The sequence below is a fragment of the Roseibium sp. MMSF_3544 genome, from assembly GCF_030732845.1.
Lineage (GTDB): Bacteria > Pseudomonadota > Alphaproteobacteria > Rhizobiales > Stappiaceae > Roseibium.
Genome location: NZ_JASHKA010000001.1, coordinates 1 through 56,416, shown reverse-complemented (window position 1 = coordinate 56,416; position 56,416 = coordinate 1). Strand labels below are relative to the sequence as shown.

General features: G+C 57.0%; 53 protein-coding genes and 2 pseudogenes (1 of these 55 cut by a window edge). 34 read left to right on the top strand and 21 right to left on the bottom strand.

The features are described from left to right. On the top strand, nt 1–512 hold the 3' portion of the coding sequence (serA, locus tag RBB47_RS00275; RefSeq protein WP_305983707.1) for a phosphoglycerate dehydrogenase. The gene continues 733 nt to the left of window position 1, outside the view; the window shows 512 of its 1,245 coding nt (coding positions 734–1,245); its start codon lies beyond the left edge, outside the window; the stop codon is at nt 510–512. 130 nt (nt 513–642) lie between these two features. Here serA and RBB47_RS00270 read toward each other — a convergent pair whose 3' ends face one another. Then, nucleotides 643–1,554: a LysR family transcriptional regulator gene (locus RBB47_RS00270; protein WP_305983706.1), complete on the bottom strand. Its 912-nt coding sequence runs from the start codon at nt 1,552–1,554 to the stop codon at nt 643–645. Between the two features lie 161 nt (nt 1,555–1,715). On the opposite strand from RBB47_RS00270, the gene RBB47_RS00265 reads away from it, so the two are divergent. The 4 genes from RBB47_RS00265 to RBB47_RS00250 are packed head-to-tail and all read left to right on the top strand — an operon-like array spanning nt 1,716 to nt 5,984. Further along, complete coding sequence (locus RBB47_RS00265; protein ID WP_305983705.1) at nt 1,716–2,684, top strand: tripartite tricarboxylate transporter substrate binding protein; 969 nt, start codon at nt 1,716–1,718, stop codon at nt 2,682–2,684. A gap of 18 nt (nt 2,685–2,702) precedes the next feature. Continuing rightward, nucleotides 2,703–3,146 (top strand): tripartite tricarboxylate transporter TctB family protein, encoded by a 444-nt coding sequence (locus tag RBB47_RS00260; RefSeq protein ID WP_305983704.1) that lies wholly within the window; start codon nt 2,703–2,705, stop codon nt 3,144–3,146. Beyond that, complete coding sequence (locus RBB47_RS00255; protein WP_305983703.1) at nt 3,143–4,708, top strand: tripartite tricarboxylate transporter permease; 1,566 nt, start codon at nt 3,143–3,145, stop codon at nt 4,706–4,708. Before RBB47_RS00260 ends, RBB47_RS00255 begins: the two co-directional genes overlap by 4 nt. Further along, nucleotides 4,701–5,984, top strand: coding sequence for a M28 family peptidase (locus RBB47_RS00250; protein WP_305983702.1), 1,284 nt, complete (start codon nt 4,701–4,703; stop codon nt 5,982–5,984). The genes RBB47_RS00255 and RBB47_RS00250 overlap by 8 nt, the downstream gene beginning before the upstream one ends. Here RBB47_RS00250 and RBB47_RS00245 read toward each other — a convergent pair whose 3' ends face one another. After that, a complete protein-coding gene (locus tag RBB47_RS00245; RefSeq protein WP_305983701.1) occupies nt 5,985–6,686 on the bottom strand; it encodes a FadR/GntR family transcriptional regulator in 702 nt (233 codons plus the stop codon). A 73-nt stretch (nt 6,687–6,759) separates the two neighbouring features. Here RBB47_RS00245 and RBB47_RS00240 point away from each other — a divergent pair, with 73 nt between their 5' ends. Further along, a complete protein-coding gene (locus RBB47_RS00240; protein ID WP_305983700.1) occupies nt 6,760–7,509 on the top strand; it encodes a sulfite exporter TauE/SafE family protein in 750 nt (249 codons plus the stop codon). A 145-nt stretch (nt 7,510–7,654) separates the two neighbouring features. Further along, a complete protein-coding gene (locus RBB47_RS00235; RefSeq protein WP_305983699.1) occupies nt 7,655–7,966 on the top strand; it encodes a multidrug efflux SMR transporter in 312 nt (103 codons plus the stop codon). Between the two features lie 28 nt (nt 7,967–7,994). Here RBB47_RS00235 and RBB47_RS00230 read toward each other — a convergent pair whose 3' ends face one another. Both RBB47_RS00230 and RBB47_RS00225 read right to left on the bottom strand, forming a co-directional pair. Then, on the bottom strand, nt 7,995–8,435 hold the full coding sequence (locus RBB47_RS00230) for a hypothetical protein (protein WP_305983698.1): 441 nt from the start codon (nt 8,433–8,435) through the stop codon (nt 7,995–7,997). Between the two features lie 108 nt (nt 8,436–8,543). After that, complete coding sequence (locus RBB47_RS00225; RefSeq protein ID WP_305983697.1) at nt 8,544–9,329, bottom strand: 2OG-Fe(II) oxygenase; 786 nt, start codon at nt 9,327–9,329, stop codon at nt 8,544–8,546. A 233-nt stretch (nt 9,330–9,562) separates the two neighbouring features. On the opposite strand from RBB47_RS00225, the gene RBB47_RS00220 reads away from it, so the two are divergent. Beyond that, nucleotides 9,563–11,278: a caspase family protein gene (locus RBB47_RS00220; RefSeq protein WP_305983696.1), complete on the top strand. Its 1,716-nt coding sequence runs from the start codon at nt 9,563–9,565 to the stop codon at nt 11,276–11,278. 18 nt (nt 11,279–11,296) lie between these two features. Here RBB47_RS00220 and RBB47_RS00215 read toward each other — a convergent pair whose 3' ends face one another. After that, the gene (locus RBB47_RS00215) at nt 11,297–11,878 is read right to left on the bottom strand and encodes a hypothetical protein (RefSeq protein ID WP_305983695.1); all 582 of its coding nucleotides are present in this window, start codon (nt 11,876–11,878) and stop codon (nt 11,297–11,299) included. Nucleotides 11,879–12,333: 455 nt separating this feature from the next. Here RBB47_RS00215 and RBB47_RS00210 point away from each other — a divergent pair, with 455 nt between their 5' ends. The 6 genes from RBB47_RS00210 (at nt 12,334) to RBB47_RS00185 (ending at nt 18,525) form a co-directional block, all read left to right on the top strand. Then, nucleotides 12,334–13,935, top strand: a complete 1,602-nt coding sequence (locus tag RBB47_RS00210; RefSeq protein ID WP_305983694.1) for a winged helix-turn-helix domain-containing protein — start codon at nt 12,334–12,336, stop codon at nt 13,933–13,935. Nucleotides 13,936–14,075: 140 nt separating this feature from the next. After that, nucleotides 14,076–14,531 (top strand): DUF1993 family protein, encoded by a 456-nt coding sequence (locus RBB47_RS00205; RefSeq protein ID WP_305983693.1) that lies wholly within the window; start codon nt 14,076–14,078, stop codon nt 14,529–14,531. Between the two features lie 159 nt (nt 14,532–14,690). Next, nucleotides 14,691–15,845: an ABC transporter substrate-binding protein gene (locus tag RBB47_RS00200; RefSeq protein ID WP_305983692.1), complete on the top strand. Its 1,155-nt coding sequence runs from the start codon at nt 14,691–14,693 to the stop codon at nt 15,843–15,845. A 63-nt stretch (nt 15,846–15,908) separates the two neighbouring features. Then, on the top strand, nt 15,909–16,970 hold the full coding sequence (locus tag RBB47_RS00195; RefSeq protein WP_305983691.1) for an iron ABC transporter permease: 1,062 nt from the start codon (nt 15,909–15,911) through the stop codon (nt 16,968–16,970). After that, a complete protein-coding gene (locus tag RBB47_RS00190) occupies nt 16,967–17,737 on the top strand; it encodes an ABC transporter ATP-binding protein (protein WP_305983690.1) in 771 nt (256 codons plus the stop codon). Before RBB47_RS00195 ends, RBB47_RS00190 begins: the two co-directional genes overlap by 4 nt. After that, nucleotides 17,737–18,525 carry a class I SAM-dependent methyltransferase gene (locus RBB47_RS00185; RefSeq protein ID WP_305984192.1) on the top strand — a complete coding sequence of 263 codons (789 nt, stop codon included), beginning with the start codon at nt 17,737–17,739 and terminating at the stop codon, nt 18,523–18,525. The genes RBB47_RS00190 and RBB47_RS00185 overlap by 1 nt, the downstream gene beginning before the upstream one ends. Before the next feature lie 169 nt (nt 18,526–18,694). Here the strand turns inward: RBB47_RS00185 and RBB47_RS00180 are convergent, their stop codons facing one another. Then, nucleotides 18,695–19,561, bottom strand: a complete 867-nt coding sequence (locus tag RBB47_RS00180; protein WP_305983689.1) for a LysR family transcriptional regulator — start codon at nt 19,559–19,561, stop codon at nt 18,695–18,697. A 96-nt stretch (nt 19,562–19,657) separates the two neighbouring features. On the opposite strand from RBB47_RS00180, the gene acdA reads away from it, so the two are divergent. From acdA to RBB47_RS00165, 3 genes are all read left to right on the top strand, one after another. Then, nucleotides 19,658–20,893 carry a 3-sulfinopropanoyl-CoA desulfinase gene (acdA, locus tag RBB47_RS00175; protein ID WP_305983688.1) on the top strand — a complete coding sequence of 412 codons (1,236 nt, stop codon included), beginning with the start codon at nt 19,658–19,660 and terminating at the stop codon, nt 20,891–20,893. 161 nt (nt 20,894–21,054) lie between these two features. Next, nucleotides 21,055–21,933: a choline/ethanolamine kinase family protein gene (locus RBB47_RS00170; RefSeq protein ID WP_305983687.1), complete on the top strand. Its 879-nt coding sequence runs from the start codon at nt 21,055–21,057 to the stop codon at nt 21,931–21,933. A 30-nt stretch (nt 21,934–21,963) separates the two neighbouring features. Further along, nucleotides 21,964–24,396 (top strand): FAD-dependent oxidoreductase, encoded by a 2,433-nt coding sequence (locus RBB47_RS00165; protein WP_305983686.1) that lies wholly within the window; start codon nt 21,964–21,966, stop codon nt 24,394–24,396. Between the two features lie 191 nt (nt 24,397–24,587). Here RBB47_RS00165 and RBB47_RS00160 read toward each other — a convergent pair whose 3' ends face one another. Beyond that, nucleotides 24,588–25,211 (bottom strand): DUF1826 domain-containing protein, encoded by a 624-nt coding sequence (locus tag RBB47_RS00160; protein WP_305983685.1) that lies wholly within the window; start codon nt 25,209–25,211, stop codon nt 24,588–24,590. Continuing rightward, a complete protein-coding gene (locus RBB47_RS00155; protein WP_305983684.1) occupies nt 25,208–26,422 on the bottom strand; it encodes a GTP-binding protein in 1,215 nt (404 codons plus the stop codon). Before RBB47_RS00155 ends, RBB47_RS00160 begins: the two co-directional genes overlap by 4 nt. 272 nt (nt 26,423–26,694) lie before the next feature. On the opposite strand from RBB47_RS00155, the gene RBB47_RS00150 reads away from it, so the two are divergent. From RBB47_RS00150 to RBB47_RS00135, 4 genes are all read left to right on the top strand, one after another. Beyond that, nucleotides 26,695–27,099 carry a thiol-disulfide oxidoreductase DCC family protein gene (locus RBB47_RS00150; RefSeq protein WP_305983683.1) on the top strand — a complete coding sequence of 135 codons (405 nt, stop codon included), beginning with the start codon at nt 26,695–26,697 and terminating at the stop codon, nt 27,097–27,099. Between the two features lie 42 nt (nt 27,100–27,141). After that, a complete protein-coding gene (locus tag RBB47_RS00145; RefSeq protein ID WP_305983682.1) occupies nt 27,142–27,738 on the top strand; it encodes a DUF4166 domain-containing protein in 597 nt (198 codons plus the stop codon). Nucleotides 27,739–28,126: 388 nt separating this feature from the next. Continuing rightward, nucleotides 28,127–28,612 (top strand): hypothetical protein, encoded by a 486-nt coding sequence (locus RBB47_RS00140; protein ID WP_305983681.1) that lies wholly within the window; start codon nt 28,127–28,129, stop codon nt 28,610–28,612. Nucleotides 28,613–28,806: 194 nt separating this feature from the next. Then, nucleotides 28,807–29,556 carry a pyridoxine 5'-phosphate synthase gene (locus tag RBB47_RS00135; protein WP_305983680.1) on the top strand — a complete coding sequence of 250 codons (750 nt, stop codon included), beginning with the start codon at nt 28,807–28,809 and terminating at the stop codon, nt 29,554–29,556. Between the two features lie 285 nt (nt 29,557–29,841). On the opposite strand, the gene RBB47_RS00130 is transcribed toward RBB47_RS00135, so the two are convergent. Next, nucleotides 29,842–30,684: a LysR family transcriptional regulator gene (locus tag RBB47_RS00130; RefSeq protein ID WP_305983679.1), complete on the bottom strand. Its 843-nt coding sequence runs from the start codon at nt 30,682–30,684 to the stop codon at nt 29,842–29,844. A gap of 135 nt (nt 30,685–30,819) precedes the next feature. Here RBB47_RS00130 and RBB47_RS00125 point away from each other — a divergent pair, with 135 nt between their 5' ends. After that, on the top strand, nt 30,820–31,302 hold the full coding sequence (locus RBB47_RS00125; RefSeq protein ID WP_305983678.1) for an ester cyclase: 483 nt from the start codon (nt 30,820–30,822) through the stop codon (nt 31,300–31,302). A gap of 209 nt (nt 31,303–31,511) precedes the next feature. Further along, nucleotides 31,512–31,976: a DUF805 domain-containing protein gene (locus RBB47_RS00120; RefSeq protein ID WP_305983677.1), complete on the top strand. Its 465-nt coding sequence runs from the start codon at nt 31,512–31,514 to the stop codon at nt 31,974–31,976. Between the two features lie 30 nt (nt 31,977–32,006). On the opposite strand, the gene RBB47_RS00115 is transcribed toward RBB47_RS00120, so the two are convergent. From RBB47_RS00115 to RBB47_RS00105, 3 genes are all read right to left on the bottom strand, one after another. Next, nucleotides 32,007–32,804, bottom strand: coding sequence for a siderophore-interacting protein (locus RBB47_RS00115; protein ID WP_305983676.1), 798 nt, complete (start codon nt 32,802–32,804; stop codon nt 32,007–32,009). Nucleotides 32,805–33,037: 233 nt separating this feature from the next. Further along, nucleotides 33,038–33,532, bottom strand: a complete 495-nt coding sequence (locus RBB47_RS00110; protein WP_305983675.1) for a YHS domain-containing (seleno)protein — start codon at nt 33,530–33,532, stop codon at nt 33,038–33,040. Nucleotides 33,533–33,699: 167 nt separating this feature from the next. Further along, on the bottom strand, nt 33,700–34,257 hold the full coding sequence (locus RBB47_RS00105; protein WP_305983674.1) for a TetR/AcrR family transcriptional regulator: 558 nt from the start codon (nt 34,255–34,257) through the stop codon (nt 33,700–33,702). Between the two features lie 256 nt (nt 34,258–34,513). Between RBB47_RS00105 and gatC the strand changes: the two genes are divergently transcribed. From gatC to gatA, 3 genes are read left to right on the top strand one after another with little or no spacing between them, the layout of a single operon-like run. Beyond that, a complete protein-coding gene (gene gatC, locus RBB47_RS00100) occupies nt 34,514–34,801 on the top strand; it encodes an Asp-tRNA(Asn)/Glu-tRNA(Gln) amidotransferase subunit GatC (protein WP_305983673.1) in 288 nt (95 codons plus the stop codon). A gap of 17 nt (nt 34,802–34,818) precedes the next feature. Continuing rightward, a complete protein-coding gene (locus tag RBB47_RS00095; protein WP_305983672.1) occupies nt 34,819–35,307 on the top strand; it encodes a GNAT family N-acetyltransferase in 489 nt (162 codons plus the stop codon). Further along, nucleotides 35,304–36,788 carry an Asp-tRNA(Asn)/Glu-tRNA(Gln) amidotransferase subunit GatA gene (gene gatA / locus RBB47_RS00090; protein WP_305983671.1) on the top strand — a complete coding sequence of 495 codons (1,485 nt, stop codon included), beginning with the start codon at nt 35,304–35,306 and terminating at the stop codon, nt 36,786–36,788. Before RBB47_RS00095 ends, gatA begins: the two co-directional genes overlap by 4 nt. A 34-nt stretch (nt 36,789–36,822) precedes the next feature. On the opposite strand, the gene RBB47_RS00085 is transcribed toward gatA, so the two are convergent. Then, nucleotides 36,823–37,653 (bottom strand): DUF6807 family protein, encoded by an 831-nt coding sequence (locus tag RBB47_RS00085; protein WP_305983670.1) that lies wholly within the window; start codon nt 37,651–37,653, stop codon nt 36,823–36,825. A gap of 147 nt (nt 37,654–37,800) precedes the next feature. Between RBB47_RS00085 and RBB47_RS00080 the strand changes: the two genes are divergently transcribed. After that, complete coding sequence (locus tag RBB47_RS00080) at nt 37,801–38,898, top strand: NAD(P)/FAD-dependent oxidoreductase (protein WP_305983669.1); 1,098 nt, start codon at nt 37,801–37,803, stop codon at nt 38,896–38,898. Between the two features lie 55 nt (nt 38,899–38,953). On the opposite strand, the gene RBB47_RS00075 is transcribed toward RBB47_RS00080, so the two are convergent. Further along, a complete protein-coding gene (locus tag RBB47_RS00075; protein ID WP_305983668.1) occupies nt 38,954–42,211 on the bottom strand; it encodes a pentapeptide repeat-containing protein in 3,258 nt (1,085 codons plus the stop codon). Between the two features lie 477 nt (nt 42,212–42,688). Here RBB47_RS00075 and RBB47_RS00070 point away from each other — a divergent pair, with 477 nt between their 5' ends. From RBB47_RS00070 to RBB47_RS00060, 3 genes and pseudogenes are all read left to right on the top strand, one after another. Then, a complete protein-coding gene (locus RBB47_RS00070) occupies nt 42,689–43,339 on the top strand; it encodes a TetR/AcrR family transcriptional regulator (protein WP_305983667.1) in 651 nt (216 codons plus the stop codon). An 89-nt stretch (nt 43,340–43,428) separates the two neighbouring features. Beyond that, nucleotides 43,429–44,460, top strand: a pseudogene (gene ilvC / locus RBB47_RS00065) (ketol-acid reductoisomerase); the annotation flags it as partial. 373 nt (nt 44,461–44,833) lie between these two features. Continuing rightward, nucleotides 44,834–45,991: a GGDEF domain-containing protein gene (locus RBB47_RS00060; protein WP_305983666.1), complete on the top strand. Its 1,158-nt coding sequence runs from the start codon at nt 44,834–44,836 to the stop codon at nt 45,989–45,991. Between the two features lie 31 nt (nt 45,992–46,022). Here RBB47_RS00060 and RBB47_RS00055 read toward each other — a convergent pair whose 3' ends face one another. Genes RBB47_RS00055 through RBB47_RS00040 form a run of 4 tightly spaced genes read right to left on the bottom strand, consistent with a single transcriptional unit; the run spans nt 46,023 to nt 49,157 of the window. Next, a complete protein-coding gene (locus RBB47_RS00055) occupies nt 46,023–46,919 on the bottom strand; it encodes a D-alanyl-D-alanine carboxypeptidase family protein (RefSeq protein WP_305983665.1) in 897 nt (298 codons plus the stop codon). A gap of 31 nt (nt 46,920–46,950) precedes the next feature. Next, nucleotides 46,951–47,712: an ABC transporter permease gene (locus tag RBB47_RS00050; RefSeq protein WP_305983664.1), complete on the bottom strand. Its 762-nt coding sequence runs from the start codon at nt 47,710–47,712 to the stop codon at nt 46,951–46,953. Continuing rightward, nucleotides 47,709–48,227 (bottom strand): GNAT family N-acetyltransferase, encoded by a 519-nt coding sequence (locus tag RBB47_RS00045; RefSeq protein WP_305983663.1) that lies wholly within the window; start codon nt 48,225–48,227, stop codon nt 47,709–47,711. Before RBB47_RS00045 ends, RBB47_RS00050 begins: the two co-directional genes overlap by 4 nt. 6 nt (nt 48,228–48,233) lie before the next feature. Next, nucleotides 48,234–49,157, bottom strand: coding sequence for an ABC transporter ATP-binding protein (locus tag RBB47_RS00040; RefSeq protein ID WP_305983662.1), 924 nt, complete (start codon nt 49,155–49,157; stop codon nt 48,234–48,236). A 237-nt stretch (nt 49,158–49,394) separates the two neighbouring features. On the opposite strand from RBB47_RS00040, the gene RBB47_RS00035 reads away from it, so the two are divergent. Further along, on the top strand, nt 49,395–50,297 hold the full coding sequence (locus RBB47_RS00035; protein ID WP_305983661.1) for a pirin family protein: 903 nt from the start codon (nt 49,395–49,397) through the stop codon (nt 50,295–50,297). Between the two features lie 179 nt (nt 50,298–50,476). On the opposite strand, the gene RBB47_RS00030 is transcribed toward RBB47_RS00035, so the two are convergent. Further along, nucleotides 50,477–50,767 carry a GIY-YIG nuclease family protein gene (locus RBB47_RS00030; RefSeq protein WP_305983660.1) on the bottom strand — a complete coding sequence of 97 codons (291 nt, stop codon included), beginning with the start codon at nt 50,765–50,767 and terminating at the stop codon, nt 50,477–50,479. Nucleotides 50,768–51,289: 522 nt separating this feature from the next. On the opposite strand from RBB47_RS00030, the pseudogene RBB47_RS30975 reads away from it, so the two are divergent. Together RBB47_RS30975 and RBB47_RS00020 are read left to right on the top strand one after the other, a co-directional pair. Then, nucleotides 51,290–51,682: pseudogene (locus RBB47_RS30975) on the top strand (GNAT family N-acetyltransferase); the annotation flags it as partial. 900 nt (nt 51,683–52,582) lie between these two features. Further along, entirely contained in the window at nt 52,583–53,494 is a 912-nt protein-coding gene (locus RBB47_RS00020; RefSeq protein ID WP_305983658.1) for a PhzF family phenazine biosynthesis protein, read from the top strand. Nucleotides 53,495–53,506: 12 nt separating this feature from the next. Here the strand turns inward: RBB47_RS00020 and RBB47_RS00015 are convergent, their stop codons facing one another. Continuing rightward, nucleotides 53,507–54,430 (bottom strand): DMT family transporter, encoded by a 924-nt coding sequence (locus RBB47_RS00015; RefSeq protein ID WP_305983657.1) that lies wholly within the window; start codon nt 54,428–54,430, stop codon nt 53,507–53,509. A 132-nt stretch (nt 54,431–54,562) separates the two neighbouring features. After that, nucleotides 54,563–55,378, bottom strand: coding sequence for an AraC family transcriptional regulator (locus RBB47_RS00010; RefSeq protein WP_305984191.1), 816 nt, complete (start codon nt 55,376–55,378; stop codon nt 54,563–54,565). 259 nt (nt 55,379–55,637) lie between these two features. On the opposite strand from RBB47_RS00010, the gene RBB47_RS00005 reads away from it, so the two are divergent. Continuing rightward, nucleotides 55,638–56,402, top strand: a complete 765-nt coding sequence (locus tag RBB47_RS00005; RefSeq protein WP_305983656.1) for an SDR family NAD(P)-dependent oxidoreductase — start codon at nt 55,638–55,640, stop codon at nt 56,400–56,402. Nucleotides 56,403–56,416 lie beyond the last annotated feature (14 nt).

Here is a 56,416-nt window from a genome sequence, read left to right as displayed (position 1 = left end):
TCGACATCGACGCCCTCGCGGAAGCCCTCCGGTCAGGGCATCTGGCCGGGGCCGCCATTGACGTTTTTCCGGTCGAACCGAAGTCCAACAAGGACGAGTTCACCTCCCCCCTGCGCGGCCTCGACAACGTCATTCTGACACCGCATGTCGGCGGCTCCACCGAAGAGGCGCAGGCGCGGATCGGCGAAGAAGTCTCCAAGCGGCTGGTTGAATATTCCGATGTCGGTTCCACCATCGGCGCCGTTGAGTTCCCCCAAGTACAGCTGCCCAAGGGCACAGACGCAACCCGCTTCATCCAGGTTCACCACAATGCACCGGGCGCGATGCGCACGCTGAACGATCTCTTCACCAGGCACAATCTCAATATCCACGCGCAGTTCATGCAGTCTCACAAGGACATTGGCTATGTGGTTCTTGACGTTGACAGTCCGGTTGCCGACCCGGTCAGGATCCTGGAAGAAATCCGTGCCCTGCCGAACACCATCCGCGCAAGGCTGCTGAACCGCGTCTGAGCTGAACCTAGTCACCCGAATCTGAAGTTCGTCCCATTTTACAGCGGGCTTCGAACAACCTTCTTAGATTCCACACCTAACCCACGCTTGAAATTCAGGAACGAATTGCTGCGGCCAGTTTAGCGACCGATCACCCCACCCGGCGAGATGAATCTGTACTGATCTTGTCGAGAAGGGAATTCGTCTCGGCTGTGAAAATCTTGCTGAACCGTTCGACGACGGGCCTCAATTCAGTATCCGGGCCGCGATACAGGGCGAACTCATAGGGCAGGAGCGGATGAAACGGACGCATAGCGAGACTGTCGGAGAATTCAAGCCCGGTTAACCCGTCAACCACTGCAACACAATCGCTGCCTGCAACGATTTCAGCTGCAATCCGGAAGGAATCGGATTCGCACACGACATTCCAGGCCGCCCCCGCCTTGTCAAAACACTTTGCGATCGAGTGATAGTGCAGCCGGTCGGGCATTACCGCGACAAACGGCACACCGGAAAGCATGCGCGCGCTGAGATAACTCTCTGCGCGAAGCGGATTTGTCTTGGACATAATCACCACACAAGGTGCCCGGTAGCTCTCCATGCGCATGCTGGTCGTGTCGAAGGGCGTTGCGGCGATGCCCATGTCGAACAAACCGGTTGAGAGCACATCATGAACCCTGGTCGACTCCATGGTTTGAACACGTATCGTGACACCCGGTGACTCCTTCCGGAACCGCGCAATTGATCTTGGTAGCAAGACATTCCCTGCCATCGCCTGCGTTGCGATCACCAGATGACCGCCCTTGCCGCTCCGAAGCATCTCGATCGACGTTTCCATGCGCCGGTATCCTGAAAGGACCTGACTTGCACTGCCAGACAGTGACAGCGCCGCACTCGTTGGGCGCAAACCGCGCTTCTCGCGCACAAACAGCTCAAGGCCAACATCGGCCTCAAGCCGTGCAATGAGGTTGCTGACGGCAGGCTGGGACTTTCCAAGCAACCGTGCGGCCTCGGTCATCGAGCCGGTATCAAGGACCGCGCGGAAGGCCAATAACTGAGACAATGGATGCTTCATAATCAAACATTATAGATGCTTAAATACTGAAAACAATAGACTAATTTTGAAACAAAGGGGATATTTGCTGATTTGTTTGATATCTGGATTTGCTTTATTAATGGTTATCGTACTGCTCACGATGAAATCGCTTGTCAGGGAGTTGAAAAATGGCCTTCAGACTAAGAAAAACACTCGCAGCTGTTTGCGCTGCGTTTGCCCTTTCACTGCCCGCCGGTGCTGCGGACTATCCGGAACGCCCGGTTACCATCGTGGCACCCTACGGGGCCGGCGGCAGCAGCGACACACTCGCACGCATGCTTGCCGAGCGTCTCAATGAGGTTCTTGGCGGCAACTTCATAGTAGAGAACCGTTCCGGGGCCGGAAGCAGGGTCGGAACAGAGTCTGTCGCTCGCAGCGATGCCGACGGCTACACGTTGCTACTGGCTGACATGCCTTATGCCATTGTTCCAAACGTCTATGATGACGTTGCCTATAAGGCTGAGGACTTTATCGCAATCGCACAGGTCGGGCTTGCACCGATCGTCCTTTTTGCAAGTCCGGGTATGGAGGACGCCTCTATCCAGGCAGTAACCGAAAAGGCGAAATCTGCAGAAGATGCGATTGCCATCGGGTCCGGGGGGATCGGAGCGACAACCCATATGGTCGCCGAGCTCTTTCAGGCACAGGTAGATGCCAAATTGCTGCATGTGCCGTTCGGCGGAACGGGTCCATCGCTGCAGGGCCTTGCTGGGTCACAAGTCGATGTTGCGTTCGGATCTTACGCGTCCGGTCGGTCTCTAGCCGAAGCCGGAAGTATTCAGGTCATCGGTGTTACCTCGCCAGAACGCGTCGCGATCCTGCCCGACGTTCCCACGTTTGCAGAATCTGGCGTTGATCTTGAGGTGCGTCACTGGTGGGGCCTCCTTGCTCCGAAGGGAACGCCTGACGAAATCGTCGACAGCCTGCGCACCGCCGTTGCTGAGATTTTGAAGGAAGACGTCGTACTGGATCGGCTGTCAAAACTCGGCGTAAGCCCCGGCGAGCTTGCTCCGGAAGACTTCCAGGCCTTCCTCTCAACCGAGAATCAACGCTGGGCGGACATCGTGGAGAGCGCCGGGATCGAGGTTTCTCAGTAAGGCAGGCTGGATAAAACGATGTCGCGCCTTGCGAACAACAACACGATAGGCGGCCTTGCAATCCTGGCTTTCGGGGTCGCCTATCTCATCACCGGCTCGGCTTACCCGCTTGGCACGCTCAGAAGCATGGGAGCCGGATACTTTCCGCTCATCATTGGTTGGCTCACAATTCTGACAGGCGCGATCATCGCATGCCGCGGCCTGTTCAGAGGCGGCGACCATATGCAGATCGCCTGGCGTCCAACGCTTGCCATCTCCGCGTCAATCGCCGCGTTCGGAATTTTCATGGCCCTACTCGGTCTTGCAGCCGCCGTGTTTGCAGCCGTAACGGTGTCAACGACCGCCGAGCGGCCCTTTGCACCCTTAAGGGTCGTGGCGCTCAGCACAACCCTCATAGCCATGGCCTACATCATTTTCGTCGTCGTTCTTGGAATGCCGATACCACTTGTGAGGTTTCCATGAGTGAGCTACTGGGCAATCTCGTACTCGGTTTCGAGACCGCACTTCTGCCGGCCAACCTGGCGTATTGTTTTCTGGGTGTTCTGCTGGGAACACTCATTGGCGTCCTGCCCGGCATCGGATCTCTGGCAGCCGTTTCCATGCTCCTGCCGGTTTCGTTCTACCTGTCACCGGAAGCAGCCATCGTAATGCTCGCCGGTGTCTACTACGGGGCGGAATATGGTGGTTCAACCGCCGCCATCCTTCTCAATCTCCCAGGCACGCCATCATCTGCCGTTACCGCCATAGACGGCAATCCACTTGCAAAAAAAGGGCGTGCCGGTGTCGCCCTCTTCATCACGACGATCGCCTCTTTCGCGGGAGGAACCTTTGGCATCGTGCTTCTTATTGCACTGGCACCGACACTCGCAGAAATGACGCTGGTATTCGGGCCTGCCGAGTATTTTTCTATGATGGTCCTCGGACTTATCGGCGCAGCAACTATCACCGGTGGTTCGCCGGCCAAGGGATTGGCAATGGTGCTTCTCGGTCTGGCACTCGGCACTGTCGGAACCGATGTCAACAGTGGAACTGCCCGGTTTACGTTAGGCGCTCTTGAACTCTATGACGGCGTCAGCCTCGTCGCCCTTGCGATGGGCCTCTTCGGCGTTGCCGAGATCATACAATCAATCCACACCGGCGGGGCCGATCAGATCCGGCAGAAAGTCCGGCTGCGCGAGATGGCACCGACATCACAAGACATGAAACAGGCGGGATTGCCGATGGCGCGCGGAGCCGTAATCGGCAGTGCCATTGGTATTTTGCCTGGAGCCGGGCAAACCATGGCGGCTTTCTTCGCCTATGCGTTCGAGAAGATCGTCTCCCGTAGCAAGAATCTGTTCGGGACCGGTCATATACCGGGAATAGCAGCGCCAGAGGCAGCCAACAACGCAGCTGTTCAGTCCGCCTTTATTCCGACTCTCACGCTGGGAGTGCCTGGTAGCGCAACGATGGCGATCATGCTAGGTGCGCTCCTGATTCACGGCGTCGCGCCCGGCCCATCGCTTCTCAATCTCAATCCGCACATTTTCTGGGGCCTTGTCGCAAGTTTCTGGATCGGCAATCTGCTGTTGCTCATTTTGAACATACCGCTGATCGGTCTGTGGGTGCGGCTTCTGCAGATCCCCTATCGGTTTCTCTATCCGGCAATAATCTGCCTGATCTGTGTCGGTGTGTATTCCGTCAACCTCAGTGTCTTCGATATCGGACTCGTCCTGTTGTTTGGTGTCATCGGCTACTTCATGCGCTTAACAGGATTTGATCCGGCCCCTCTCGTTGTCGGCTTCGTCCTCGGTCCGATCATGGAAGAGAACTTGAGACGCGCCATGCTCATTGGTCGCGGCGATCCCGCCATCTTTGTCGACCGGCCGATCAGTTTCTGGCTGCTTGTTGTATCAGCGCTCATGCTGGTCTGGACGGTGTTTTCGTTCATTCGCACCGGCGCGGGTGCACCCTCAAACGAGGTGTCCTCAACCTCCAGCAACAGTACCGGTGAAAACAGCCAGAAGAGACAATCTGATGAGTGATAGGACCCTCTCTGACCCCGACGCGCTTTTTTCCGACCTGAATACGCTCTGTGAATTTGGTGGACGTTTTGCAGGGACCGCGTCTGAGGTGGCGGCAAGAAACTGGCTGGCGAGGGCGGCCTCAGCTGCATTGGGTGTGCCTTGCAAGGAGCACCATTTCCACCACGTAGGATGGCAGGCACTGAACGCCCGGCTCTCGGTCAACGGCGATGCAGACGCGCTTTGCCACCCACTTGTGCGCGCGGAACCGACACCGCCGGAGGGAATTGAAGCCGAAGTTGTCGATCTCGGGCGCGGTTTGCCGGAAGATTTCAAGGCCTCAGGCGCTGATCTGAACGGAAAGATTGCAATGGTGGGGCACGAAGTCATGTTCAGCAGCGACACGTTCCACCGTCGCAAGAAACTGCAACTGGCCCGCGACGCCGGCGCAGTCGCGATCCTTGTGGTCTCACGCGTTGCAAACCAGCCGGTAACAGGCTCCGCACGGGCGGAAGAACCCGGGCTTCCGGCATTGGGCATAACACCTGAAACGGCAGTCGCCATAAGACTGGCCCGACCTTCTGAGCGCCGCGCCCGGATATTGATCGAGACCCGGAGCCAAATGGCAAAAGGCGTAAATCTTCTGTTTGATCGTCCAGGGGCGAGCGGAAAATGGATCGTGTTGTCCGCCCACTACGACGGACACGACATTGGTGAAAGTGCGCTTGATAACGCCACGGGCGTTGTGCTCTGCCTCGAAATTGCACGCCGCTTGCGGAACCTATACGACTTTTCCAACCATGGGGTCAGGCTGGCTTTCTTCACGTTCGAGGAGTGGGGGCTTATCGGCTCTCAGCGCTATGTGAGCGAACTGTCGGTGAAAGAAGCTGACCAGATCCTTTTGAACATAAACGCAGACACCGTCGTCGGTGGACAGGGGCTGACCGCCCTGACGAGTGGATTTAAAGGACTTTCCAGCTGGCTCGAGAGAGAGCTTGCCGAGAGCAGTCTAAGCCTGAAAATTCACGAACCCTTCCAACCCAACTCCGATCACGCCAGTTTCGCGAGGCACGGCATCCCAGCACTTCGTCTTCTATCGGGGTTCAATGAGCCGGAAAGCGCAGCCAAATTTGTCCTCACAGGGGGCGACACGAGGGAGTTGGTCGACCCTTCGTCACTCGAACGTGCCGTTGATGTGACCGAACATCTGACCCTTTCGGCACTTCGGGCAGGTCCAGACATCACGGGCCGTTGGCCGCACAAAAATTACGAGCCGGTGGCGAGTCACCGAACGTGACTAATTTGCTTCCCTTTTCATGAGGGACTGGATCGTGTCCAGATGCACCTGCATGGCCGTTATTGCCGCATTGGCATCGGCCTTGGATATCGCATCCACAATTCTGGCGTGCTGGTCGCTGTGAAGACCACGAAACTCGTCTATACCGATGCGCCGATAGGTTCTGTCCCATGCGCGTTGCCAGTTAACACGCCGACGGGCATTTGAAAGAAACATCAGTACCTGCGTCAGAAGCGGATTTCCGGCGACTTGCGCCACGGCCTTGTGAAACGCGTCATCGGCGATTTCACATTGCAGGCGGTCTTCTGCCCTGCGTCCCGCCGTGACTTTTTCTCGAAGCCTGGAAACGTCATCTGCAGTTGCCTTACGCGCCGCCTCGCCCGTCACCTGCGGTTCGAGCAGCGCGCGCGCGCGCATCACGTCACGCGGCATCACACCATTGATCAACAAAGTGTCACGAAGCGGCAGATGGGTTGGTCGTTGACCTCGGAAAGTACCTTGACCGACATGGCGCCAAATTTCGCCGTCCTTTTCGAGGTCTTCCAGAACCTTTCGTAACGTTTCCCGACCGCAGCCCAATTGACTGGCGAGATCTCGTTCTGGAGGCAATCGATCTCCTGAATCTGGCGCAATACGTTCCAATAGAAACCGTAGCTCATTTCCAACGATTGCAGCCGATTTTCGGTGTCGCCGAGACTTCATAACAGACCAATTACTAGACCAATTCTCGATGCGCTACAAGGTGCTCCACTTTGTTCGACAGGGAAGTCTTGAAATGTTTGAAATCGTGCTGTTTGGACTTGCTGGGTTCGCAGCTGGCCTGCTCAATGCCATCGCCGGTGGCGGAACATTCCTTACACTCCCAGTCCTAATCTACGCAGGCATTCCTCCTGTCTCTGCGAATGCAACATCCACGCTGATTGTCTTACCGGGCTACATGAGCAGTGTTTGGGCTTTTCGTGACGATATCCACTCAGAAGGAACGCTGTCGCTTCGCAAAATAGTCACGATCGCGATGATCGGCAGCCTCATCGGAGCAGGACTCTTGGTAGTCACGCCGGGAGATGCTTTTCTGTGGGTCATTCCCTGGATGTTGCTGCTGGCCACCGTTGCCTTTGCCGCAGGTCCGCTGATTGCGGAAACGCTTCAACGACGTGCGTGTGGACCCGCGAGTCCTGCGGTGTCCGGGTTTGCAGTTTTCATTGTCTCCATCTATGGCGGCTACTTCAACGGCGGATTGGGCATCATGCTACTCGCAACATTGGGCCTGATCGGCTTCACCAGTCTTCATGGCATGAACGGTCTGAAGAACCTGTTGTCGGCAGTGCTCTCTCTGCTATCGGTGTGCGCGTTTGCCTTTGCCGGGCTCATTGCCTGGAAACCAGCAATACTAATGGCCGTTTGCGCCACCGCCGGCGGATATCTCGGTGCCCGAGCGACCAGAAGGATCGACAATACAATTCTTCTGCGTGGATTTGTAACCTTGGTAGGTTTTGGAATGACCGTCGCCTTTTTTGTGCGCTGACATCATGCCATTTTTGGCAAAGCTTACCGATTATTCATTTGCATCGCCACGACGCACGCCCATCTGAGGGACCGGGGGACGGCCCCCTCTGGGTCTAAAACCTGGCGTTCACTCAATACGGGACGACCCGAGATGGAGAAATACCATGGCGTGGCTTTTCCTGTTCGCCGCTGGAATCCTTGAAATCGTCTGGGCCTTTGCGATGAAGGCGTCGGACGGATTTACCCGGCTGACGCCGACCCTCATCATGCTGGGCGCAATGGTGGCTTCCTTCGGACTGCTTGCCCTGTCAATGCGCACGCTGCCGCTCGGGACCAGTTATATGATCTGGACCGGTATCGGCGCCGTCGGCGCGTTCGTGGTCGGCTATTGGTTTTTGGGTGAAACCGTGACCATCCAGCGCGCAATCGCCGCCCTTTTGATCGTGGCGGGGATCGTCACGATGAAGCTCGCCTGAGCCTGCGGCTTCTGTGTCGTAGCTGGACTCAGACGTTCAGACCGGCGGCGCACGCGCGAAATTCGCGTACGGCCGGGGCGGCGCCGTCAAGCGGGACGGCTACGGCCCGATCGCCAAGGCGCGCGGTAGCGGTGTGATTGAATTCAAGTCCGTTCAAGACGTTGCCGAAACCGCTGTCGGTAACCGTCAGGGTCGCGCCGCCGCCCGTAATCACATGCCGGTCGGTTGCGATCGTATTGCCTTGTGGGCCATCGAAGCGCATCGAAAAGAGCGGACCGCCCTGCCAGGGGCTTTTCGGCGAGATCGCAATGGCATACTCCGGGATCGCCGGGTCAAAGGTGACACGGACGGAAGCGTTTTCCCCCTCATGGGTCAATTCACAAATCTGCCCCAGCTTGGCCTCCCAGGCCATGGCAGGTGCTGCCGTCAACAGCAAAAGAAAGAGCGCACGTAACATGTGGGCCAGCATAGCAGCTTGCGAAGCGACATGCGCTGGAAATCGGGCACGTCGTCTCAGCCCCTTCCGAACTCCGGTGATAACACCTTGTCTCACAGACGTGGCTGGACGCCCCACCCCTTACCCGGCGCGCCCGTAAAACCCGATACGCTCCTCATCCGAAAACAGAACTCCGGGCCGTTCAAAGAAGGAAAAAACGGCGATAATCCGCTCCACGTTGCCGTGAACCGGGGTCACGCGATGCGCCGTGTTCTTTCCTTTAAAGACATTGAGCGTACCAGGTTCAAGCTCAATACGCGTTGGTGTCCGGCGGCCTTCGAGCAGATCTGCGACACCGTTGAAATTTGGGTCTTTCTCGCTACGCAGGTCCTGATCGTATTCAAAATCGCCACCGCGATCGGGTGACTGCAAAAGCAAGGTCGTGGTGAACTCGGACCGGTCGAAATGCCAATTCAGAGCTTCGCCTTCCGAGTAACTCATCACGTTCACACGGGCCAGCGGGTCCTCCATCGTAAAAAGCTCCGGCTTGTCCATGACAGCGGCCAGGAATTCCGCAAATGGCGGCCATTCGTAAAGCTGGATCAAGGCGGCCTCACCCATCTGGTCCGCGCAGACGGTACGGTTCGATGTCTCGGCTTCCCGCAACGCCGGATGGTCAGGGTCCAGACCCTCAATCGTTTTCGAGAAGTAAATGTTGTGACGCCGAACGTGTGCAAAGGCCTGGTGTTCCAACACCGGCTTCAGTGCGCTCACCTGATCGTTCAGCGCTTCAGAGCGAAAAAAGCCTGCCAGATTAAAGAACCCGTCTTCTGCCAAGCCTTCCCTGCAGGACTGAACCAGGTCCGACCAGGCCGCGCTTCCGCGCTGGTCGAGAGGATATAGGTCAAGATTGACCAGATCTCGCATGCGTCTGTCTCCTGCAGATGTTGAAACGTCGTGTGCGTCAAGGTTCATTCAATAAGCTATTTTGCGAGGACGGAAAGAGTTGATGCGGGAACAAACAAAGCCGTTGCCAGCTGCACTTTTTGCGGCGGGCGCCATCCATTGCTATAAATGGAACGGCAGGGTGTTGGTATTGGGCTAGCAAGATGTTCCGGCTGATTTGTGGGTGTCTGCTTTTATTCTTTTCGGCATTGCCGGTGGAGGCTGCCAAGCGGGTCGCGCTTGTGGTCGGCAACTCCGCCTATGAGCATGTTGCAGAACTCGCCAATCCGGCCAATGACGCAGCCGACATGTCGGCGAAACTCAGATCGCTTGGCTTTACGGTCATTGAGGGCCGCGACCTTGGTCTGACGGACCTGCGTGGCAAGGTTCGGGAGTTTGTCAGCGCCCTGACAGATGCCGAAATGGGGCTGTTTTACTATGCCGGCCACGGCCTGCAGGTCAGCGGTGAAAACTACATCGCGCCGGTAGACGCAAGGCTTGAAACCTTCGACGATCTAGATTTCGAAGCCTTGCCGATCGGGATGGTGCTCTCCGCCATGGAGCGCAAGACCAAGACCAACCTGGTGTTCCTGGATGCCTGCCGCAACAATCCGCTTGCCCGAAATCTGGCCCGATCCATGGGAACCCGGTCTGCGGAAGTCGGACGCGGTCTGGCGCGTATCAGCAGCGGCGTCGGCACCCTGATCTCATTTTCCACACAGCCCGGCAACGTTGCGCTGGACGGAACCGGCCGCAACAGTCCCTTCACATCCGCTCTTGTCAAACACATCGGAACGCCCGGCGAGGATATCGCAAGAAGTCTTCGCAAGGTGCGCAACGATGTGCTGAATGCCACTGGCGGAAAACAGGTTCCGTGGGAGAATTCGTCGCTGACTGGCGACGTTATCCTGAACGCCAGCCTCTCACCAGCGACGACAGTCCAGATCCAGCCTCAGCCTGTCCCTGAACCAGGTCCCGGCGTGGACGAGGTTGTTAAGGCTGCCATCAAGGTCAACACACCTCGTGGCTGGGATCTCTTGCGCCGGTCCCATGGATCATCGGTCATGGCGCGGCCCGACGTCTTGCGCGCCCTTTCAAAGGACGGGCAAGCTGGCCCGCCAGCTCAAACCCGCGAGGCGTCGCTTCGTCTGAGCACGCAACAGAAGCGACAGGTGCAGTCGGCCCTCAACGATGCCGGCTATACCGTGGGCAGCGCCGATGGTGTCTGGGGCTCCAGGACCAGGGCGGGAATTCGGGATCTTCAGGCAGATCTCGGAATGGAAAACACGGGCTTCGTCGACGAAACCGTGCTCGAGCATCTTGGGATCTCCCGTCCGGTCACACGCGCTGATGGTTCCTTTGCAAACGCAAAATTCGCCGCGACTCATGATCCGAACGCACTGCGTTTGCTTGGGGAAGATGAGCGCATTGTTGACATTCTAGAGTGCCTTGGCAGGCGCAGGAGCGTTTACGGGCGCAGGGGAAACAGTCTCTATTTTGTTGTTATCAGCTCCAGCAGCTTCAGGGAGTACGTAACGCTGTTTGAGAGATGCGGCGGCTATCCAGCATCAGTTACGTCAAAAGCTGAAAACGACTTCATCTATTCCCTGATCGAGGACGAAGTCGAATTCTTCGAGTTCGGTTTCGACGCCAAAAATGGATACAGCTACAAGGGTGGTCCCTATTTCGGCATGCGGCAAGATCCGGTCGCACGCGAGCCTGACGGAGGCTGGCGCTGGTACAACGGCGAAGCGGTCGGTTACACGAACTGGCGTCCCGGCCGACCGAAGGAGAGCAGAAAGGGGCAGAACAATGCCCAGTACCACACGGACCGGAGAGGACGTGTGGATCTGAAGAAAACCGATGCCAGAGGCTGGTTCGACAATCGCGGCCACTGGGCAAAATCAGCCGTCATGGAAGTTGATTTCTGACGGTTTTCGCAGCTGGCGTCAAAAATGCCTGTTCGACCGGATCGACTTGGGCAGGGGTGCATGGTGTCCGGTGTTACTGACCAGAACGTGTTCCGCAAGCCGGTAGGAATTGATCTTGGCGGTGTTCTCATAAGGCTTCAGCTCGAAAACCAGAACGCTCTCCGCATCCTCAATAAGCTGCGGAAGCTCCTCCTCTTTGCACCAGTAATAGGTTGTCGCGAACTTCACGAAGAGCTGCCCCTTGTCGTGATACTGATGGATCCATTTCTTGTGATGCTCGCGCATCCGCTCCACGAAGTCGCGCTGATCGGATTTGACGATACCGATATAGATCGGCTTGAGCGCTCCCGTTGTTGCAAGGCCCCGGCTTGTGCGCCACCCCTCGATTGCCGACCGCCGTCCTGGCTCGAAGCTGGTGTCTTCCAGGAACATGTAAATCCCGAAGAGCGAACTGTAGGTGTTGCGAAGCGAGGCCTTGACCTGAAAGCTGGTGGCTGAACCGCCGGTCGGGCCAGTTGTCAGGTTGCCGACAAAATCAAACCTCTGGCTCCATTTGAGCTCAATCTTCCGGTCCACAACAAGGCCCTCTGTCGATCTCAACGATGGTTCAAGACTACCTGAGAAGCGCAACTTCTGGAAGAAAAACACGTCAAGGCAAGCAACGCCTGCGGGACTTATTGTCCGGTGGAGCCAGAAGTCAGCGTCAACGGCACACTGGCTCGCGGCCCGACATGGCTGCGAAACAGTCCTTTACAAAAGTCCCTTGTAACTAGTTGTGTCGGTTCGACCATACCGTTCAGTGTAGACCCAGAACCATCCCCACAAGCGCTGCCAAAGTGGACGTTTCAACCTCCGAGAGGAGGCCTCCTCCTCATCTGCGGCATTGAGCGCAATAAGATCGATGGTATCATCTGAAGTTGAGCGCGGCTCTGCCATTTTGACCTCATCGAATACCCTGATCTGAAGTTACAGACGACGCCATGGCCCTGCATGAAGAATGGATTGCCGCTGTCTTGCCCGAATGTGAATTCTCCTTGCCGGAGGCTTGCTGACCGATGATATTTCGATTTGGCCGCTACGTGATTGACGGTGATAGGCGCGAGCTCACCTGCGACGGCAAGGAAATCATGCTGCAGCCTCAGGCATTTTCACTCCTGGTCTATCTTGCCGAGCATTCCGGCAGAGTGGTCTCGAAAGATGAGTTGTTTGAAAAGGTGTGGCGCGGAAAGATCGTCGGCGACGGCACTCTCAACAGCCGCATCAATGCACTGCGTCGTGCATTGGGCGATGATGGCAATTCGCAGAAATTCATCAAGACTTTGCCGCGACAGGGGTACCGTTTTGTCGCCGATACCGAGATCACGAATCCGGAAAAACACGCCCCTGAGGCCGCCGAAAGTGAAGTTCCGCAGCGGCCTGGGCTCGAAACTTCTCCTCAGCTGAATACCGAGTCCCGGCCGACCCTGGCCGTGTTGCCGTTCGAAAACATGTCAGGCGATCCTGAACAGGAATATTTCGCTGATGGAATTGCGGAAGATATTCTCACCGCGCTTGGCCGTTTCGGCGGGTTCAACGTGGTGGCCAGGAGTTCGAGTTTTTCGTTCAAAGGGCAGGCAGTTGAGGTTCGCCAGATCGGCAAGGAACTGCGCGCCCGCTACATCGTTGACGGCAGTGTCAGGAAAGCCGGCAACCGCGTAAGAGTGTCCGCCGAACTCGTGGACACCACGACGGGCCAGCAGCTGTTTTCTGAACAATATGATCGGCTGCTGACCGATATTTTCCTGGTGCAGGACGAGATCACGCAACAGGTGGCCTTGGCGATTGTGCCGACGATTGAAAAGGCGGAAATCAGAAAAATTTCAGCGAAAGCACCAAACGCTCTTGCCGCGTGGGAAACCTGTCTTCAAGCTTCGGCACTCATATACAGAATGAAATTTCAGGAAATCCTGGAGGCAAGGCGGCTTTTTTCGAAAGCCATCGAACTTGATCCGGACTATGTCCGTGCTCATGTCGGCGAGGCGCTCTCCTACTCTGTTGGCCTGCGATTTTTCGACGAGCCTGACCGGGAGACCGGTCGACGGAATTTCATGGCTGCAGCAAGTCGTGCTGTTGAACTTGACCCTGAAGATCCAAAGGCCCGTATCCTCAAAGCCCTTGCACATATGTACGGCTCACCATCGCGTTCCGAATTGGCGATCAAAGAGGCCCGGGAGGCAACCAGGCTCAACCCGCATGACCCGCAAGCTTACAGCGTTCTGGGCGTCGCGCACGCGCTCGCCTCCGATCAGATCGAGGAAGGGATCGGGTGGATAGAACAAGCGGTCCGGACGGGCGCGCGTGATCCGTTGTACCATCTGTATTTGAGCCAATTTGCGATTGCCCAATTATGCGCTGATCGATACGAAGATGCCGCCAACACGGCGCAGGAGGCCGTGCGCCAAAAGGATGGTTTCATCGAGTCTCACATAGCACTGGCCTCTGCGCACGGATACCTTGGCAAAGGTGATGAAGCAGACGCAGCGCTTGCGCAATTTTCAAACGATCCAATCGCCTTCGTGGAGAACCACATAGTCTTTTCCAAGAAGGTAAAGGGAAAGGTCATCGGGGGTCTCGAAATTCTCAGCCAGCAAAAATCCGCCAGTCATGCGCTTGATTAGCCGGCTTCAATCTCCCAAGCGCAGCGCGGTGCTCCCCCACTCGGGCCTGCAAGCCTGCTGTCAGCAGCCCTCGAACGAGTGTTTTCATTGTTTCAACGGAGAATGGGATGAAAAAGGGCTCCGAGCTCGACAAGTCACTCTTGGCTGCCATCGAACACTACCTGGACCAGTCAGGTAAATTGCTGAACCTGGTGACCGAGCATCCCGATTCGGAAGAGCTGCTGGCCATTCAAATCGCGCTGGATGCATTCGATACAGGGTTCCACCTTGCGGTCGCGATACAGTTCGCTGCACGCGCAGTATGCCTTCCCGCGGGGCGCCCCATACCGGAAATCATCGAGCCCTGCACTCCGCAAAGCCTTCAGTCCTTGTATGAAGAGGTACGCCTTGCGGTTGGTTCAGCTCCGCCGATCGATTGGAACAGCAACGTCGCGCACATCGCCGGAAACGCAAGGTTGGAACAGAATGCCGCGGACTATGTCCTCCGCTTCGCCTATCCCAACATGCTCTTTCATTTCACGCAGGCTTACGCCGGTTTGCGGCATGCAGGACTGCAAATCGGCAAAGCAGATTTTGACGGGCTGCATCAATATTGAGACCTGAATTGCGAACCGCAGACTGACCTGAGCACGCCAGCATCACGTCCCTTGCCGCATTGTGATTTTGATCAAACTATATCTTGACTCAATTACTCATGTTTATAAAACTGCGCACCGCATGATCAAACATGCCGTCAAAAACGATTGGAGAGACCCATGAAAGTCAGACAACTGACGCGGGGTCTTTGCTCCGCTGCCGCAGCAATTGCGATAAGTTTCGCATCCGCCACGTTCGCCAACGCAGAGACAATCACCGTAACAGACATCGCAGGCCGCACGGTCGAAGTTGAGAAAAACCCCAGCAAAGTCGTGATCGGCGAAGGTCGCATGATCTATACGATTGCCTTGCTGGACCAGGACAACCCTTTCAAACGGATCGTCGGCTGGAAAGACGATATGGTTCGGTTCGACCCAGACGCTTACCGTAAATATGCCGAGTTATTCCCTCAGGCGAGCCAACTGCCGAGCTTTGGCAGCCCTTACTCCGACGAGTGGAACCTTGAAGCCGTGATTTCGCTCGGGACGGAAGTCGTTCTGATGAACCTTGGCAATCTGCTCAAGGCCCAGGAAAGCGGTATCCTCGAAAAACTTGAAGAAGCCGGAGTCGCAACGATCTTCGTTGATTTCCGTCAGGATCCCACGCAGAACACGGTTCCAAGTGTCCAACTGCTTGGCCGCATTTTTGACAAGCGGGACGAGGCCGATGCTTTCACCGATTACTACCAGCAGCAGATGAAGCTCATCTTCACGCGCGTCGAAGCGATTCCGGTGGAAGACCGGCCCATCGTCTTCATCGAGCGTGCCGCAGGATACAACCCGGCCAAATGCTGCAGCACGTTTGGCGCAGCCAACCTTGGCCGTCTTGTAGATTTGGCGGGCGGAAGGAATTGGGGATCTCTTAAGTTTCCGGGCTTTGCCACCAATGTTTCGCTGGAAGCGATCTTTGCCGACGATCCAGAGATCATCATTGGGACCGGTGGCAACTGGTCCGAGGCCAATCCCGAAACCACGGCGGTTCTTTTCGGTTACGAGGCAACTGAGGACATGATCGACCAGCGTCTGAGTGCGCTTGCCACACGTGAGGGCTGGTCTGACTTGTCGGCAGTAAAGTCCGGAAGGTTCCATTCGGTCTATCACCAGTTCTACAACAGCCCGTATCACTTTGTGGCCATGCAGGCCTTCGCCAAATGGATTCATCCGGAACTGTTTGAGGACCTGGATCCTGACGCGACAATGAAGGAGCTGCACGACAAGTTCCTGCCGATCGACAATTCCGGCGTTTTCTGGGGCAGCCTGAAAACAGACGGCTAGTCTTGTCCCCGCTTCGCCCTGCTCGCCTGCGCGGGCGGGGCTGACTATGTCTTGAGGTAGATTATGAGCGTGGATACGAGTGCCGCCGAAATGCGGCAAGGCTATGCTTTGCAAGTTGCTCGGCGTTACGGAATGATCCTGGCGGTCGCTTTGCTGTTGGTCGTGAGTTTTCTTTTGGATGTTACCACCGGCCCGGGAAACTACTCGCTTTCCACTGTTGCCGAAGTCTTTGCCGATCCGATGTCGCACGGCGTGCGTCTCAAAGTGATCGTCTGGGACTATCGTCTGCCGGTCGCTGTGACCGCAGTCCTTGTCGGAGCACTGCTGGCCGTCGCAGGTGCGCAGATGCAAACGATCCTCAACAACCCTTTGGCTGAACCGTTCACATTAGGCGTCTCCGCTGCGGCCAGTTTTGGCGCATCGCTGGCAATTGTGATGGGTTTCTCGGTGATCCCGGCGGTGGGACCGCTTCTGGTGACGACAAATGCCTTCGTTTTTGCACTCGCTACATGCGGCTTCATCTTGTTCGCCGCCAGGCTGAAAGGTGTGGGGTCAGAGACCATGATCCTCTTCGGGATTGCAATATTCTTTACCTTCTCGGCACTTCTAGCACTGATGCAATACATGGCATCGGAGGATCAGATCGCACGGATCGTCTTCTGGATGATGGGCTCGCTCAGCCGGGCAAGTTGGGAAAAGATCGGCATCGGCACGCTGCTCCTGTGCGTCGCAATTCCGTTCAGCCTTTACCGCACCTGGCCCATGACCGCGTTGCGCATGGGTGAGGCCGCGGCCGAGAGCATGGGCGTTGATGTGGCCCGGCTCCGAGTCGAGATGCTCATATGCATCTCCCTTCTTGCAGCAACAGCGGTGTCCTTTGTCGGCACCGTTGGATTTGTCGGGCTAGTCGGCCCACATATTGCACGACTTCTGGTGGGAGAAGACCAGCGTTACTTTGTGCCGCTTTCAGCACTCGTGGGTGCGCTGGTTCTTTCATTGACGTCGCTTATTTCGAAGTCGATAACGCCTGGCATCATCTACCCAATCGGGATCATTACATCTTTGATTGGCGTGCCGGTTTTCGTGTCAATCATTCTCAGCACCAGACGGGAACGGTTGTCATGACACTCGTCATTACCAAGCTGTGTGCAGGTTATGGCCGCGCGCGTGTTCTCCATGGCGTTACCGTACCCGAAGTGCCGAGCGGAGCTTTTGTCGGCGTGATTGGTCCGAATGCCTCCGGCAAATCCACCTTGTTCAAATCTATTGCCGGTCTGGTGACACCCATGAACGGACAGGTGCTGCTTGACGGTGAGGATGTCACACACTTGCGCCGGCGCGACAGAGCGCGCCGGATCGCCTATATGCCGCAGGCCTTTGGATGCAACGCTCTGCTGACCGTTTTCGAAAGTGTTCTGTTGGCACTGAAACAGACGACCGGCTGGAGAGTGAAGTCGGACAACCTTGACCGGGTCTCGGACACGCTGAAGGCGCTTGACCTCTCTCATCTGGCCAGTCGCGGAATTGGAGATCTGAGCGGTGGCCAGACGCAGATGGTGGCCGTGGCACAAACCATCGTGCGCTCACCGCAGGTTATCCTTCTGGACGAACCGACCAGCGCATTGGACCTGCACCACCAGCTCTCGATCATGAGCTCAATCCGCAACGAGATGGATCGAAAGAAGCCGGTGGTCATGGCAGCACTCCATGATCTGAACCTGGCCGCAAAATTCTGCGACCGGCTGATCTTGCTCCGTGAAGGTGAGATTCTTGCGGACGGCAAACCAGAAGACATTCTCGCCTTGTCGGAGATTGGTGAAACCTACCGGGTGATCACCCATCTGGAACAGACCTCACGCGGGAACCTTTATGTCGACGCGAGGTTGCCGTGATGGAGGAACCGGTTCGGAATTTCGACCTCAAGGAACAAATACGCGCTTATTGGTCAGCCCGAGCGGAGAGTTTCGATGACAGTCCGTCGCATCGGATTGAGGACAATTATGGTGCGCCGGAATGGCGCGCATTTCTGCGGCAAGCCATTGGACTGGAAAACGATCAATCCGCCAGCGGTATCAAAGTTCTTGATCTGGCTTGCGGCACGGGTGAAATCAGCAGGATGCTCTGCGATCTTGAAGCAGATGTGATTGGTCTGGATTTTTCAGAAGAAATGTTGTCACGCGCCAGGGTCAAACTTGCCGGAAAATCCTGGTCTCCACTGCTTTCCGACGCGGAAAACCTTGAAGCGATTGAAGACGGCAGCATTGATTTTGCGGTGACACGGCATCTCGCATGGACGTTGACCAACCCGGCAAAGGCCTTTGCGGAATGGTTTCGCATTTTAAGTCCTTCGGGCCGCTTGCTGATCAATGACGGCAACTGGATGCGACCATTGTCTCGACATTTCCGGATGAAACTCTGGTTGGCACATTTACTGGATCCAGTCCCACCAAGGGATGCAGATGATGCGACGACGGACACTGCGATCCGGGCGCGCTTGCCCTACCGGGGTGGCCTCACCGAAGAGCGGCTCGTGATCGATCTCGCCAACGCCGGCTTCCGGAAAGTCGCAACTCTTGACCCGCGCCCGCTTTATAATCAGGGAATGCGTGCGCACACCCTGGCAAATCGACTGCGGCAAAGCTCCGAAAATCGGTTTGCAGTGGTGTTTGTGAAAGACTGACTGTCTTGTCTGCACACCTTGTTCAGGAGACCTGCGCCCCTCGCAAGGCCGCCAAAAGCGGACAAATCTGACGAACCGGTACTGTCGCTGAAAGTCCGTTTACCGACGTTTTTGCAGTCAGTTTGGCGGAACTTTGTTCGCTCATGCACAAGCACTTGCGCTGGCTTGTTCAGGACTTCCATTCAAGCAGTTTCCCGAGTGAGGCAGCATGCGTTGCAAGCGCTCCCTCGCGCAAAGTCGCGAGCACCAGTCTCCTTTCCAATAGTTTCGGCGATGGCACAGTCGTCACATCCTCAGTGCGGTACCGTTCGACGTCCGGCGCGGGGAGCAAGGTAAACCCGAGACCTGCGGAAACGCATTCCATGATCGCCTCAAGATTGTCCAGGACGATCGTCTCGGCGTGTTTCGGACGCTTGTGCTGCAACATCTCGTTTGCGATCAGCTTCCCGATCCCCGTATCCGGCATGAAGTGAAAGAAAGCCTGTTCCTTTAGCAAACCGTCCAGGCCTGCCGTCAGGAGTGATTTGCATGCCGCAAACACCAATGGCTCTTTGCGCAGGATGAGCTCTGAAAGCGCGTCTGGCAACCCGTCAGCATCGGTCACGATGGCGGCATCGAGCTGCCCGTTCACAACTTTGGTCTGCAAGGCCTTCGAAAGACCGGTTTGCAGTTCAAACGATGCTTGCGGTGCATGCCGCTTTGCATTTTCCAAAAAGGCTGGCAGAAGCCGGACTGCCGCCGTGGTTACAAATCCGATGCGGAAATGACCGACGAGTGTGGTGTCGGAACGGCAAATCTCCAGGAGGCTCTCCTCGCACTGAAGAAGCGGGACCGCCTCATCAACGATCGATCGCCCGACAGGCGTCAGTCTCGGTGGCCGCATCGAGCGGTCAAAAAGATCAACGCCAAGTTCGGTCTCCAGTGCCTTCATCTGCATGGAAAGCGCCGAAAGCGTCATGTTCAGTTGCTCCGCCGCTTTGGCAAAAGAGCCGACTTTGGAAACCCGTACGAGGGTTCTCAAGGATCGTGTCTGCATAACTTCAGATTTCCTGTATTTCATATCAAGATTTATTCGATTGTTCTGAATTTCTGCAAGTGTATTCTGATGCCAGCCAAACTTGGGGGGCGCGCCTTGACCCATCCGTTAGTGAATGTCGCAAAAGAACTCGCACCGCGATTTGAGCGCCGTGCGGCCGAATGGGACCGGTCGAAGGCCTATTGCTGGCAAAACGTCGGCGAACTCGTCGATGCCAGAATCATGGGGATGTCGATCCCGAGGAAATACGGCGGACAAGGAGCCAGTTTTCTGGACGTTGCCATGGTGGTCGAGGAGATCGCCAAGGTCTGTACACTGACCGCACGGGTGGTTGTCGAAGCGAACATGGGCGGCATCAGTGCCGTTATGGGATACGGCAATCACGAACAGAAAGCGTTTTGCGCGCAACATGTGCTGGCCGGAGACAAGCCCGCGATCTGCATCACGGAACCAGATGCCGGGAGCGCGGCAACCGAGATGCAGACAACCGCGCAGAAGCGTGGAGATAGCTACATCCTCAATGGCGCCAAGCATTGGATCACCGGTGGCGGGACCTCAAAGCTTTATCTCGTGTTTGCCCGCGTGTTGGACGAGGCCGGGATCGATCAGGGGATCGGTGGCTTCATTCTTTTTGCCGACCTGGCAGCCGGTGAGGTACCTGACGGTTTCAGAGTGATGGGGCGCGAACAGACCATGGGGATCTGCGGCATGCCGGAAGCGGAGCTAAGGTTCGAAAACGTCGAGATCGACGGGAAATGGCTGGTGCAACCGCAATCCGGCTTGAAGCGTGGATTTGCCGAGCTGATGAACGCTTACAATTCGCAGCGCGTGGGGGCCGGCACCATTGCCATGGGTGTCGCCGCCGGGGCGCTCGCACGTGCCAAACACTATCTCCTTCAGCGTGAACAGTTCGGGCGTCCACTCGCGGAGTTTCAGGGGCTTCAGTGGATGCTTGCCGATATGGACACGCAAGTTCACGCGGCCCGACTGCTGCTCCATGAGGCCGCACGCTCACGTGGACCGAATGGAAGCCAGTACCCCGACATGACGATGGCCGCCAGGGCAAAACTCTTTGCTTCGGAAATGGCAATCAAGGTGGTCAGCGACGCGCTGCAGATGTTTGGTGCACGCGGATACAGCGATCGCGAACCGCTGGAGCGAATGTATCGCGATGTACGCATGTTCACGATTGGCGGCGGTACTGCCCAGATCCTGCGCACACAGATTGCAGGGAGTATCCTCGGCATCAAGACGCCGCAAACACGTGACGGATACACGCGCCTCTCGGAAATGGAGCGTCACGCGGCTGTCCCGGATCGACGTTTTGCATGATGAAAGCAAAGGCTCGCGTTCACGCTTTACTGCGCATGGACACCTTTGATGCGCACGCTCGCGCAAGCTAGGACCCGCTTTTCCCCAAACGATGCCTATTGACATTTAAAGGGCGTCCGTTCGAACTCATCGAGGTCAGCGCGAAGGTGGGGAATTAATGCATGTCTGAAACAGCAATTGACCGCGCAGCGGCGCTGACCTGCTTTTCCGATCCTCAGGACATTACACCGCTGGACGGCGGCATCACCAATGTCAATCTTGTTGTGCGCGACGGCAGCCGCAAGTTTGTCGTTCGTCTCGGCAACGACATTCCCGAACACGGCGTCATGCGCTGGAACGAGCTCGCGCTCAGCAGAGCCGCAGAAGCGGCCGGCGTATCACCGGCTGTTGTTCACCAGGAACCCGGCGTTCTGGTGCTGGACTTCATTGAGGCAAAGACCTTCGAGGAAGCTGATGTCCGCGCGCCTGAAACCTTGACGAAAATCGTAGAACTGGTCTCCAGGGTTCACCGCGATCTGGGAAGCCATCTCACCGGGCCGATACTCGCCTTCTGGCCGTTCCAGGTGAACCGGACCTATGCAGCGCGCCTGAAGGCTGACGGGTCAGCACATTCAGCTTTACTTCCCGGCCTGATGGAAAAACTGGCTGACCTTGGGAAAGCGGTCGGAGCCGTTGACCTCGTCGTTGGCCACAATGACCTGCTTGCCGCCAATCTGCTCGATGACGGGGACCGGCTCTGGCTGATCGATTGGGAATATGGCGGCTTCAACTCACCACTCTTCGATCTTGCCGGCCTTGCCTCCAATAACGGCCTGAGCGAAGAGCAGGAAGTAACGATGCTCGATCAATATTACGAAGCTGCTCCTTCCGACACACGATGGCGCGCCTACAAGGCCATGAAATGCACGTCCTTGATGCGTGAAACCCTCTGGTCAATGACGTCCGAGATCCACTCCGAACTCGACTTTGACTACGCCGCCTATACGAGTGAAAACATGGACCGGCTGAACGCCGCACTCTCCGAATTCCGTGAACTGTAAGACCAAGATCTGTTGACCTAGAGAGCCTGCATGTCACTCCCCTCCTCCTCGAAAATCATCGTCATCGGCGGCGGCATTGTCGGGTGTTCGACGGCCTATCACCTGGCGCAAATGGGTCAGGAAGTTCTGCTTTTGGAAAAGGCGGCGCTGACCTCCGGCTCGACCTGGCATGCCGCTGGCCTCGTCGGCCAGCTTCGTTCCAATGCCAACATCACCCAGCTTCTCGGATACTCCATCTCGCTTTACGACAGGCTGGAAGAAGAGACCGGGCAAGCGACCGGATGGAAGATGAATGGCGGCCTCCGTCTTGCCTGCAACAAAGAACGCTGGACAGAGGTCAGGCGACAGGCGACGACGGCCCACAGTTTCGGCCTGGACATGCAATTGCTGTCACCCACGGAAGCGCAGGACCTGTGGCCGCTGATGGATATCAGCGACGTCGTCGGCGCCGCCTTTCTGCCGACTGACGGTCAGGCAAGCCCGTCCGACATCACCCAGGCGCTCGCCAGGGGCGCGCGGGCGGGTGGTGCAAAGCTCGTTGAAAACACGCCGGTTCTTGAGATCCTGACAGATCGCGGAAACATGATCGGTGTCCGGACCGCGCAAGGCGACATTGCTTGCGAAAAACTTGTCCTGTGCTGTGGGCAGTGGACAAGAGAGCTCGCGGCGACGATCGGCGTCACGGTGCCGCTGGTGTCCGTCGAGCATCAGTACATGATTACGGAGGCCTTTGACGTACCTTCCAATCTGCCGACCCTGCGCGACCCGGACCGGCTGACCTATTACAAGGAAGAGGTTGGCGGCCTCATCATGGGCGGATATGAGCCCAATGGCATTCCTTGGGCGATCGAAGGGGTCCCGGATCCGTTCGATTACCAGCTTCTGGACAGCAATTTCGATCACTTCGAACAACTGATGGAACTGTCGTTGCCGCGCGTGCCGGACCTTGAAAGGGTCGGCATCAAGCAGCTGGTCAACGGGCCGGAGAGCTTCACCCCGGACGGCAACTTCATACTGGGTGAAGCGCCTGAAATGGCGAACGTCTTCATCGGTGCGGGTTTCAATGCCTTTGGCATTGCGTCTGGCGGCGGCGCCGGTATGGCGCTGGCCGAATGGGTCGCCAAGGGTGAACCGCCATTCGATCTCTGGCCGGTCGACATCCGGCGTTTCGGGCGGCCCCACACCGACACGGACTGGGTGCGAACCCGGACGCTGGAGGCCTACGGCAAACACTACACGATGGCCTGGCCATCGGAAGAACACGAAAGCGGCCGGCCCTGCCGCCGGTCGCCGCTCTATGACCGGCTGAAAGCGGATGGCGCGGTCTTTGGCGAAAAGCTCGGCTGGGAACGGCCGAACTGGTTCGCCGAAGCCGGTGAAGAAGCGCGTGACATCTATACGTTCGAGCGGCCGAACTGGCACGGCCCGGTCGGACGGGAACACAGAGCCGCACGCGAGACCGCTGCCCTCTTCGACCAGACATCTTTCGCAAAGTTTATCCTGAAAGGCGCGGATGCCGAGGCCGCGCTCAGTTGGATCGCGGCCAACCGTGTCGACAAACCGGTCGGGTCGATCAGTTACACGCAAATGCTGAATGACCGCGGCGGCATTGAATGCGATCTAACCTGTGTCCGTGCGGCCATTGATGAATTCTACATCGTCACCGGGACCGGCTTTGCCACGCATGATTTCGACTGGATCCGGCGGAACATTCCCGCTGGTCTGAATGCGCAGCTTCTCGACGTCACATCTTCAAACTCGGTTCTGTCGCTGTTCGGACCAAAGGCGCGCGACATTCTTTCTTCCTGTACGCGGGCTGATCTCAACAACAGCGCGTTTCCCTTCGGCCAGGCGCAGCGGATCGGAATTGCCGGCTGCCCCGTTCTCGCACTTCGCATCACCTATGTCGGCGAACTCGGCTGGGAGCTGCACCTACCAACCGAGTATGCACAAACGGTCTATGACGCCCTGCACGAGGCCGGCGAGCCATTCGGTCTGCGCAATGCCGGCTACCGCGCGATTGAAACGTTGCGCCTGGAAAAAGGATATCGCGCCTGGGGGGCCGATATCGGTCCGGACCACACGCCGGACGAGGCCGGGCTTGGCTGGGCCGTCAAGCTCAGGACCAAGACCGACTTCAAGGGCCGCAGTGCCGTCGAGCAACAGCGCAAGACCGGCGTGAAGAAAAGGCTCGCAACCTTTACGGCCGATGGCGACGTCATCCTGTCCGGCCGCGAAACCATCTACCGCAATGGAGAACGGTGTGGCTGGCTGAGTTCAGGTGGCTACGGCCACACCCTCGGTAAGAGCATCGGGATCGGTTACGTGCGGCATCCGGACGGCGTTACAAGCGATCATGTGCTGTCCGCGAACTATGAGCTTGAGGTTGGAACGGAACGGGTCAAGGCCGACGTTTCACTTGATCCGCTCTATGATCCGAAAATGGAACGAATCAAGGCCTGACGAGATCGGTCAGAACGCTTCAGTCCTCTGCAGAACAGGTGCTCGTGCCGCCGAAAAGGACGTTCGCGGAGTTGATCCCGAACGTCCGCTGTCGGCCGCTGCCAGCCAAATCTCAACCAGCAAAACCTGTTGGCCACCCAGACACCGAGCCTGTCGTTGTTCTCGGACCAGACCGAACCGGTTTGATGCCTTCACAGAACCGGATCGATCACCAGTAACAACCGGGCCCCTGTTCCCGCTTCCGGGTCGGGTGACCTGTGAAGAAGACCTGTACGTTCATCGCCAGGCCAGGCGCCGCCGCGAAACAATGCGGCAGCTCCGCGTCCTACCTGCCGAATGCTGGCAGGGTCCGCTTCCAGGCCGGCCGGGACATATTCCGTACCAGCTCCACGATACGTGCACAGCAATCGCGCCGGAACATTGTCGACATGAAACTTCGGGCACATGACCTCGTCGGTGACATCAAGGCGTATTTTCACGTGATCCACGCCAAGCGATTTTGCCAACATGAGAGCGAGCGCACCGATGTCGCCGGTCAACATGTCCATTTGCGGACCGGGCTTTATCTTTGCTTCCTCACAGGCTGCGATTGCTGCTGCTTCTGCCAGATGAACAGGGACGACGGTCCGCAGTTCCGGCAGATTTTCCATGGGCAAACTGTCGACCCAGGCTTCAAACTCCTTGTCGCACGAGCGTGTCCAGATCGCCGCAGCAACACCTGGGCTTGCAATATCGCCAAGAACGTCCGGATCACGCCCCATCAGGACATCCTGGGCACGTCCCTGTGCAGGAGCAAAGGATTCAGCCAGGCTCATGCGGCATGCTCCGCGCGGCGAAAGACAGGAAATGGATCCGGCAGGCCGGAGAAGGCAGCCAAGTCGTCACCGTCCTCTTCTTCGATCAGACAAGTGTCCAGCATGGTCTTGATCATGGGCCAGTCAATACCTGCGCCGATGAAGACGATCTCCTGCCGGCGGTCTCCGAACGGCTCGACCCAGTGGGACTTTGCATACGCACGCGCCCGCTCGTCGTCTGGCCAGCGGTTCAACGGAACCGATGCCCACCAGGTACCAAGCGGTGCAATGCTCGAAAGCGCGCCTGCCAGTGAAAACTCAAGAACCCATTCCGGGCGACTGCCGATCCAGAAATGGCCTTTTGCCCGGATCACGCCCGGGAGCTGTCCGTTGAGAACGTCGTGGATTTTCTGCGGGTGGAACGGCCGGCGCGCCCGGTAAACATAGGACGCGACACCGTATTCCTCAGTTTCCGGCACATGGTCGGCAAAACCATAGAGCTCCTTCGCCCACAGCGGGTGCTCGTGCGCCTTTTCAAAATCGAACATCTTCGTGTCGAGGATCTCGGAAGGCGCGATCTCGCTGTAGTCCGCCTCCAGGATCCTGGCATCCGCATTCAGGCTGCGAATGATCTTGCGGGCAGCGTCGACCTGATCCGGGGTTGCCGCGCTGACCTTGTTCAGAACCACAACATCCGCAAACTCGATCTGATCGGTGAGGAGATGTACGAGCGTGCGCTCGTCTTCTTCTCCCATCGTTTCACCACGATCGTGCAGGAAATCGTGGCTCGAGTAATCCTTCAGCAGATTGACCGCGTCGACGACCGTCACCATCGTGTCCAGCCGGGATACGTCAGACAGGCTCTCACCGTATTCGTCCCTGAATTCGAAGGTTGCCGCGACCGGCAGGGGTTCGGAAATGCCCGTGGATTCAATGAGCAGGTAATCGAATTTCTTCTCTTCCGAAAGTCGCCTGACTTCGTTCAGGAGGTCGTCGCGCAGGGTGCAACAAATGCAGCCATTGGACATTTCGACCAGTGTTTCATCTGTCTTGCTGAGCTCTGCCCCACCTGAACGCACGAGATCGGCATCAATGTTCACTTCCGACATGTCGTTGACAATGACCGCTACCTTGAGGCCTTCGCGGTTGTTGAGGACACGGTTGAGCAGCGTGGTTTTTCCGGCTCCCAGAAAACCGGAGAGAACGGTTACGGGCAAACGGGTATCTGGCATGGAAACTCCTGGCTAGACAGATTTGTAATGTTATTACGTTACTATCTTATCGGTCCTTCAGCGGCAAGACGCTTGTTCGGGTTTCACAGTCATCTGATAGAAGGGCTTTTGCCTGCGTTTTACGGTTAGAATGACACTCACAAATTCTGCAAATGCGACGATATGCAGCCTCTTCTTGCTCCCGAAAACACTTACGCTGTGCAACAGGATTACCTGTGCGGCACATTCTTGCGTAAAAGGTTGATCGCAACAGCTGGAAAAGCAACGCAGCCATGTCGGAAACTCTGGGCGAAAACCTGATCATCTTCGACGCCGAGTGCATCATCTGCTCCGGCTTTGCACGCTTTATGGCGGAACGTGACAGGAAGGCCGGCTTTCGATTTGTCAGCGCACAATCCGCAACCGGGCGCGCGCTCTACGAAAAACACGGCCTCGACCCGGATGACTGGGATACGAACATCGTCATTCTGGACGGCAAGGCCTACACCAAAATGGCATCCTTTGCGGCAGCGATGCGAAGCATTGGCGGACCATGGGCCCTTCTTGCAATCGTTGACTTACTCCCCAAATCCCTTGCGAACTGGCTCTATGACCGCATTGCCCGGAACAGGTATACGTTCGGCAAGAGATCCTGCCCCTTGCCGTCCAAGGACTTGAAGAACCGGCTCGTGGAGTGACCCGCAAACTTTTAAAGGAGCGCCCGGTATCAGGCGCGTATAATGAAAGCAGACCCGGTGAACGTGCATAGCGCGACAGAAGAAGAGACAACACCGTGCCTGTTCAAACAGGCGTTGGGGGCTGACTATTTTGCGCTGCCTGAACCGGTCCGCGACCTCCATGAAGTCTCCAGCAGCCGTACTTTTCGGGGCACTGCAGATGTAACGCGCGGAAATTCCGGACTTGGAAACCTGGTTTGCGCTCTGGTCGGGTTTCCGCCTGAGGCGAATGACGTGCCGGTGACCGTTGCAATTGAACGGCGTGGTGACAAGGAACACTGGCAACGCACGTTCGGCAAAAAGACTTTCGCGTCCGTGTTGTCGCTGCGTGGCGCCAATGGTGGCGGTCACATATGCGAGCGTTTCGGAGCGCTCGAATTCGACATTGATCTCGAATTTGAAAACGCCCGCCTGCACTATCCGGTGAAACGCGCGCGAGGCTTTGGCGTGCCGTTGCCTCGATGGCTTGTGCCCGTCAGCCAGGCGAGCGAGTTCGAAGAAAACGGACGTTTCAACTTCGATGTCAAAGTCTCGCTGCCCGGGATCGGAATGCTGGTCCGATATCGCGGCGTCCTGACACCGGACGACAAAGAGGTCTAGGGTACGGACTCATAAATGAAGTCAATTTGGTTTGGATCGTTTTGACCAGCGGCAAGGAGCGAAAGCGCGGGAAATGTGGTTCATTTTCAAGCCTTTCGCGACGAAGCAGATGGCCAAAACGGCCACATCCGAAGGACGGCAAAATGGCTTCACCTCGCAGCGTCAACGCGCTTGACCGGGCATAAAGCCCGCTCTTCACACGCTTCCTTGCGTGATTTCGCCATTTATGCCGCCAAATCGGCTTCATTTATGGGTCCGTACCCTAAAGCACCGCACCGCTTCGGTTAGCCAACCACCGAGATCTCCTTGCTGAAAAAATGCTGAAACACTGCAGGCTGTCTCCCGGGCTGTGCCCCTACCCTCGGTTCAATCTTTTTCAGGAGGTTTCATGTCGAACGATGATTTCCAGCCATGGCAATGGCTCCTTCGGGACAGATTGCGCTTTCTAATCATCCTGGAAAGCGCTGCTGCAGGTTTCCTGGTTGCGCTGACGTTGGCTTTTGCGCTTGGAACAGGGGACGCCGACGCAGACTTCCGTTTCAACCCGCTTGGTGTCGCAATACTGGCGTCATTTGGAGGTGCCGCTTCCGGGTTGTTCCTGTCAGGGTGGTTCGGACGTCCCGGCAAGGCAGGATGGGTGTTCGCGACGCTGGCAGCATTCCTATCCCCCTCTTTGGCTGGTGCAATCATTGGTACCTTCATCGCACCGCTTGCAGGTACAGCCTTCGGCGCTGGAATGGCGCTGTTGAGCTTCGTCCATGTCCAGTCCTTCGCGGTCTGGCTTTTCTGTCTTCTGGCCATGCATTTGCAGATAAGATATCTGCGCCAAAGAGATCCCTCCCACCGCAAAACATCACCAGACGTTTTCGAATAGCCGCAAGCGCCCGGCACTCAGTGCGCACCATTCTCGTGTTGCAGCTTTTGAACGGTTGCCCGTCTCCTGCCGAAGCAAAACATTGTCTCTAGAGACAATTTCTCGTTTGACTTCAATGACTTTTGGAACAATCTTGACTCCCTGACCCAATCTCTTGAATCGGATTCTGAACCGCCTCAACCGGACGAACAATCATGCCTGCCGTCTCGCGCCTCTCCGTCAACGTCAATGCCGTCGCCATGCTGCGCAACCGCCGCGATTTGCCGTGGCCCAGTGTGACAGGGTTGTCCGCCATCGCGATGGAAGCAGGTGCAAAGGGCGTCACCGTTCACCCGCGTCCGGACGAGCGGCACATCCGCAAGACCGACGTCTTTGAGCTTGCCGAACTGCTGGAGGACAGGTTTCCGAACAAGGAACTGTGCCTGGAAGGATATCCGTCCGCTGATTTCCTGAAGCTGGTTGAAGACGCCCGGCCCGAACAGGTTCTGTTCGTACCGGACGATCCGGACCAGTCCACATCGGACCATGGCTGGGACTTTTCAAAAGACACGAGAAAGCTTGAAACGGCAATCGCAGCGTCCAAGGAATGGGCCGTCACCGTGTCGCTGTTCTGCGATCCCGATCCCGGTGCCCCCGAGCATGCTGCCCGGCTCGGTGCCGAGCGGATCGAGATCTATACCGGACCCTACGGGGCCTGTTACGACGATCCGGGCAAGGCCGAAAAGGAACTTGAGCGCATTGCGCTCACGGCAGAGGCCGCAAGGGAATGCGGTCTTGGCGTCAATGCGGGACACGACCTCACCGTGGCCAACATTCCTGCCCTGATTGCCCGGGCCCCCTTCATCCGTGAAATGTCCATCGGTCACGGCTTCACCGCAGATGCGCTGATCCATGGATTTGCCGAAAGTGTCAATCGGTTCCGGCGGTCGATGGGGGAACTCTAGGGTACGGACTCATAAATGAAGTCAATTTGGTTTGGATCGTTTTGACCAGCGGCAAGGAGCGAAAGCGCAGGAAATGTGGTTCATTTTCAAGCCTTTCGCGACGAAGCAGATGGCCAAAACGGCCAAATCCGAAGGACGGCAAAATGGCTTCACCTCGCGGCGTCACCGCGCTTGACCGGGCATAAAGCCCGCTCTTCACACGCTTCCTTGCGTGATTTCGCCATTTATGCCGCCAAATCGGCTTCATTTATGGGTCCGTACCCTAGGGTACCCAGTGAAGGCATGTCATGCCGGTTGCTTCAGGAAAGCTTCGAACGCTTTGGCCTCAGGTGATGGCAGCCGGTCGCGGACAAGGCTTCTGAGGACGACGCAGCCGAAGTCAGCCCCGGGAAGGATGTTCAAAAGACCACCCTGCTGAAGATACAGGGCAACCGCGGCTTCGGTCACGAGAACAAATCCAAGCCCTTTTCGCGCCATGGCGATTGCCGCGTCCCGATTGTTGATCTCGATCGCGCGTTCAAATGCCACCTGGAGGACCTTGTCACGGGCGCCATATCTGATGTCGACCTGCTCGACGCCGAATGCCTTCAAAAACGGTAACCCGACAATTCGCATCGCGTCGTTTTCACGTTGGATTTCCGGTAAGGCCGCGGCCACGGCAACCAGCGGTAGTCTCTCAAATCCATGTTCGACGGCACCAGGTGGCACATAGGCCGCCCGCACGGCTATGTCGAACGAACTCCCCTTCAGGTCGGTGACGCTGTCACTCGCCTCGATTGTGAAATCAACGTCTGGATGCTTTTTTTGAAATCTTGCAAGCCGCTCCGGCAGCCAGTGTGCCGCCAGCTCGACAGGCAGAGTAATCGCGATCCTGCCTGAAAGCGGCTTGTCCCGGGCGACGGTTTCCATGGCTTCGCGCGCTGCTGACAGCATGTTTGTCACCGCGACGTAGAAGCGCTCTCCGGCTTGCGTCAGTTCCAGCTTGCGTGTCGTGCGCACCGCTAGCGTTACCTTGAGTTCATCTTCAAGGTCGGACAGAGCTTCCGATACAACAGGAACGGAGACACCGAGTTGCTCCGCGGCTCCGCGAATGGATCCGGCTTCCGCGATGGCCGCGAAATAGGTCATCCGCCGCACCGCCTGCGCTGAGGGTAAACCTGAATTATTCGGCATTTCCAAACTATAAATTCGTTTTTTCTTATCTACCGAATAATCATTCCCCCACCCAGATTGCAAGCATCCGTTCACTCAAAGGATGCACCCATGTTCAAAACCACTTTGAAATCTGCTGCTATCGCTACCGCTCTCGCAACAGCTCCAACGATCGCCCTCGCCGACGATATGGACGTCGTCAAAGCCTTTTATTCTGACCTCCTGACCACACCGGCCGATGTTAAACTGGAGGACGTGCACTCGGTTATTTCGGAAGACTGGGTCACAACACCCGCCCCGCGCAATGGTGGCACCGGTGCGGAAGGGTTCTACGAGACGCTCAAGGGTTTCGGGGCAATCATTCCCGACCTCAGCTGGGAGCCGCAGGAAATTCTGCAGGACGGCAACCGTTTCATCGTTCGCGGCCGGGCGACGGGAACGCCAGAGGGGCCGTTTCTTGGCATCGATCCGGCGACCGGCAAGAGCTTCGACATCATGTCGATCGACATTCACACAGTCGAGGATGGAAAGATCGTCAAGTCTTATCATGTCGAGGAATGGGCGACTGCCATTCGCCAGCTGACTGCGGAGTAAGCAGCATCAGATGCCACCGGCCGCGCTGCCGTCAGCGCGGTCGGCCGGCTTTGCTGCGAGAGACCCGAACGCGACTCTGGCATGCCTGTCAGAGACCTAAAAACAAGCGCCTCACTCCAGGCGGACGACAATCCTCTCAAAATCAATGGGCCGATTTAAGCCTGTCTTTACATGCTGCAGTTTAAGTGGGCTGTCGTCTGGAGGACGCTATGCTCGCAGTCATCAATCCATGGCACGGAAAAATCGGTCGGACCTATTGGTGGCTGTCTCAACTTGCCATTTTCTGTCTTGGTATCGGAGGCCTGGTCGCAACAATACTCCTGTTCGCGGATCTGAACAGCGACACAGACGTTCGAAATTCCGGGGAGCAAGCGGGAATTGTCGTGACAATCCTCGCCGTCATTTACATGAACCTGTGCACGTGCCTGAACAGACTGCGCGACTCCGGTCGCAGCGGTATTTGGTACCTCAGTTTCCTGTTGCCGACGGTCGGGACCGGCTTGATGGTGTACTTCTGCGGCATCGAAAAGCACCCGGGCCGTTTCACCTCTGAACCGCCTCGCGGCACCTTCGGCCAAACCGCGCCGGGCAAGGCCCCGCATAGACCGTCCCCGGCGACATCCTGGGGAAACTCCTCAAAGCCGTTCGGGCGCCGCGATCGCAATGTCGCTTGAGCATCGCCTCGTGCGAGCTGACCAGGATATTCAGGCCGCTTCTGCCCGCTTCATCTTCTGGTGCTCATCCTCGACAAGCCCGATTTTCCAGTAGCCCGAAATGTAGGTGTCCTTCTTGGGGAGCTTTCGGTCATTGTGCAGATAGTCGCGCAACGTCCTGATTACCGAGCTCTCACCGGCGATACAGGTCTGCACCACGCCGGGCCGCCAATCGAGCGCCTTGATGAAATCAACCTGTGCCGATGACGGTGCGTGCGCATCCGGGTGGATCAACCATTTGATCTCAATCCCCTCCGGCGTGGTGATTTCCCGAATGTCGTCTTCCGACGGGACTTCGAAAATGGCAATGCCCTTTGCGCTGTCCGGCATGGCTTCAAGCGTCGCTTCGGCAACCGGCATGGCCGACAGATCCGCAGCCACCAGGTACCAGTCGGCATAAAACTCGGTCATTTTCGGCTGGCTCGGCCCGAAAAAACCCAGGAAGGATCCCGGTTTCGCGGTCTGGGCCCAGCGCGTGGCCGGTCCTTCGTCACCATGAGCGACAAAGTCGATGTCGAGTTCCCTGCCCTCCTCGCGGAAAGCGCGCACCGTATAGGTCCGAACCGGATGGACCTTTTCTTCCGGTCCGTCCGGAGCGAAGTAAGCGTCGAAATCGTCCCGGCTCTCACCGTCGCGCGGCAGCACCAGTTTGCAATTGGCCCCTTCGTGATTGAGCGGAAACCCCTCCAGTTCCGGACCGGCAAATGTGACGCGGATCATGTGCGGACTGAGGGATCGCACCGACTGAACGGTCAGGATGCGCGGGCGGCGTTTGGGTCTGCTGGCCAAGGGAAACCTCTAAAGATGACTCAATTTCTCAAGATTTAGCGATTGCGAACAGAATATGGAAGACCCTTGCTGTTCGAAGTTGCCGAACAGTGCGTCACCCCATCAGCGAAAATGCTCTAACCAGGCGCAGATGATATGGAAACGATCAAAAAAAAGCCCGCCGATTGGCGGGCTGTCTAGTGTCAGGCTTCATAAAGTGTGGAGGTAATGGCAAGTTGAGAACTATCTCAGGATCAGTTGCGGATGATCGGCTCCTTCAGATCTTCCGGCTTCTTGTCCTTGATGATTTCCCAGTTGAGGGTCGCGTTCTTGATGTGACCCGGAATGTCTTGCTCGAACCGCTCCTGAACTTTTGCAGAATTGTTCAGGTAGAGCTTGCCGTCGACGATCGACCAGGCTTCCGGAACGACCGGCACCTTGAACCCCATGGCAGCGCCAAAGGCGCAGAAGCCGCCATATTGCGGTGCGTATTTCGCAGGATCGGCAGCAAACTTGTCGCGGTTTTCGGCGGACGAGAATTTCCAGGTCACGTCGTCATACTCAACGGTGTATTCGTCAGTGCCGGCAACCGGCTTGCCTTCGGTGAAATAGGCGACGGGGTCGGTGCCACCGATGGCTGCGCCACCCTTGGTGAAGGTGGTGATTTCGTCAGCGGACGCGGTGAAGGCGGCTGCCGAAAACAGGGCCGTCAGGCCCAGAAGGACGGATTTTGAGGTGTAAAGCGGCATGGACGTCTCCATAGGAGGTAAAGAAGGCGTTTTCCGCGCGGCGCATTCCCGCACCGTGCTGGTGCAAACATGTCTCTTGACGCGTTCAATGGCCAATAACCTTTGATCACAGAGACGAAATCAGATCGCTAGAAATTTGTGAGTTGACGGTTGCAACTGTGACAAATTCACGTGCCCGGAAGCCCAGAGAAGGGTGACGGATCGCGCGGCGCAACAAGGCCGAGCACAAGGTAGATCGCGCGTTCAATGTCCTCTTGGGTGATCCTACCGCCTTGAAGCAGCAGCCGAAAATAGACCAGGCCAAGCAGGAGATCGATCCGCATTTCCATGTCCGCTTCAAAGGGCGTTGCAATCAGGATCTGGCGCAGGGCCAGCCGCTGTACCGACTCCACCTCCTGAAATACCGGGGCAAACGCTGCGTCCGTCCGATGTGACGCAAGCGCGCGGAGCGCCGCACCAAGCGGCGTCTCCTGCAACAGTCCCACAAGCCGGCTCAGGAACTGGCGCAGGTCTTCTGCAACGCTGCTGCGTTGAGGAGCTACAGGTTCGAGCGCTTCGAAGCCTTGGGCAACGGCCGCGGCGATCAAGTCAGGCTTGTCACGATAGCGTCTGTAGATGGCCTGTTTGCTGGTTCCGGCCATTTCGGCAACTCCGGCGACCGTTGTCCTGCCAACGCCTTTCTCCGCAAGCTCGGCAAGGGTCGATTGGAGCAGGGCCTTGGTCACGCGATCTTCTCGGGGACGGCCGCGAGACCGCGCTTCATTCGTGGACGACAAGCTCATGGTGAGTGCTGCGATATTATCGGTTCTACCTGGCACCGAATATCAGTATTTTTTGGCGATTGCCATGATGGTTTTGGCCCAACGGATCTCATTTCCCTGTAAAAGCAAGCCAAACGGGCCTTGTGGTCCGTATGCATTTCCCGAAGACAAGCGCCGGCGATTGCCCGTACGGCGCGTGTCCAGTTCAAGTGAGGATCCTATGTCTGTTGATACCGATACGGTAAAGCGCGTTGCCCGGCTGGCACGCATCAAGGTCAGCGAAGAAGACGCCACGCGCATGACCGGTGAATTGAACACCATTCTCGGGTTCGTCGAGCAGCTGGACGAAGTGAATATAGACGGCGTCGAACCGCTCACCTCGGTTGTCGAGCAGTCAATGAAAAAGCGCACTGACGGTATCACCGACGGCAACAAGGCAGATGACATCACGCTGAACGCCCCGGCCTCAGAAGATCATTTCTTCATGGTGCCGAAGGTCGTTGAATAAGCGGGACCTCTGACAGGATGCCGAACCACTCGACAGCTATTGCGATCGAAACGCCTTTGTCGGCCGACATGGGCGCGATGATCCGTGAGCTGAACGAGTTGCTTTTGACTTTGTCCCCGCCCGAAGCCTGCTACCACATGTCGGTGGAGGAAATGGCGGGCAAAGCGACCACCGTGTTCGTTGCCAGGGTCGATGGCATAGCCGCTGCCTGCGGAGCACTTCACCGGCACGACGGTGGTGTTGCAGAAGTCAAACGCATGTACACCCGCCCGGCCTTTCAGGGACTGGGCCTCGGCAGTGAGATCCTGAAGCGTATTGTGTCCCTCGCCCGTTCGGAAGGCTTTTCAAGCCTCGTCCTGGAAACCGGCGACAAACACCCTGCGGCCTGGAGGATTTACGAGCGCGCCGGCTTTTCCCGTTGCGGGGCCGTGCTCGATTATCCCGACAGCCCATATTCCATTTTCTATTCCCGGTCCCTTGAGACCGATGGAGACACCCACTCATGACCGATCTGACCAAACTCACCATTGCCGAAGCCCGCAAGGGACTGAAGGACAAGGACTACACCTCGCTCGAACTCACCGAGGCCTTCCTGTCGAACATTGAAGAAGCCAACAAGCAACTCAACGCTTATGTCGCCGTCACCGCAGACAAGGCCCGCGAGATGGCCAAGGCCTCTGATGCCAAACTTGCCAGCGGCGATGGCGGCGTGCTGGAAGGCATCCCGCTCGGCATCAAGGACCTGTTCGCCACCAAGGGTGTCCACACCCAGGCCTGCAGCCACATTCTGGACAGTTTCAAGCCCGCCTATGAATCGACTGTCACGTCCAACCTGTGGGCAGACGGTGCCGTTATGCTCGGCAAGCTCAACATGGACGAATTCGCCATGGGCTCGTCCAACGAGACGTCTTACTACGGCGACGTGATCAACCCGTGGCGCAAGAAGAACTCCAACCAGGACCTTGTTCCGGGCGGGTCTTCCGGTGGCTCGGCAACGGCTGTTGCCGCCCGGCTGTGCATGGGTGCAACGGCGACCGACACTGGCGGCTCCATCCGCCAGCCTGCTGCCTTTACCGGAACAGTCGGCATCAAGCCGACCTACGGACGCTGCTCGCGCTGGGGCATCGTCGCGTTCGCCTCGTCTCTCGATCAGGCCGGCCCGATCGCTCATACGGTGCGCGACAGCGCCATCCTCTTGAAGTCCATGGCCTCCATAGACCCGAAGGACACGACCTCGGTCGATATCGAAGTTCCCGACTACGAGGCCGCCATCGGCAAGTCAGTCAAGGGTTTGAAGATCGGTATTCCCGCCGAATACCGCATGGACGGCATGCCGGACGAAATCGAGGAGTTGTGGCAGCAGGGCATTGCCTGGCTGAAGGACGCAGGTGCGGAGATCGTCGAGATTTCCATGCCGCACACGAAGTACGCCCTGCCCGCCTATTACATCGTCGCGCCGGCGGAGGCGTCTTCCAACCTTGCCCGCTACGACGGCGTTCGCTACGGCCTGCGCGTGCCGGGCAAAGACATTGTCGAAATGTACGAAAACACCCGTGCCGAAGGCTTCGGCGACGAGGTCAAGCGCCGTGTGCTGATCGGCACCTATGTGCTTTCCGCCGGCTATTACGACGCCTACTACCTGAAGGCCCAGAAAGTGCGCACATTGATCAAGCGCGACTTCGATCTGGCCTGGGCGAACGGCGTCGACGCGATCCTGACCCCGGCGACACCTTCAGCTGCTTTCGGCGTTGCCGACCAGGACCTTCACGCAGATCCGGTCAAGATGTATCTGAACGACATTTTCACCGTGACCGTGAACATGGCCGGTCTTCCTGGCATTTCCGTTCCGGCCGGTCTCGACAAGGAAGGCCTGCCGCTCGGCCTGCAGCTCATCGGCAAGCCGTTCGACGAGGCAACACTGTTCCAGGTCGGCCAGGTCATCGAGGATGCCGCCGGTTCGTTTGAGCCGGAGCAGTGGTGGGGTTGATATCATTTGCCTTGGCTCTCTCTGCCTGAGAGGGCTAAGGCAGATCGTTGCCGTCAAATGGGCAAAGCTCGTAACTGCTCACCAGCGTCTCGCCCTGGCTGACGCTGAGCGGTTCGCCATTGCTTGGTCCAAGGCAGACCAACGGAAACGGTTCTTTGCAGGCAAACAGCACATGATCCTGATGCTGTGAAATTGCGAGCCCGGCTCTGCGCGGCTCGCTGTAACCGTCGAGCTTGCCGACAATGGCAGTTTTTGCGGGCTTGCTGCCAAGGGCCTCGGCAAAGTCGACTTCTTCAGCGTTCACGAATACCTGAGTGCCTGAAAAGACCGGACCGAAGTCGCGCCGGAAGCGGATTCCCAGTCCATGATAGTTGATCTTTCTGCCGCCAGCAGTTTCGTGAGACCAATGGCTTTGGATGAGATCCAGGTCCCTTAAGGCAAGAAGCTGCGTTCGCCACTGCCAGACCAGACCGCCCGCTTCATCCTCTTCACAGGACAGCAGCCTCACCTCCTCGAACGTGTCGAGTTCCCCATCCTGGCAGGACCATAAAATCCTGTGCTCCAGCCCGGCGCGATTGGGACCAGCCGAAGTCTCAGTGATATCTAGATGCTTTTGTACGCCGACCTTTTCGTTCGGGCGCACTTGCCTTTCTTCCCAGAAATTTATGTCGCTCGCTGACAGCGCATACATGACGCCACGATGGTGAAGGTGATCGTGGGGTTGGCTCAGCGTCAGAACGACACCTGCCGGTGTTTTCAGCGGATGAAGAGAGGGTTTAAACCTGTTTCGGAAGTTGTAGCGCCCGACGGATTGACCGGTATTTGCAAAAAACTCGACATCGTCGTCTAAAAACCTGAGATGCATGGGAGACCGTTACGCAGACCTTGTCAAAAGCGGTACTGTGACTCAAACCAGCCACGGTCGCTTCCGACTTGAAAGATACAAACAAATACCAGAAGCAGTCCATCCGCACACAGCACGACATCTGCTACACGCTTGGAAAACAAAGAAATGCCAGACATCGAAACCATCGTCATCGGCGCCGGCGTTGTCGGGCTCGCGGTTGCCCGTGCACTTGCGCTCAAGGGCCGCGATGTCATGGTCCTGGAACAGCACAGCCTGATCGGCTCGGAGACGAGCGCCCGCAATTCCGAAGTCATCCATGCCGGCATCTACTACCCGACGGGCAGTTTGAAAGCCAAACTCTGCCTTGCCGGGAAACGGCTTCTGTATGACTTCTGCGCCGAGAACGGTGTCGCTCATGAGCGGATCGGCAAACTGATTGTCGCTTCAGGTGAAACCCAGCTTCCGGAACTGGAGAGGCTGCACAAGAAGGCAGAAGACAACGGCCTTCATGACCTTGTGTTTTACGACCGTGCCAAGCTTACCGAAGTCGAACCACACCTTGATTGCGTCGGCGCGCTGTTCTCTCCCTCGACCGGGATCATCGACAGCCACGGCTTCATGCTGGCGCTTCAAGGCGGGCTGGAAGCAAATGGCGGTCAGGTGGTTCTCAACAGCAAAGTTGCCCGGATCGGGCGACACGCAGAAGGCTTCAGCCTGGAAGTCGACACCGGAAACGGGGAAACAATGTCCCTTACTTGCAGGGAGCTGATTGTCTCGGCGGGGCATTCATCGCCCGCTCTGATGTCCGCGCTTCCGAATGCCAAGGCACCAACGCCATTTCTCGCCAAGGGCAATTACTTCAAGCTGCAGGGCAAGGCACCCTTTTCCCATCTCATCTATCCCGCCCCCGAGCCGGGCGGCCTCGGCATTCACCTGACGCTCGATCTGCAGCACCAGGCCCGTTTCGGCCCCGATGTCGAATGGGTCGAGGATTTCGATTACGAGGTCGATCCGGCGCAAGGTGATAAATTCTACGCCGCGATCCGCAGCTACTGGCCGGGTCTGCCGGACCATTCGCTGGTCCCGGACTATTCCGGCATCCGCCCCAAGATCGCCGGTCCGGGCGAAGCGGCCGCTGACTTTCGCATCGACAGGTCAGAAAAACACGGGCTGGAAGGCTTGGTCGCACTATACGGTATCGAGTCTCCGGGACTTACGGCTTCGCTGGCCATCGGGGATGAAGTTGCGGCAAGGTTGAGTTGAGCACTGCGACAAGGGTTCAAAGACGCGAAGGTCATTCTTTCAGTGTCGCGGCCGATTAGGTGAACAGCCTTGTCTTCCAACGCGACCAAGCTGCATGCGCTTCAAACCCATCCAATGCTTCATTTGCCCAATGATCGGGCGCCTGTAGACCTTCTGGCAAGGATGCAGCCGTAACCCTGTCTCCAAAGGCGGATTCCAGTTGATGCTGGGACAGGTTTTTGGCGTCAGCCAAATTTGTCGACGAGAGATTGGCTAAGTCGAAAGACGCTTCGCCTACGTCAGCTCCTTGCAAGTCAACGCCATGCAAGTCCGCCAGTTGAAGATTTGCCTCTCGAAGATCGGCATTGCGCGCGTTGACGTTTTGCAGGCTTGCGTCGGAGAGAATGGCCTGTTGCAGGTTTGTGTCCTCAAGGTTTGCCCTCGCCAGGTTCGCCCGCTTGAGTTTCGCGCCTTTTAGATTTGCGCTTTTCAATTTTGCGTCGGACAGATCGCTTTCTTGACAGTCTGCGTCTCGCAAGTCGGCTGCTCGCAGATCAGCGCTTCGCAGGTTCGCCTCTTGCAGCTTAGCGCGATGAAGGTGCGCTTCCCTCAGATCCGCACTGTACATAAAGAGTTCTTGCAGGTTTGCCTCGAACAAGTCCGCCTTGTTCAGCTGCGCACCCTGCAGATTCACGTCTCGAAGCTTCTGATGCTTCAAATCAGCGCCCTGCAGTTTTGCATGTGAAAGATTCGCCCCTCGCAACTTTGTCTTCGTGAGATTCGCCCCTTGGAGGTCTGCTCTCGAAAGCACTGCATCTTCAAGATCCGTCCCTTGAAGATCCGCGCCTTTCAACACCGCAAACGACAGATCCGCTTTTCTTAGGATCGCATTTTTCAGGTTTGCATCTCTTAATACCGCAAACGCCGCGTTTGCTTTTTCCAGATGAGCATTTGCCAGGTTCGTCTCTTGTAAATGTGCCGCCTGCAGGATTGCGCCTCGCAGATCGGCACTTTCGAGGTCAGCACCTGTCAGATCCGCCTCGGCCAGGCTGGTTTCAAAAAGGCGTGCGTGCCGCAAGCATGCTCCTTGCAAGTCCGTGCGAATTAAAAGCATCGTTCTCAGGTAGGGAGGCGTTGATTCTTCTCCCGTTTTCCCCTTAACCGCAAAGTCGATACCAGAAAGGAGTTGGCGAAACGCGCGATGATAAGGAGACGCGAGATGAAGCCGCTCCAGAAACCGCCGAGCCGAAAACTCGTCGGTCCATTTTACTCGTATTGGCGGACACTCCCCCTTTGAGCGACGCACGCGATAGGCTGCATTCAACACCGCCAGTAAGGCACCAGTCGCATTTCTTTGTCGCGTTTCCGCGTCTTGCCACGTGCCGATATCGGGCAACAAATGCGCCGGCATTCCGTTTTCGACAGCCCAGGAAACCTGCTTCGACAGCCGTTTTATGAGACCTTTGAGTTGATCCGGGGGACGACGCGCCATCTCGAGCACCAGAAACTCCAGGATCTCCAATGAAACATGAGCAGGTCCCGTACACGTCACCCATTGCAAGGCAATTTCATCTTTCTTGCGATTCAATGCGGACAGCGCTTCGCCGATGCGCAACAGCGCCCGACCGGCCAAATACTCTCCGAAACTCTTGTGAATGAACTCAAATCCCGGTTCGCTACCGTCGCCCGTATGACGCGTGTAGAATTGCAACGCGACGTTGTTGAGGGACGATGCAGACAGTGAAGCAAAATTTGATGCTTCGAGACCGGTGTGCCAATCCAGGATCGTCTTGAACGCCTCTTCCGAGCCAACCCGGCCGCCTCCTTGCCAAACCGCAATGCCAAGACATTCCATCAGGAGAAAGAACTGATCCTGCGATATCAGTTCATCCTCGCGCTCGTCCCTCTTTGCAAAGTCGCGCTCGTAAACCTCCTGAAAAATGGATTGGTATATATCGTTCTTGTTTTCAATTACTTGCCTCGGATCCATCGCATAACCGGTGAGCACCAGAAGATAAAAGAGCAGCGGTTCACCGGTAAAGTCGTCGAGCTCTTTGACTTCCAGTGCACCCGGGCTTTGCATGTTTTCCTGGCCGGACCCTTTGCACCAGTTTTCCCAGAACAACTTGCGATGGTCACAGTTAAGCAACTCATTGGGATCAATGATTTCCTGCAGCGCAAAGCGTCCGGGGCGGGCTCTGAAGAACGCATGCTCTTGCAGCGGCGTAAGTGGCATGACCTCCAGCAAGGCGTGCGTGTCAGTCCCTTTGCTGTCCATAGCGTCGGAGACTGATCCGTGGCGCCCGGTTAAGATCGCAAGCACACGTGCCTTGCCTCTGTTCAGAGTTCGGAGGAACTCACGTACATTTTCGAAAAACTCATGCGCGATACCCCTTTTAACACCTTTACCTCCAACGAATTCATCAAGACCATCAAAAATGAACAGGAGCGGTCTGGCATCGTCACTGTCTTGCCATTGCACCGGGTCTCCGCCAACACCGACGCCGTCACGTACCAGTTTCATCTCTGACGTAATGCTCGACCTCAGATCGCCGTTAAAAACAAAGTGCTGCAGTTCAATGAAGCAGACGTTGACCAGGCCTTCCTGAGCCAGTTCGGAGGCAAGCATCTGAACCAGAGTGGTCTTTCCGCTGCCTGGACCACCTGCGATCACGCGAAGAGTATCTGTGCTACCCGAGCCCGCGACGGAGTAAACCCAGCTCTTAAGTGCCTGCTCGGCGTGGTCGACATGAACAATCCGCTTGCGTTGCGCGGACGGATCCTGCCCGGTGTCTTGCGCCACCAGGTCACGGTCTTCGACCGGCAGATCTTCGACGATCTCCCAAGCGCACCTAAGCGGTGTATAGACGCTCCGCACCGTGACACCGGACCCATCCTCCTGACCGAAGAGCGTGCTGCCACTCAGCTTGTCTTCAATCCATGCATAGTGCTGTTGCCACTGTCGGCGCCGCATCAGACTTTCATAGACCGGGTCGTCTCTGAGTGACGCTATGTAAAGCTGGAAATCGGCAAAACGGCTCTCTGTCCAGACCTTCTGCAGACTCGCACGCAGGCTGATGTCCAGCTGGTGCATGAGTTCATCATCCGTGAAACCGGAATGGGCCTCTTCCAGCGAAGCCACGAAATCGGGAAAACGAGCGCGCAGTTTTTCCCGGTAGAGGCCCCATTCTGTTGGGTCCACCACGTGCGAAAGCTCGAATTCGCCTGGGTCGGACGGATCAAAAACCGTTTTGAGCAACCATGCCGTATTGTGCCCAATTACCTTTTCGTCCGTCATCCGCGCCAGGCGATTGCGTGTCAGCGCGTCCGTCACGGCCAGAAAAAACGCTGCCTGCCAGAACAGGAAAGCCATCTGCTCCCGGCTCGGATCCTTCGGCACATAGGCTTTATAGGCATCATAGAACCCAAAAGCTGTGCCGATGACGTCACCCCGAATGACCTTTACTGCTGTCTTTGCAAGGGCTTCGATGGCCTCTTTCGAGCTCATCTTCGGTTCGGAACAATCCAGCTGAAGCATGGAAAACCTGTTTTCGAAATAGAAACGCGTTGCGACTGCAACTTTAAATCATGACGTCCGCAGCGAACAGCTATTCCGCTTTTCAGGTGTCCATTTGACCTCTTTCACTCTTGCGGGGATCGAAACAGGTTAGACCGGATCAGACCCGGTGGAGCACATGGTATTCTCCAGATTCCCCCTTGACCTCCCCTCTCCACGGTGCCATAACCTCGACCGAACCGTACCGTACGGTTCCATCGACATTTACCAAACGAACCAGCCAAGACCGGACCCATGCCCGCTGCCGCCTATGACATCGCCACTTCCCGCCCGGACGCTGCGCCAGAATTCTCGCCGCGCCAGCAGGTGGTGCTGCAGCATGCGCTGACGCTTCTGGTCGAAGGTGGCGAAAAAGCCCTGACCACCGCCGGGCTCGCACGCACTGCGAGCTGCTCCAAGGAAAGCCTTTACAAGTGGTTCGGCGATCGCGACGGGCTGCTGGCAGCCGTCGTTGCCTATCAGGCCAGCCAGGTTCAGTTTCCTTCAGAAGCCGGCTCCACTGCCGATGCGGCAACCTTCCGCACCCATGTGACCGCTTTCGTCGAGGCGTTGCTTGGCGTTCTCTTTTCTGAGACATCGCTGGCGCTGAACCGGCTCTCCATCGGTCAGTCGAACACCAATTCCAACCGGCTCGGCCATCTGCTCCTTGTGCGCGGCAAGCACATGATTTCCTCGCGCGCACGCACGATGCTGGAGAGCGGTCGCCGCCACGGGCTGTTGAAATTCGACGATGCGGAAGACGCCTACCAGGTGCTCTACGGCCTCGCCTTGCGTGATGTTCATATCCGCCTGTTGCTCGGCGAAACCGCAAACGCGGCGGAGCAGGACCATAAATCGCAGGCCGAAACGGCCGTTGACCGTTTTTACCGCTTGTTTGGGGCTTGAGCCCAGACAGCGGATCCACTGGGGAACACCAGAGAAAACGAAGACCGGCCTCAAGCCGGCTTTCATGAGAAGACGAGAATGCATACGGGAGAAAGGAACCCATGCGCGTTTATTACGATCGTGACGCTGATCTCAACCTGATCAAGTCCAAGAAAGTCGCCATCATCGGTTACGGTTCCCAGGGCCGTGCCCATGCCATGAACCTGAAAGACAGCGGTGTCACCGACGTCGCCGTTGCCTTGCGGGAAGGATCCACCACTGCCCTGAAAGCCGAAGCCGACGGCTTCAAGGTCATGAATGTTGCCGACGCTGCCGCTTGGGCTGACCTGATGATGATGGCAACGCCCGACGAACTGCAGGCTGACATCTACAAGGATCACATTGCAGCCAACATCCGCGACGGCGCGGCCATTGCGTTCGCGCATGGCCTCAACGTGCATTTCGGCCTGATCGAGCCGAAGTCCACCGTCGACGTCCTGATGGTTGCCCCGAAAGGTCCGGGCCACACCGTTCGCGGCGAATACGAAAAAGGTGGCGGCGTGCCGTGCCTTGTCGCCGTTCACCAGGATGCCTCCGGCAACGCGCTTGATCTCGGCCTCTCCTATGCAAGTGGCGTCGGCGGTGGCCGCTCGGGCATCATCGAAACCACGTTCCAGGAAGAGTGCGAAACCGACCTCTTCGGCGAACAGGCGGTTTTGTGCGGCGGTCTGGTCGAACTGATCCGCGCCGGTTTCGAGACCCTCGTGGAAGCCGGCTATGCGCCTGAAATGGCTTATTTCGAGTGCCTGCACGAAGTGAAGCTGATCGTGGATCTGATCTACGAAGGCGGCATCGCCAACATGAACTACTCCATCTCCAACACGGCGGAGTGGGGTGAGTATGTCACCGGCCCGCGCATCGTCACAGACGAGACCAAGGCGGAAATGAAGCGCGTCCTGAAGGACATCCAGACCGGCAAGTTCACCTCCGAGTGGATGCAGGAGTACCGTGCGGGCGCTGCAAAGTTCAAGGCGACCCGTCGTCTGAACGACGCGCACCAGATCGAGGAAGTCGGCGAAAAACTGCGCGGCATGATGCCGTGGATCAAGTCCAACGCGCTGGTCGACAAGACCAAGAACTAAGCGTTTTGCAGATCAATGATACGGAAAGGCCGGGCAGCGACGCCCGGCCTTTTCTTTGTGAGCGTCCCTTAGGGAATATAGTCTCCTTAAATAGGATAACCCTGGACTAAGTGACTGAAATTCTCGTTTTTCCTAAAATTTTTCACAAAAAACTCTAATATATGTCCGAGTTTATGCGAAGACTTTTAGCAAATCTTAATATGCTCGCTTCAATTATACGCTCGAACCTCAGTAAGAATGTTTGAAGACAGTGCAGTCAACTACAGTACAATTTGATGAAAATTGACTGACTGATCCTAACAACTCCAAAATTATTTCTACGTAGGCTTCTTCATACGGTCGTTGACGCGAACCGGGTTTGGAGTACGCCTGCATGGATCTTTTGACACTTTTTTCGGCGAATTTGCTTCTGCTGCTGATCTTTGCCATTTCGTTTCAGGCAATGTCGTTGCGCGTGACGCCGAGCCTGCACTGGCGAAGCTGGGCAACGGCCAATGCTCTTTTGGCAGGCGCGCTGGTGTGTTTCGCTTTCGAGCGCGTGCTTCCCTCGATCGTCGCCTACCTGTTGCCGAACACCCTCCTCCTGCTCGGCTTCGGCTTTCATCTTTATGCCGCGCGCGTGCTCGCACGCCTGCCGAACAAGATGAGCGACGTCTTTGCGCCTGCCTTTGCCTACATGCTGGTCGGCCTGCTTGCCTATGTCCTGTCCAACGCAACCCTGGCTTATGTCGGCGGCAATGTGATCTTCACCATCTTGTGCGTCGCCACGATCTTTGCCTACACAAGCAAGAATTTCCACGGGCAGATCTCGGTCATCGGCCTGGTGCTGGCGTTCTTCTTTCTCGCCGCGGTCGGCGGTCTGCGCATCTATCACGGCCTTGCCGGTGACGCGCCGGCGGGTCCGGGCATGATCAACGACATGATGCAGGATCTTCATCTGATGAGCGCGATGCTGTTCGTCAGCCTGACCGGTGCGTTCTCAACAGCTCTTTCCTTCGAGCAGGTGGCCTTGCGGCACAAGGAAGCCGCGCGCCGGGATCCGCTCACGGGTGCCTATAACCGCCGGGAACTTCAGGCGCGCCTTGATGATCTGCTGCACCCGCCTTCCAAAAAGACCTTCGGGTTGGTGAATTTCGATCTTGACCATTTCAAGCAAGTCAACGACCGCTTCGGGCACCTGGCTGGCGACGCGGCTTTGGTGAAAGTGGTTGCCGCTGCCAAGGGTCAGCTTCGCAAGGATGACTGCTTCGCCCGCCTGGGCGGCGAGGAATTCGCAGTGCTTCTTCCGGATATCAGCCGAGAAAACGCGGCCAAGGTTGCCGACCGGCTACGCGAATGCATTGCCGATCTGCGCTTCGACTTCGCGCCACCCGACTTTCGCGTGACGGCGTCGGCCGGCATTTATCATGGAGACGGAAACGAGTTGGAGATGGAAGACCTTCTTCAGGTCGTCGACGAGAGCCTGTATCGCTCCAAGCGCAACGGCCGCAACTGCGTCACCTTTGCGGCCCCGTTGACCTCCGAGACTTAGGTCACATCCTGCAGCAGGCCCGCTCTTAGTATTAGAAATGGGCCTCAATCAGCCGCGCGACTTCCGTATCGCGCGCTGTTTCGCTTTTTCCGCCAATCACGACAACAATGAGCTGCTTGCCGCCCCGCCTTGCCGTTGCCACAAGGTTATAGCCGGACATGCGAATGTAGCCGGTCTTCAGACCGTCGACGCCCGGAACCTTGCCGAGAAGGTTGTTCGTCGCCTTGAAGGTACGGCCGTTATAGTTGAAAGACTTCGCCCTGTAGTAGCTGGCATATTGCGGAAACCGCCGTTTGAGCGCGAGACCCAGCTTTGCCATGTCCCGGGCGGTCGTGACCTGGGCCGGGTCGGGCAGCCCTGTGGCATTGACGAAGCGTGTTCTTGAAAGGCCCAGCGCGCGTGCCTGCTGGGTCATCTGGCGCGCGAACGCCTCTTCGCTTCCCGCAAGGTTTTCAGCAACGGCGACACCGACATCGTTGGCCGAGCGGACGGAAAGTGCCTGAGCGGCCTGTCGCACCGTGATGGTTGAACCTTCCTTTAGGCCGAGTTTCGCCGGTGGCTGTGAAGCCGCATTTACCGACACCGTCAATGGAGACGACAGCGAGTAACGGCCGTCGGCAACCGCCTCGAACAGAAGATAGAGCGTCATCATCTTGGTGAGGGATGCGGGAAATCGGGCTGCGTCGGCATTGACCGCGTAAAGCTCCTGACCGGTCGACGCATCGAGAACAAGGGCGGAAAAGCCCCTCTCCTCTGCTGTCGCAGGCGCATACCCGATGACCGGAAGCGAGGCGTTCTGGACGGGCGCCGTCGTGGCCGAGGAGGCAGCGGCCGGGGACGGTGGTGCCGGCTGCGTCGTCTGACATGCGGCCAGAAACACTGCCAGTAGCAGCGCTGAAATCTTTTTGAGTACCGCGCTTGAACGCATCAAACCTCTCACGAATTTAGTGCCGCCGGGCTCAGGCCTTCAAACGGTAGCCTGTCTTGAATATCCAATGCACCACCGCCAGCGATCCGAACAGGAAAACCATTGTTGCCACAAGTGAAAGCCAGAGGCTCACATCTGCCTGTCCATAAAAACTCCAGCGGAACCCGGAGATCAGGTAGACAACCGGATTGATGAGCGTCACGGTCTGCCAGAACTCGGGCAACATGTTGATCGAATAAAAGCTGCCGCCGAGAAAAGCCAGCGGCGTAACGATCAAAAGCGGCACGAATTGCAGCTTCTCGAAATTGTCCGCCCAGATGCCGATGATGAAGCCGAGCAGGGCAAAGGTGATTGCGGTCAGCAGGAAGAACGTAATCATCCAGATCGGGTGCTGAACCTCGATATCGACGAAAAAGTTGGCCGTGATCAGGATGATCAGCCCGACAAGGATGGATTTCGTCGCTGCCGCACCCACATAGGCGATCGTGATTTCCAGATAGGAAACAGGCGCGGAAAGGACCTCGAAGATCGTGCCTGTAAAACGCGGGAAATAAATGCCGAATGACGCATTCGAAAGGCTCTGGGTCATCAAGGACAGCATGATCAGTCCAGGCACGATGAACGCACCATAGCTGACGCCGTCGACTTCGGAAATTCGCGACCCGATGGCCGCACCGAAGACGACGAAATAAAGCACGGTCGAGATCACGGGGGATATCACACTCTGCATCAGGGTGCGCCTTGTCCGCGCCATCTCGGAGATGTAAATCGCTTTGACCGCTCCGAAGTTCATTGGCTACCTGTTTCCATCTTTGTTTCCGGCACCGTGGCCTTCCCGCCGTCCATTGTCAGTTCCATTCGCGGCAGCGTCCGTCCGGCGATGGAACCCGAAGGTGTCCGGCCAATCGTGCGAAAGCCCATGCGGGCATAAAACGGCTCCGCATAAGGGTCGGAATCCACACCGACCGTTGTCAACCCGATCGCCCTTGCCTTCCCGGCGAGTTGCTCAAACAGGCTTTTACCGACGCCCCTTCCCTTCCAGGCGGGATCGACAAAACATGTTTCGAGCTCTCCAACGCCGTCACCCTCGCTCGACAGCCTGATGCACCCGACGATCTGCCCGTCCGCTGTCTCGGCAAGCCAGAAATCGTTGCCGGTGATCCAGTCATCCAGGACACGCAGTTCGTCGGCACACTGCGCCATGAACGCGTCATCATATCCGTTGGACTGTTTGGAGCGCATGGAAAGGTCGGTCAGGGCGTCTTTGTCGCTCAACCTCGCCAGCCGGATGGAATAGTCAGCTGCCATGGTGCCTCACCGCTGCTTGACCAGATCGACGAATATGTCTTCAAGCGATGACTGGTCGGTCTGAAGATCCTGAAATCTCACCCCCGCCTCCGAAAGGTCAGTCAGAAGCGAGGTGATGCCGGTGCGTTCGGCATGGGTGTCGTAGGTATAGGTGAGCCGTGTCCCGTCGTCTTCGAGCAATAGATCGTAACGCGCCAGACTTTCGGGAACAGCGCTCAGGGGCTGCGTCAGGTTCAGGGTGAGCAGCTTGCGCCCCAGCTTGCGCATCAGTTCCGCCTTTTCCTCCACGAGGATGATTTCGCCCTTGTTGATGACACCAACCCTATCTGCCATTTCTTCGGCTTCTTCGATGTAGTGCGTCGTCAGGATGATCGTGACGCCGCGCTCCTTCAGCTCGCTGACAATGCGCCACATATCGTGGCGCAGTTCCACATCGACCCCTGCTGTGGGTTCGTCAAGAAAGAGAATTCTCGGTTCGTGGGAAAGAGCCTTGGCAACCAGAAGCCTTCGCTTCATGCCGCCTGACAGCGCCATGATCGGGTTTTTGCGTTTCTCCCAGAGCGTCAGGTCTTTCAGGATTTTCTCAATAAGGTCCTTGTCCGGCGGCAAACCGAAAAGACCGCGGCTCAGGGCGACCGTATCCCCGACGATTTCAAACGGTGCCGTCGGCATTTCCTGAGGCACAAGTCCGATGAGGCGCCGGGCCGCCCTGAATTCCGTCAACGCATCGTACCCGCCAACCTGGATGGTCCCCGAAGTCGGCCGGACAAGCCCGCAAATCGTGCTGATCAAGGTCGTTTTGCCGGCGCCGTTCGGACCAAGCAGCGCAAAAACCTCGCCCTCCAGAATATCCAGGGACACGGACTTGAGAGCCTGGAAACCACCATCGTAGGTCTTTTCCAGGTCGCGGACGGACAGTATCGGGGCCATGAAATTCAAACCGATTGAGTAATTTATTTGACCAGACGGCCAAACTGGCAGGGCAACCTCGCATGTGGGCAAGCCTGTCGCAAGATGCAAGCTTTCCGCATTGCATGGTTTGGCAACAAATGCCCTCACAGATTGTTTCCCCTCAAGAAACACTGCGTTCGTCCCGGCCCGCCTAGGTTTTCCGCGCTCAAACGCTATCTTGCGGAGAAAGCAGTTTCGGCAAAAAGGACCACATCGATGTCAATCCGTCCGGTCACGCATATCGGTTCAACGCAGCCAACCCTGGAAGGAGCGGGTGTCAAACTCGAACGGGTGTTCGGCTTTCAGGACCCTGAGATGCTTGATCCGTTCCTGCTGCTCGACGATTTCCGCAACGACCGGCCCGAAGACTATCTGGCCGGATTTCCGTGGCATCCGCACCGGGGCATTGAAACGATCACATATGTCCTTGCAGGCACGGTTGAGCATGGCGACAGCCTCGGCAACAAGGGCGATCTGGGTGCCGGCGACGTTCAATGGATGACAGCCGGACGCGGCATCATGCACCAGGAAATGCCAAAAGGAGATGCCAAGGGACGCATGCACGGATTCCAGCTCTGGGCGAACCTGCCGTCCTCCCTGAAAATGACCGAACCGCGCTACCAGGACGTCGCGGCGACTGACATTCCGGTGGTGACGGATGACGACGGCACGTCCGCGCGGATCATTTGCGGCGCGTTCTGGGGCAAACGCGGACCGGTGGACGGGATCGCGGCAGAACCGCAATATCTTGATATCCATGTCCCGGCAGGTCAGAAAAAGCGTTTCAAGGTAGACACTTACAAGCAAACTTTCGCTTATGTCTTTGAAGGCTCCGGCACATTTGAAGGGGCATCGGATCCTTTCGGGGTTTTGACCGAAAAAGAATTCGGCGGAGAGGAGCTGAAGATCCGCGACCAGACCGGTGACCGGACGCTCGTCATCTTCGGAACGGGTGATGAGATTGTTGTTCAGGCAGGCGAGGAAGGCATCCGTTTCCTGCTTGTCTCCGGCGCTCCGATCAAGGAGCCCGTTGCCTGGCATGGCCCTATCGTCATGAACACCCGCGACGAACTGGTCCAGGCAGTCACAGAACTGCAGAACGGCACGTTCATCCGGTGATGCATTCTCAAACATTGCTGCCAGCTGCAACGAAATGGCTTGGATTGCCAGATCAAGTCCCGCAATGACCTGAAAATGAGATTTTTGCTGGTGACGAGACTTCAATCAGCCGAGGTCATGCCATGGCCCGACCATGGCATCCATGCCGTTCGCTCCGCACCAAGACAGATCCGGCAAGTTCACGCATTCAGAAACCTTTTTAGGTCGTACCACTCGAGATTCATGCCTTCGATCAGGTCGATCTTCCATTTCCTGGGCCAGGACTTGATTGCCTTTTCACGTGCGATTGCCTGACCATCGATTGGATGTTCCTCATACCATACAAATCGAATTGCCCCATATCGCGCTGCGAATTTCGAACCATGGCCGTTTTGGTGCTCGAAGAGCCTCCTTACGAGATCGTTTGTAACGCCGGTGTACAGCGTTCCGTTCTTTCGGCTCGTGAGGATGTATACCCAATAGCGTTTCATGGAGGGATGGGAAACGACATGGATTGCAGGGTCAAACCCTGCAATGACTACGTGTGGCGTTTATGAAAGAAGCTTAAACTCACACCGCTCGGTCATGCCGTAGCTTGACCATGGCATCCATGCCGCTCGCTCTGAACCAAGACAGGTCTCGTCCAGGCAGTCGCAGAACTGCTGAACGGCACGTTCATCCGGTGAGAGAAAGTGGTGACCGATGACGTCTCGCTTGCGGATCAGTCGCACTTCTCGTCATTCCTGCGAAGGCAAGAATCCAGAAACAAGTGCCGGGCTTAGTTTGAAAAGCTTCTGTCTACTGGATCCCGGCCTTCCGGTTCGCGGCAGCCGGGATGACAAGTCACCACGTTTCAGCTTTCCGAGTTAGGCCGTGATTCTTGCGAAATCCCGGAATTTTCTGAAAGGCAGCTATTGGATCAAACGTTCCGCCTAAAATCACTCTCCGTATTGCCTTGTAACCTTCACAAAGTCTGGCTACCGCTGTCCTGACCTTTTTCAGCCCGGACAGCCATGCCTCTCAAACTTCGTCCCGCCATCACAGCCGACGCTCCTGCCCTGACGGATATTCTCCACCGCGCCAAGGCCTCGTGGGGCTATCCGGACGACAAGATGGCTGAGTTCGTCGAGGCCTGGCATATCCGGGAAGCGACCATCCGATCCTTGCAGGTCACCGTCGCAGAGCAGGACGGCATCCCGGTCGCGTTTTCGGGCGTTGCCCAACAAGACGAAGACACGCTTCTTGTCGACTATCTTTTTGTTGCCCCTGAAGTTCATGGTCAGGGGATCGGCAGCCTGCTTTTGAAACGCGCCGAGGACACGGCGCGGACAAAACGGCTGAAACGGCTTTATCTGGAAGCCGATACGTACGCTGGTTCGTTCTATGAGAAACGCGGGTACAGAACACTCGATACCCGCGCGAGTGAAATGTCGCCCGGCGACGACATACCTCTGATGGAAAAAGTGCTGCCGCCCAGCGTCTTTGAGGTCACGGGTCTCGATTTGCGGCTTTCCGGCAATCCCTGGCGGTTCGAACTCGAAAACGAACGAGAGATTGCAAGTTATTTCGAGAGTGCGAAGAAACGAATTGCGATGCTTTGGAACGGCCGCACGTTGAAGCTGACACGTTTCGAGTTTGAGGATGGCTTCTTGAAAGGGCAGTTCTCCGAGAGCAGTTATGCAGCCCACATCGCCTGGCGTGACTGGGGCGCTCCGGATGCGTCAGCCTTCAATCTTTTCGGCTCCGCGATTTTGCGCTCGCGCGACGGCGCACTGCTTTACGGAGTGATGGGCGCACACACGGCGACAGCCGGCATGATTTATCCCCCTGGCGGAAATCTCGATCTGAACGATTTGACGCCTGACGGCGAAGTTGACGTTTTGAGTGCGATCGACCGCGAGCTGGAAGAAGAAACCGGCTTGAAGGGCGCTGACATGTTGAAGGCAGAGTTGCTGGTCGCCTTCGACGGCCCACGCATATCGATCGCCCAGGTTTTTGACAGCGACAAGTCTGCAGCGGACCTCAGCGCGCAGATGCTCGAATTCTCGCGCGCATCCGACGAGCAGGAGCTTGCCGACATTCGCATTATCCGTTCGCATGCTGACCTTTGCGACCCTGCAACCATGCCCTTTGCGCGTGATATCGGGGAGTACCTCCTGCGGGAACACGAGGGTGACGTTGCGGCGGGCAGTCAATGATTTGTTCACCAAGAACAACCACTAAGGGCTGGCGGGACCCGCGAAGAAATGCAAAAGTCCGCTCACCTCAGAAACTCAATTCAGGCGTTCTTCCAAGGAGAAAACAATATGGGCCGCCGCTACGCGATCTTGGATGTCTTCACGAACACACTCCTCGCCGGCAATCCGCTTGCGGTGGTACTGGACTCCGACGGTCTGAGCGACGAGCAGATGCAAAAGATCGCAGCCGAGTTCAATCTGTCCGAGACGGTCTTCGTGTTTCCGCCGGAAAATCCGGGCCAGTCGGCCAGCATGCGTATCTTTACGCCAAAGGTTGAGCTTCCCTTCGCCGGTCACCCAACCGTTGGAACCGCCATTTTGCTGGCAACCGAGCGATTTGGCGATATCGACGGTGAGCAGGACGCGGTGGTGGTCCTGAAACAGAAGATCGGCACAGTGCGCTGTGCGGTTATTCTTCGACAGAACGCGGCAGCGTTCGCCGAATTCGATGTGCCCAACCTTCCGGAGCCGGCGGGTCCGACCGTGAATGTCGAGCTGATCGCCGCGGCGCTTGACCTGGAGCCAACGGACATCGGGTTTGAAAACCACGCGCCGTCGCGTTTCCGCGTGGGCCCGCCCTTCAATTTCGTGCCCGTCAGGGATCTGGACGCGCTGTCGAGGGCCAAGCCGGTCACGGCCATGTGGAAGGCCGGTTTCGGCAAGGACGATCACAACGATGCCTATGTCTACTGCCGGGAAACCCGGTCTCACGATAGCGCATTCCATGCACGTCTGTTCGCTCCGGAAATGGGCATATTAGAGGATCCGGCAACCGGCTCGGCAGCCGCCGCCTTCGCCGGCGTCGTTCATTTTTATGACGGCCTGACGGAAGGAACCCATCATATTCGCATTGAGCAAGGCTTCGAAATGGGACGCCCGTCGCTGATCGACCTTGGGATCGACATCGAAAACGGTGGCATGCACGCGGTCCGCATCGGTGGTCAGGCCACCCTTGTGGCTCGAGGCGAGTTGTTCGTCTGAAAATCCGCTGAATCAGCCATCATCAGGTTCGCTCACGGTGCCTTCTTCGACAGGCGCCTTGGACCGAGTGTTGAGGAGGCCCGGCAACACCACTCCGGTGATGATCAGCGCGCCGCCGATCAGCATGTCGGGCGTTATCTGCTCCCCGATGGCGAAATAGGCGATCACGAATGTAAAGACCACTGACAGAACGGCGAGAAGCGCCGCAGTGACGGTCGAAACTGTCGCCATGGCTTCGTACCAAAGATAGTAGCCGAGCGCGGTGGACAAGACTCCGAGCAGAACGAGGAACAGGACATCCGATGCGGTTGCCCCCAATGGATAGAGCAACAAACTGGGTGACAACACGACGGCGCTTGGCAACAGGATCTTCAACAGGACTTCCATGCGGTCCATTGTTGACTTGGTCTCTTTCACCGCCCGCGCACTTCCGACGATGAAGATCGCCCAGGAAATACCCGCTCCGAGTTCCCAAAAGTCTCCAATGAGGCTGTCACCTGCCCCGGCATCGAAGTCGTGTCGGACAGTCAGATAAACACCGGCGAGCGCCATGAAGGTTGCCAGGGCGTCGTACCATCGAACCCTTTCTACGCCCGCGGCAACAAGAAACAGCAGCACGAAAAATGGAGCTGTGTTCTCAAGCACCATGGCGTTTGTTGCGCTGGTCTGTTCAAGACCGATGTGAAAGGTGATGTAGTTCAGCGTGAAGCCGGCGCTCGCAAGCAGTGTGTACCGGTCGAACCGAAACAGGTTAAGGCGCCGGCCGGATAACTTGAGCATGACAAAAATGACGGAGCACGCAATCCACAAGCGGAACACCGCGATCTGAAGTCCGTGCAAGTCGGTTGTCAGATACCGCACGATCACGGAATTGGCGCCCATCAGGAACGCGGCGACAAAACCGAAAGTCAGGGCAATCGCATAAGTTCTTGTCATTGGAAGCTATCGTAGCGAGCGGAACGGGATGCGGCAATGACACCGGAACAAACCGGTAGCGCGGTGCGATGCAATCCGACAGGCAGCGTGACAAACTGACCGGCATCCTCAAACTGATTGATACAAGTCGCCCTATGCCGCGGGCTCCGCCAAATCGTGCGGAACTTCGGTCCGGTCCTTTCGCGGTGAAACGCCAAAAACCCTGGAATACTCGCGGCTGAACTGAGTCGGGCTTTCGTACCCCACATGATATGCCGCCTCTGCCACCCGCAGCCTTTCCCATTTTATCAATCGTCTGGCTTCGATCAGACGCAACTGCTTTTGAAACTGAAGCGGAGACGTCCCTGTGATCTCCCTGAAACTTGCGTGGAACCCTGAGACGCTCATGCCGGCGACGTCTGCAAGATCATCAACCCGCAGAGCTGCAGAATAACAACCCTTGATGACCGCAATGGCTTTTGAGATCCGCGCCGCATGACTGTCTTTTTTGGCAAGCTGGCGCAAAAGACTTCCCTGCTCCGAGACGAGCAACCAATAGTGGATTTCCTTCAGGATCAGCGGGAAGAGCACAGGTTGCGCCTCGTGCCGGTCCCGAAGATCGAACATGCGCCGCATCGCATCGACAAGTGGCGCCTCGGTTTCTCCACTTTGAACGGCAAGAGCCCGCTCATCTTCCAGAGCGCCTTGAGAAACGGCCGTCGCAAGTTCGTTGATCAGGTTCAGATCCAGCTCGACTGCCAACGCTACGTATGGCTCCCTTGGACTAGCCTTCACCACCTGCGCTTTCGCCGGCATATCCAATCCGACAACGAAGGATTGGAGGCGTGCGAACCGGACCAGCCGGTCGCCCAGCATGGTTTGCTTCTCGCCCTGGAGAACAAGGCAGAAAATGGGTTGATAGACCACAGGGTATACATAGGTCGGGCGCCGCTGACGAACTAAAGTCACACCGGGTAAGCCGACCGGAAAGGGATCTGATCCTGCGGCGCATAGATCAGCAAAATTAATGATTTCTCGTATCAATTCATCGATCTGCACATCTGTCTCCTTTCCGTTCTCTTGTTAATCCGCTGAGCTGGCAATGACAAGAAAGCGATGAAACAAATTAGAGAATCAGGCAGATTTTCTGGAGAAATTGGCAGGCAAATATCCCTATCACAGTCCATCTTTTGGTCATTCGGCAACACGCCAATCCAGGAGAGAAAACATGGCCACTATTCGAAAAATCGCGCTTATCACCGGCGGAAGCCGTGGGCTGGGACGCAATACTGCCCTTCACCTTGCCCAAAACGACATCGACACAATCCTGACCTACCGGACCGGAAAAACAGAAGCCGCAGCGGTCGTCCGCGAGATCGGTTCTGCTGGTGGAAAGGCTGCCCTGGTGCAACTGGACACGTCGGTAACAATGGGTTTCGAAGCGTTCGGCGTGCAACTGCAGGAACTCCTTCGAACGAATTGGCAGCGGGAAAGCTTTGACTATTTGATCAACAATGCAGGCTTCGGGCTCAACAAGCCGTTCGAAGAGACCTCAGAGGAAGACTTTGACCGGCTGATGAATGTTCATGTCAAAGGCGTCTTTTTCCTGACGCAGCGGCTGTTGCCGCTTGTTTCGGATGGCGGACGCATTTTGAACGTCTCGTCCGGCCTCGCCCGGTTCTCGTTGCCGGGATATTCGGCCTACGCGACGATGAAAGGCGCTATCGAAGTGCTGACCCGCTACCTCGCCAAGGAACTCGGACCGCGTGGGATTTCCGTTAACACGATTGCTCCCGGCGCGGTGGAAACGGATTTTGGTGGTGGTGCAGTGCGCGACATTCCCGAAATAAACAGGGCAATCGCATCGATGACCGCTATGGGCCGCGCAGGCAAACCGGACGATATTGGCGGCGCTATCGCAGCGCTTTTGGCAGGCCAGACCGCCTGGATGACGGGTCAGCGCATTGAAATTTCCGGGGGTATGAACCTGTAGCATGGACGCGGGGG

What these genes read in the sequence shown, in the direction of transcription:
- RBB47_RS00265 (WP_305983705.1), top strand. Translation starts at nt 1,716, where the DNA reads ATGGCCTTCAGACTAAGAAAAACACTCGCAGCTGTTTGCGCTGCGTTT.
- RBB47_RS00260 (WP_305983704.1), top strand. Translation starts at nt 2,703, where the DNA reads ATGTCGCGCCTTGCGAACAACAACACGATAGGCGGCCTTGCAATCCTG.
- RBB47_RS00255 (WP_305983703.1), top strand. Translation starts at nt 3,143, where the DNA reads ATGAGTGAGCTACTGGGCAATCTCGTACTCGGTTTCGAGACCGCACTT.
- RBB47_RS00250 (WP_305983702.1), top strand. Translation starts at nt 4,701, where the DNA reads ATGAGTGATAGGACCCTCTCTGACCCCGACGCGCTTTTTTCCGACCTG.
- RBB47_RS00245 (WP_305983701.1), bottom strand. Translation starts at nt 6,686, where the DNA reads ATGAAGTCTCGGCGACACCGAAAATCGGCTGCAATCGTTGGAAATGAG.
- RBB47_RS00240 (WP_305983700.1), top strand. Translation starts at nt 6,760, where the DNA reads ATGTTTGAAATCGTGCTGTTTGGACTTGCTGGGTTCGCAGCTGGCCTG.
- RBB47_RS00235 (WP_305983699.1), top strand. Translation starts at nt 7,655, where the DNA reads ATGGCGTGGCTTTTCCTGTTCGCCGCTGGAATCCTTGAAATCGTCTGG.
- RBB47_RS00230 (WP_305983698.1), bottom strand. Translation starts at nt 8,435, where the DNA reads ATGCTGGCCCACATGTTACGTGCGCTCTTTCTTTTGCTGTTGACGGCA.
- RBB47_RS00225 (WP_305983697.1), bottom strand. Translation starts at nt 9,329, where the DNA reads ATGCGAGATCTGGTCAATCTTGACCTATATCCTCTCGACCAGCGCGGA.
- RBB47_RS00210 (WP_305983694.1), top strand. Translation starts at nt 12,334, where the DNA reads ATGATATTTCGATTTGGCCGCTACGTGATTGACGGTGATAGGCGCGAG.
- RBB47_RS00200 (WP_305983692.1), top strand. Translation starts at nt 14,691, where the DNA reads ATGAAAGTCAGACAACTGACGCGGGGTCTTTGCTCCGCTGCCGCAGCA.
- RBB47_RS00195 (WP_305983691.1), top strand. Translation starts at nt 15,909, where the DNA reads ATGAGCGTGGATACGAGTGCCGCCGAAATGCGGCAAGGCTATGCTTTG.
- RBB47_RS00190 (WP_305983690.1), top strand. Translation starts at nt 16,967, where the DNA reads ATGACACTCGTCATTACCAAGCTGTGTGCAGGTTATGGCCGCGCGCGT.
- RBB47_RS00185 (WP_305984192.1), top strand. Translation starts at nt 17,737, where the DNA reads ATGGAGGAACCGGTTCGGAATTTCGACCTCAAGGAACAAATACGCGCT.
- RBB47_RS00180 (WP_305983689.1), bottom strand. Translation starts at nt 19,561, where the DNA reads ATGCAGACACGATCCTTGAGAACCCTCGTACGGGTTTCCAAAGTCGGC.
- RBB47_RS00170 (WP_305983687.1), top strand. Translation starts at nt 21,055, where the DNA reads ATGTCTGAAACAGCAATTGACCGCGCAGCGGCGCTGACCTGCTTTTCC.
- RBB47_RS00165 (WP_305983686.1), top strand. Translation starts at nt 21,964, where the DNA reads ATGTCACTCCCCTCCTCCTCGAAAATCATCGTCATCGGCGGCGGCATT.
- RBB47_RS00160 (WP_305983685.1), bottom strand. Translation starts at nt 25,211, where the DNA reads ATGAGCCTGGCTGAATCCTTTGCTCCTGCACAGGGACGTGCCCAGGAT.
- RBB47_RS00155 (WP_305983684.1), bottom strand. Translation starts at nt 26,422, where the DNA reads ATGCCAGATACCCGTTTGCCCGTAACCGTTCTCTCCGGTTTTCTGGGA.
- RBB47_RS00150 (WP_305983683.1), top strand. Translation starts at nt 26,695, where the DNA reads ATGTCGGAAACTCTGGGCGAAAACCTGATCATCTTCGACGCCGAGTGC.
- RBB47_RS00145 (WP_305983682.1), top strand. Translation starts at nt 27,142, where the DNA reads ATGAAAGCAGACCCGGTGAACGTGCATAGCGCGACAGAAGAAGAGACA.
- RBB47_RS00140 (WP_305983681.1), top strand. Translation starts at nt 28,127, where the DNA reads ATGTCGAACGATGATTTCCAGCCATGGCAATGGCTCCTTCGGGACAGA.
- RBB47_RS00135 (WP_305983680.1), top strand. Translation starts at nt 28,807, where the DNA reads ATGCCTGCCGTCTCGCGCCTCTCCGTCAACGTCAATGCCGTCGCCATG.
- RBB47_RS00130 (WP_305983679.1), bottom strand. Translation starts at nt 30,684, where the DNA reads ATGACCTATTTCGCGGCCATCGCGGAAGCCGGATCCATTCGCGGAGCC.
- RBB47_RS00125 (WP_305983678.1), top strand. Translation starts at nt 30,820, where the DNA reads ATGTTCAAAACCACTTTGAAATCTGCTGCTATCGCTACCGCTCTCGCA.
- RBB47_RS00120 (WP_305983677.1), top strand. Translation starts at nt 31,512, where the DNA reads ATGCTCGCAGTCATCAATCCATGGCACGGAAAAATCGGTCGGACCTAT.
- RBB47_RS00110 (WP_305983675.1), bottom strand. Translation starts at nt 33,532, where the DNA reads ATGCCGCTTTACACCTCAAAATCCGTCCTTCTGGGCCTGACGGCCCTG.
- gatC (WP_305983673.1), top strand. Translation starts at nt 34,514, where the DNA reads ATGTCTGTTGATACCGATACGGTAAAGCGCGTTGCCCGGCTGGCACGC.
- RBB47_RS00095 (WP_305983672.1), top strand. Translation starts at nt 34,819, where the DNA reads ATGCCGAACCACTCGACAGCTATTGCGATCGAAACGCCTTTGTCGGCC.
- gatA (WP_305983671.1), top strand. Translation starts at nt 35,304, where the DNA reads ATGACCGATCTGACCAAACTCACCATTGCCGAAGCCCGCAAGGGACTG.
- RBB47_RS00085 (WP_305983670.1), bottom strand. Translation starts at nt 37,653, where the DNA reads ATGCATCTCAGGTTTTTAGACGACGATGTCGAGTTTTTTGCAAATACC.
- RBB47_RS00080 (WP_305983669.1), top strand. Translation starts at nt 37,801, where the DNA reads ATGCCAGACATCGAAACCATCGTCATCGGCGCCGGCGTTGTCGGGCTC.
- RBB47_RS00070 (WP_305983667.1), top strand. Translation starts at nt 42,689, where the DNA reads ATGCCCGCTGCCGCCTATGACATCGCCACTTCCCGCCCGGACGCTGCG.
- RBB47_RS00060 (WP_305983666.1), top strand. Translation starts at nt 44,834, where the DNA reads ATGGATCTTTTGACACTTTTTTCGGCGAATTTGCTTCTGCTGCTGATC.
- RBB47_RS00055 (WP_305983665.1), bottom strand. Translation starts at nt 46,919, where the DNA reads ATGCGTTCAAGCGCGGTACTCAAAAAGATTTCAGCGCTGCTACTGGCA.
- RBB47_RS00050 (WP_305983664.1), bottom strand. Translation starts at nt 47,712, where the DNA reads ATGAACTTCGGAGCGGTCAAAGCGATTTACATCTCCGAGATGGCGCGG.
- RBB47_RS00045 (WP_305983663.1), bottom strand. Translation starts at nt 48,227, where the DNA reads ATGGCAGCTGACTATTCCATCCGGCTGGCGAGGTTGAGCGACAAAGAC.
- RBB47_RS00040 (WP_305983662.1), bottom strand. Translation starts at nt 49,157, where the DNA reads ATGGCCCCGATACTGTCCGTCCGCGACCTGGAAAAGACCTACGATGGT.
- RBB47_RS00035 (WP_305983661.1), top strand. Translation starts at nt 49,395, where the DNA reads ATGTCAATCCGTCCGGTCACGCATATCGGTTCAACGCAGCCAACCCTG.
- RBB47_RS00030 (WP_305983660.1), bottom strand. Translation starts at nt 50,767, where the DNA reads ATGAAACGCTATTGGGTATACATCCTCACGAGCCGAAAGAACGGAACG.
- RBB47_RS00020 (WP_305983658.1), top strand. Translation starts at nt 52,583, where the DNA reads ATGGGCCGCCGCTACGCGATCTTGGATGTCTTCACGAACACACTCCTC.
- RBB47_RS00015 (WP_305983657.1), bottom strand. Translation starts at nt 54,430, where the DNA reads ATGACAAGAACTTATGCGATTGCCCTGACTTTCGGTTTTGTCGCCGCG.
- RBB47_RS00005 (WP_305983656.1), top strand. Translation starts at nt 55,638, where the DNA reads ATGGCCACTATTCGAAAAATCGCGCTTATCACCGGCGGAAGCCGTGGG.